The sequence below is a fragment of the Cypionkella sp. PAMC25878 genome, assembly GCF_058135695.1.
Window position 1 is genome coordinate 2,770,984 of sequence record NZ_CM176871.1, and the last position, 54,459, is coordinate 2,825,442.

Here is a 54,459-nt window from a genome sequence, read left to right on the forward strand (position 1 = left end):
GCTTGGCCGAGATCAACTCGAGGATCTCGCTGACGTCCTCGCCGATCAGGCGCAGGGTGCCGCCGCATTCCGGGCAATCATCACCGGGGTCCAGCACGATGCGTTCGCGCGGCGTGCCCTCTGCCACCAAGGGCTTGCGGCGACGCGGAGTGCTGGGCATCGCAGCTTGTTCGTCTGCGCTGAGTTCGGCGTCGTCATCGGGTGCAATCGCGCTGATCGCTGCCGCCCCGGCAATCTCCAGATGCTCCAGCGCCAGTTCAAGCTGTTCCGCTGCCCGGCAGGGCATTGCGCCGCAATGGCCCGAGAGGGGAGCTCCCGCTCGATGCGTTCTGAGCTGGTGCCAAACTTCTGCTTCTTCAGCCGTGCGATCTGGATTTGAAGCGCCTGAACCAGCGCCTCATGGGCGCGCAGGGTGGCGGATATCTTCTCGATATCGGCTTGAACGCGCATGTTCTCGGCTGCAATTCGGGCGTTCTCGGCCCGCAAGCCCGCGATCATCGCCTTCAAGGCGGCGGGATCATCCGTTGCCCGGTAGGGCATTGCGCAGCAATGGCCCGAGAGGGAGGTAGGATTGCGGGCGTATCGGACATGGCAGTCCATACCATGAGCCTTGCAGAGGCACCATAAAAACAAGTAAAAACAGCGATTTATCTATCCAACTCGGGCGGGCGGCGCGCCCCAATCCGGACGCCGCCAATCGATCCCCTCCCATAGCATTGCAAGCTGCGCTGAGGTCAATCTCGCCGCCCCGTCCTTTGCGGCAGGTCACGGAAACCGCCCCCGCTCCAACACCTTGTAATAGAGGCAGAACCCCTGGCCGTCCCAGTGCAGCAGCTTCAGCCTGTCGCCTCGTTTGCCGCGGAACGCAAACACAGCCCCACCCGCCGCCTTCTGCCGCAACACGTCCTGAGCCAGGGCCGCCAACCCTTCGATGCCCTTGCGCATGTCGGTCGTCCCGCAGGCCAGATAAACCCGAACACCGGTGCCCGGCCCAATCATGCCGCCTCGACCAACCGGATCAGCCGCGCCAGATCATCGTCGCCAATGCCTCCCCGGCACCGGATCTGACGGCCATTCCGCAACACGATCTCCACCATCGGCGCGGCGGACTCCGCAGCCACCTCCGCCTCAGGAACCGGTGGCGGCGCAAAATCGACCGGCAAGAACAGTGCCGCGCCCTCTGGCTCGCAAAGCCCCTTCTTGCGCAGATCATGCCGCCAAGCATAAATCTGCTGCCGCCTGAGATCGTGGCGCTGAGCAACCTGCGTCACCGAAGCGCCGTGACGACCCACCTCGCACACCACAGCAAACTTCTCGGCATCCGTCCAACGACGCCGACGTTCAACCGCACCCAGAAGATCACCTCGCATGCCGCCCTCACATAAGTGACGTCCATAATGACGTCATTATGGACGTCTCTAAGACAAGGCAGACACCATCATAAGGCGACCAATGTCGGGCGGTTACCGTAAATCCTGTCCCCGCTTCACCGGGTGGCATTCTGCATGACAGAAACCCGTCTCATCCAACCTTAGGCAGCCTCTCGACAGCGTCCTTCAGGATGGGCATTGGGGGTGCCTTTCAGTAAATTTTCTCGTGTGTGTCTTTCCCATCGTGCCAGTCGATATCGCGCACAACTTTATCGTCAGCGATAAAGTTGTCGAATGCGTTTTGGACGTAGTGGCGACAGCTATGTAGCGTGAGACCCGCGCCCTCAGCGCCGAGGTTTCTATCGATAACCTCCCGCATTTGCCGCTCTAGCTTCTTGCCGTAGCTTCCCGAAGCGTCGCCCGAATCGGGGAACAAGGAAGGGGAGCCCTTGGTGCGGAGGGCTCGACATAGTCCATGAAACCTAACTCGATCAGGTGGCTGTGGATTGGCACCTTGCGCTGCGAGGGCAGGTTCTTGATGCGCCGCAGATCATTGCCATCAATGTCGAAGCAAAGGTTGCCCTCCACCTTAATGATATCCTTTGGCATCAGACCAGCAATTTCTTCGCTCCGCGCGCCTGTATAGGCGGCAATCAGAGGCACCAATAGAGGCCGTTGCGGATGATCCGGCCGCCGGGCTCCCATTGCCGGGCCTCGGACTTCTAGCCTTGCCAAACAGGGCTTTGGAAAAGGGTCTTTAGCTGTTCGGCGGTGAACGCCTGACGTTTGTCGCGGTCGCGCACATTCTCTTTGCGGCGCAGCTTGCCGGGTTTCAGCGTTTGATCAATCGCAATCCCTTCGTCATCCGCCCAGGTCACGATCTGGGTCAGATGTTCAAGATGGCGGTTCACCGTGGCGACACTCAGGCCCAATTTTTCCGCTGGTAACTGCTCGGCCTGCGCCATGATTTCCTCACGGCTGGCCCCCGCATCTCTTTGGCTTTTGCCCCAGATTTTCGGCAGCTTGTGAAGATCCGTGCGAAAAGATGTGACATGGCTTTGCCGGATCCTGCGGACGTCAGCAATCCCGGTCAAGGTAGAGAACAGCGTCGCAAAGTTCTCATACTCACGCAGAGTCTTTTCTTCGATTCCTTCGGCCCGCTTAAGCGCGTTCCTTCTCTGAACGATCACGGTGAGGCTCGGATCAAGGATTTCGGGATCTGATGCTCCTTGATTTGGGGGATGGTCTGGTTCACGAGTTTCTTGGGCTTCAATGGGTAGCTGATTAGGACCTTCCGGCTCCCGCGGGATCGCTTCATCCCAGGCTAAGTGCTTGCCACGGATGTAGAGGTCCATCGCCTCAATCGTTCCTTGGGCTGAAACCGTTTCGCGCCCGGTCAACGCCTTGAGTTCCCGTAGAATGATCCGTCGGCGCGTATCGCTGGTCAGGTCGCTCCGCAAAAGATCGACATCGCGGGCGAAGAGGCTGTTACCGTCGGGGGTTGGCGCATGGACGCCATTGTTGGCGATATGTGCCCAAGCGGCCCGCATCGCCTCGTCATGGCGGCGATCATCAGCAGGATCGCAACTGTCGACACGGCTGAACATGGCAATTGTGGCGCGCTCACGCTTCGCAACCTCCGCAAGCCAGCTACGTGCCTCGGTTTCTGTGATCTGATTTCTGACGGCGTGTTCCATAGCGATATCACTCTCGGCGCTAAGCTTCCGAGATAAGATAACCGTAATGCGCGGGTCGGTGGTGCGCAAAGAGAGCTTGATATCGACGATTCTTGTGGATTGTCGCCTTATGCGACGGCACCAATGGAACACTGGTCCGCGTCGGAAGAGGTAGGGTTGGCCGTTCATCTAATATCCGTTCCTAGTTGGACGGACAGATAAATCAGCTGTGCAGGATGGAACATCCTTATGCCACATAGACGAAGCCAAATTTTGGCTTTGTCTATTATTTCAACGGCTTGCGCTGAAATTGGCTCCGGCGGTAGGGATCGAACCTACGACCAATTGATTAACAGTCAACTGCTCTACCGCTGAGCTACGCCGGAACACGAGGGGTCTATAGCAAGGGTGTTTGGGGGCGGCAAGGGGGGGAGCGCATAAAAATGCATTGCGGCTCAGATGATTTTGAACTGTGCCCCGGCGCCAAGCGGTTCGGTGGAAAAGACGACATTTCTGTCATGCAGATCAATAAGATGCGCAAGAATGTTGCGGGCGGCGGCGGGCAGCAGGGCGGGTGGGGTGTCGGTGTAAAGCCGGGCCGCCAAATCGGCGGGGCGGGCGGGTCCTGCCTGCAACGCCGCACAAATTGCGGTTTCGCGGGCGTGGCGGTGGGCGGCAAGCTCGGCCAGACGCAGAGTCGGATCGGCGATTGTCTCGCCATGGCCGGGCCAGAAGCGCCGCCAGTGCTGTGCCTGCAACCGCCGCAGTGACGCCATATAGGCGCTCATATCGCCATCGGGCGGCGAGATCAGCGTGCTGGCCCAGCCCATCACGTGATCGCCGCTGAACAGAGCATCGCCCAGTGCGAAGCACAGATGCCCACCCATATGGCCGGGGGTGTGCAGCGCCTCAATCTGCAAGCCCGCCAGTGCCAGCACCGCGCCATCCGCCACCAGAACGTCCGGCACAAAGCCCGCATCCACCCCTTCGCCGCCGCCCTGCAACCCAGCCTCTGCCAGCCGCTGCATCAGCGCAGAGCGCCCCGCCAAGGCCCCGCCAAAGCCATAGACCTGCGCCCCGGTCGCCGCCTGCAATTCAGGCACCAGCCCGGAATGGTCCAGATGCGGATGCGTCACCAAGATCGCCCGCACTGGCGCGCCCTGCACAGCCGCCAGCACCGCCGCCAGATGACCGGGCAGGGCAGGGCCGGGGTCGATCACCACCGCGCCATCAACTCCGTGCAGCACATAGCTGTTGGTGCCAGTCCCGGTCATCGGGCTGGGGTTCGCCGCTCTGATCCGCTGCACGCCTGTTGCCACTTGCATCCTAGCTTCCCATCTTGCTGCATCCTCGCTAATCTTGCCGCTATGCCAAACCGTCTCAAGCCCTTTCTGCCCCGCAGCCTGTTTGGGCGTGCCGCGCTTATTCTGGTGCTGCCGGTGGTGGTGGTGCAGTTGATCGTCTCGATCGCCTTCATCCAGCGGCATTTCGATGGCGTCACCCGGCAGATGACCGGCGGTGTCAGTATCGAGATTCGCTACATCCGCGCCCGCGTCGATGCGGTCGAGACGCAAGCTCAAGCGCAGGCCCTTGCCTATGATCTCACCCGCGGGCTGGATCTTGGTCTGAAATTCCCGCTGGACGCCGCCGAAATCCCGCAAACCGACAGCCGTGCGTGGTTCGACTATGCCGGTCGTGCCGTCGCCCTGACGCTGTATGAGCGGCTGTCCGGCGTGCGCGCGGTTGATCTGACCAGCAACCCCTTGGCGGTGCAGGTCTATATGGACACCACCAAAGGCCCGATCCGGTTTGAGATAAAACGCTCGCGCATTTCCGCCAGTAATCCGCATCAACTCTTGGTATGGATGGTGTTCACCTCGGCGCTGATGACCTTCATCGCCTATATTTTCCTGCGCAACCAACTCAGCCCGGTCACAAGACTGGCCCGCGCCGCCGACGCGTTCGGCAAGGGTCAAACCGTGCCCTACACGCCGCGCGGTGCCACCGAAGTTCGTGCTGCGGGCAATGCGTTTCTGAACATGCGCGCCCGGATTGAGCGGCAGATCGAAAGCCGCACCCAGATGCTATCCGGCGTCAGCCATGATCTGCGCACGCCGCTGACGCGGTTGAAACTCGGCCTGTCGTTCCTGCCCGAAGACGACGACACGCGCGCGCTGCAGCAGGACGTGGCGGATATGGAGCGGCTGGTCGATGAATTCCTGTCCTTCGCACGCGGCGATGCGATGGAGGAAGCCGAGCCTGTCGACCCCACCGCTTTGCTGCATCACATCGTCGACAATGCCATCCGTATGGGCCAGCCCGTCACGCTTGGCCCCGGAGATGCGCTGGATTTCGCCAAACTGCGCCCGCAGGCCATCACCCGCGCGTTGGAGAATCTGATCGGCAATGCGGTGCGCCATGCCAAACGTGTCGAGGTCAGCCTGCAAGTCAGTGACCGCGTCTTGCGCTTTATCGTCGAAGATGACGGACCCGGCATCGCCAAAGACCGCCGCGATGAGGCATTAGAGCCGTTCAAACGCCTTGATCCGGCGCGCAACCCCAACAAGGGCGGCGGGGTAGGGCTTGGCCTGTCGATTGCCTCGGATATCGCCCGCAGCCATGGCGGCGCGTTGCGCTTGGGCGACAGCGAGCGGCTGGGGGGCTTGCGAGCAGAGATCAGCGTGGCGCGCTAAGCTGGCACGACGATCTTTGGTTTTGCCAGATTAGCCAAGCGACGGTTTGCGGCACAAACCTCCTTGCTCAACGGCTTCCAGCCTTACGAGCAACTCACCGAGAAACGCTCCACTGGAGCGTTTCCATTCGGTTCGATCACCACCGCCAGTCCCTAGCCCCTTGCGCCCGCAGTTAATGCGCCACCCGTTGAAACATGGCTCTCGCCACCCTACGTCACGCAGGTTGAAACTTTCGCATTAACCAAATTTTCAGCACATCCCCGCTAAACCCAAACGCAACCCATCGCCGATTGCAGCAATGCGCCCGCCCGCCCTTGCACCCCCCCGCGCGCGCCACTAAGACTCTGCAAAGCATCCGGCGATTAAAACAGTTCCACGGACCTAAACAGGCAGGTTTTCATGCGCGATCCAGTTGACCACTATATGAACACCCTCGTGCCGATGGTGGTCGAACAGACCAGCCGCGGCGAACGCGCTTACGACATTTTCAGCCGTATGCTGAAAGAGCGCATCATTTTCCTCGCAGGCCCGGTACATGACGGCATGTCGTCACTGATCTGCGCCCAGCTTTTGTTCCTTGAGGCGGAAAACCCGTCGAAGGAAATTGCGATGTATATCAACAGCCCCGGCGGCGTTGTGACCTCCGGTCTGTCAATCTACGACACCATGCAATACATCCGCCCCAAAGTGTCTACCTTGGTGATCGGCCAAGCGGCCTCAATGGGTTCGCTTTTGCTGCAAGCGGGCGAAAAGGGCATGCGCTTCAGCCTGCCGAACAGCCGTGTCATGGTCCACCAGCCCTCGGGCGGCTACCAGGGCCAAGCGACTGACATCATGATTCACGCGCGCGAAACCGAAAAGCTGAAACGCCGCCTGAATGAGATCTACGTCCGCCACACCGGCAACGATTATGAGACGGTCGAAGCAGCGCTAGAGCGGGATAACTTCATGTCCGCCGAAGATGCCAAGGCTTGGGGCCTGATCGACGAGATTCTCGAAAGCCGTGGCAAGGTTGACGAAGTGAAATAACCCCGGTGCCCCCGGCTGACACCGGGGGCACTTTCGGCCCGCCCACGCAGGGCGGGGGCAATTTCGGATTGTAGAGGTTTGGGCCTTGGCCTACACTTCCTTCAAACGCCCCTCACGGGCGCAGGGCTAGAGGATACCCATGGCGAACAATTCCGGCAGCGACAGCAAGAACACGCTCTACTGCTCCTTCTGCGGCAAAAGCCAGCATGAGGTGCGCAAGCTGATCGCCGGCCCGACGGTTTTCATCTGCGATGAATGTGTCGAGCTGTGTATGGACATCATCCGCGAGGAAACCAAGACCACGGGGCTGAAAACCACCGATGGCGTGCCAACGCCGCGTGATATCTGCAAGGTTCTGGATGATTATGTCATCGGTCAGGTCCATGCCAAGCGCGTGCTCTCGGTCGCGGTGCATAACCACTACAAGCGTCTGAACCACGCTTCCAAGACCGACATCGAACTGTCGAAATCCAACATCCTGCTGATCGGCCCGACTGGTTGCGGCAAGACCTTGCTGGCACAGACCTTGGCCCGCATCTTGGATGTGCCGTTCACCATGGCGGATGCGACGACCCTCACTGAGGCGGGCTATGTCGGCGAAGATGTCGAAAACATCATCCTGAAACTGCTGCAAGCCTCAGAATACAACGTCGAACGCGCCCAACGCGGCATCGTCTATATCGACGAAGTTGATAAGATCACCCGCAAGTCGGACAATCCCTCGATCACCCGCGATGTCTCGGGCGAGGGCGTGCAGCAGGCCCTGTTGAAGATCATGGAAGGCACTGTCGCTTCCGTTCCGCCGCAAGGCGGGCGCAAGCATCCGCAGCAGGAATTCCTGCAAGTCGACACCACCAACATCCTGTTCATCTGCGGTGGGGCGTTCTCGGGGCTTGAGAAAATCATCGCACAACGCGGCAAAGGCTCGGCCATCGGCTTTGGCGCGGCGGTGAAGGGCCCGGAAGATCGTGGTGCAGGCGAGTTGTTCCAGGAACTGGAGCCGGAAGATCTGTTGAAATTCGGTCTGATCCCGGAATTCGTCGGTCGCCTTCCCGTGATCGCCACCCTGACCGATCTCGACGAAGCTGCGCTGATCACGATTTTGACCGAGCCGAAGAACGCTTTGGTCAAGCAATACCAGCGTCTGTTCGACATCGAAGGCACCAAGCTAAGCTTCACCCCCGATGCGCTGATCGCCATCGCCAAACGCGCCATCAAGCGTAAAACTGGCGCGCGTGGGTTGCGGTCGATCATGGAAAGCATCCTGCTGAACACTATGTTTGAGCTGCCCGGCATGGATGACGTCGAAGAAGTCGTGGTCAATGAAGAAGCGGTGAATAACGGTGCAGCGCCGTTGCTGGTCCACACCGAGACGAAGAAAAAAGAACCCGCAACTGCCAGCTAAGGCGTTTGCATATAAGACAAGCAGCGGCGGGCCAATGGCTCGCCGTTTTTCTTATAACGCCTGAAAAACCGGGCGCAAATCCACCGCCCACCCGCGTGCCCCCTAGACCTTTCCACCCCTTTCGGCCATATCAAGACGAAACCCCTGCGGAGGCCTCTATGTATTTCCTCAAGCGAATGCTGACCTGGTGGAACAGCCAAACTTTGGGCACCCAGATCTATACCGCCCGTAAGGGTCAAAAGGTCGGCGAGGATGAGCAAGGCAATATCTACTACCAAACCGCCGACACCAAGCGCCGCTGGGTGATCTACAACGGCGAATCTGAGGCCTCTCGCGTTTCGCCCGATTGGCACGGCTGGCTGCATTTCACTTGGAATGATCCGCCGACCAAAACCCCGTTGAAGCACAAAGCATGGGAGCAGCCGCATCAGGAAAACCTGACGGGCACGCCCGCCGCCTACGCCCCTCCCGGCTCGATCCGCGCACATGCCCCCGCCTTGCGCAGCGATTACGAGGCGTGGCAGCCGAAATAATGGCAGCCCGAATAAGGCCTGAGACCCAAACATGAGTGAAAATCGCGCAGAAATCTTGGCAGGGGCCGCCGTGCTCGCCGCCGCCATCGGCTTTCTGGTCTATGCCACCGGCGGGCAGGGCTTGACCGCTGCGGCGGGCACCTATCCGTTGAAAGCCTCGTTCCGCTCGGTTGATGGTATCACGCCCGGGTCAGATGTGCGGCTGGCAGGCGTCAAGGTCGGCAGCATCACTGCGCTGACGTTGAACCCGGAAACCTTCTTTGCCGACGCCAGCATCGCCATCGACAGCAAAATCCAACTGCCGACCGACACCGCGATTCTGATCTCTTCCGAAGGCCTGCTCGGCGGCAATTTTGTCGAACTGGTGCCCGGTGGCGCGCCCGATATTCTCGCCCCCGGTGATGAGATCGAAGACACCCAAGGCTCAGTCAGCCTGATCTCACTGTTGATGAAATTCGTCTCTGGCGGCTCCTCCAGCGGCGACAAACCGGCTGATCCGGTCGCGACCGCGCCGGATGCTTCAACACCATGAAACGCTTGGCGATTTGCCTTAGTCTGCTGGCCAGCATGGCCACAGCGCAGGACGTCGCCGACGCCCCCGGCGCGAAACTGCGCCTGCTTGATAAGCTGACCGGCAAGGTCACCGATCTTGATCTGTCCAACGGCCAATCGCAAACTGTGGGCCGACTGACCGTGCAGATGGACGGTTGCCGTTATTACCCCGACAACCCCGCCGCCGAGGCCTTTGCGCATCTGACCATCCTCGATGCCCAAGTGCCCGACCCGGTGTTCAACGGCTGGATGACCGCCTCCAGTCCCGCATTGTCGGCGCTGGACAACGCCCGCTACGATGTCTGGGTGCTGCGCTGCGATGTGCCCGATGTGGTGCTGCCCGATGTCGAGGACCCGCCCGAGGATACTCCCGGCGAAGGTCAAGATCCCAATGCAGACCCCGCCACCACCGATGGCGGCAACGGCTGATAACCTTCGGGTGTGAAGCTCGCATGGCCTTGCACCGCTGCCGCGAGGCGGCGCTGGTACTCCGCACGCGGAATCTCCACAGCTCCAAGCGACGCCAGATGCGGCGTCAGAAACTGCGTGTCAAACAGCTGAAATCCACCCGCCCGCAGCCGATGGGTCAGATAAGCGAGGGCGGTCTTGGAAGCATTGGTCTGCCGCGAAAACATGCTTTCACCGAAAAACGCCGCCCCCAAAGTCACGCCATACACCCCGCCAATCAGCGCTTCGCCCCGCCAAACCTCCAGGCTATGCGCAAAGCCCATCTGGTGCAGGGCGGTGTAAAGCTCGGTGATCTCGGTATTGATCCAAGTCACTGGCCGATCCGCGCAGCCTGCGACCACCTCTGCGAAGGCCTCATTCACGTTAATGCGGTAATCCGCCGTCAGGATATGCTTGGCCAGAGATCGCGAGATATGAAACCCGTCCAGCGGAAAAACCCCGCGTCGTTTCGGGTCGACCCAGTGAATTTCAGGATTGTCCCGGCTTTCCGCCATCGGAAAAATCCCGATGCCATAGGCGCGCAACAGGATTTCTGGAGTGAGGATTTGGGTCATCAGGCACCTTTGTTACGCGCACTTCAAGCAAACAACCCGCCCGGAATCAAGGCGCTTTAGCGCCGCCGGGCAGCGCCCGACCGCCCCCTCGGGCGGGCGCTTCTGCGCTGCCTCGCTTAGAACCACTGGGGGATTGGCTGAACGATAAACCGCCTAGAACAACCGTTGCCGGGCCCACCCGGCGGTCAGCCGCCACCCTCTGATGGTGTCAAACTGTTAAAAATCCGTTAACGGCTTATAGTCAAGCCATTGACTCAAAACCATAAAAAAAGGTCCCGAGTTGGGACCAGCAAAAAGGGCGCCCGAAAGCGCCCCTCACTCTCATTGCCCGAAGGTCGCTTCCAGCCATTTCTCCAGCCAGTGAATCCCATATTCTCCGTTCTGAATATCCGGCTCGGCCAGCAACATATCAAACAGCGGCACGGTGGTCTCAATCCCGTCGATGATCAGCTCTCCCAGTGCCCGTTTCAGGCGTGCGAGGGCCTCAGGTCGATCCCGGCCATGCACGATCAGTTTGCCGATCAGGCTGTCATAATACGGCGGGATCGAATAACCGCCATAAAGCGCCGAATCCATCCGAACGCCCAATCCACCGGGCGCGTGGAACACCTTGACCTTGCCGGGGCGCGGCGCGAAATCGGGCAGCCGTTCCGCGTTGATCCGCACCTCAATCGCGTGGCCGTTGATCTCCAACTCATCCTGCGTGAAGGACATATCCATCCCCGCCGCAACCCGGATTTGCTCGCGCACCAGATCCACCCCGAAGATCGCCTCGGTGACCGGATGTTCGACCTGCAACCGGGTGTTCATCTCGATAAAGAAGAACTCGCCATCCTCATACAGAAACTCAATCGTCCCCGCGCCGATATAGTTGATCTTGGCGACCGCATCCGCACAAACCTTACCAATCCGCGCGCGCATTTCCGGAGTGATGCATGGGCCGGGGGCTTCCTCAAACACCTTCTGGTGGCGGCGCTGCAAGGAACAGTCCCGCTCGCCCAGATGCACGGCGCGGCCTTTGCCATCACCGAACACCTGAATTTCGATATGGCGCGGCTTTTGCAGGTATTTCTCGATGTAAACTTCATCGTTGCCAAACGCGGCCTTGGACTCCGACCGCGCGGTGCGGAAGGCGATCTCCAACTCTTCCGCGTTCTTGGCAACCTTCATGCCGCGACCACCACCGCCAGCAGTGGCTTTGATGATCACCGGAAAACCGATCCCCGCGGCCACGCCAATCGCGGTTTCAAAATCAGCGACACCCCCATCCGAGCCGGGCACCACCGGAATCCCCAGATCTTTCGCGGTGATCTTGGCGGTGATTTTGTCACCCATGATGCGGATATGTTCGGCTTTCGGGCCGATGAAGGTGATGCCGTGATCTTCCAACGCCTGCGCGAACGCGGCATTTTCAGACAGGAACCCATAGCCCGGATGCACCGCCTGCGCCCCGGTGATCTCGCAAGCCGAGATGATCGCGGCCTTCGACAGATAGCTGTCGGTGGACGAGGCCGGGCCGATACAGACCGACTCGTCCGCCATCCGGACATGCATCGCATCGGCGTCGGCGGTGGAATGTACGGCGACCGATTTGATCCCCATCTCCTGGCAGGCGCGGATCACGCGGAGGGCGATCTCGCCCCGGTTGGCGATCAGGATTTTTTCAAACATCGGCTTACTCGATGATCATCAGCGGCGCGCCGTATTCGACAGAATTGCCGTCGGCGACAAGGATGCGTTTCACGGTGCCCGCGCGCTGCGCCGGGATGTGGTTCATGGTTTTCATCGCTTCGATAATCAGCACGGTCTGGCCTTCGGTCACAACCGACCCTACGCTGACAAAAGCCGCAGCCCCCGGTTCTGCCGAGAGATACGCGGTGCCAACCATCGGTGATGTCAAAGCGCCCGGATGCTGCGCAGGGTCTTCATTTGCCAAAGCGGCGGCTGGGGCAGGAGCAGCCCCTGCAACGGGCGCAGGCGCGTATTGCACTGCGGGCGCGCTTGCGGCCATTTGCACGATATTGGATTGCTTGACCACGCGCACTTCGAGGCTGTCATCCTCGCCGTACTCACGTTTAACCGACAGTTCGGTCAGGTCATTCTTATTCAAAAGCTCTGCAAGAGCCGAGATAAACGCAACGTCTGCGTCGGAAGATTGTTTGCTCATGCCGTCCTCTTTTGGCGTCATTGCTGCGCGCTGGATGGGCCATATCCGCGCCTTGATCGCACACATATACATAAGCCAGCGCCTAGAAAAAAGGCCGAAGATCGGTTGCGGCTGGCCAGAGCCAAAAAAACTGCCCGCAAACCGCCTCGCATAAAATTTACCATTTGATAAAAAAATAAGGCTGTGCCAGCCTCAACAAAACAACATAGCCAAGGGAGGCCAAGCCTTGTCCAATAGCCCGTTGACCCCCGGTGTGGTGGCTAAGCGCTTGTCGCCCGCCGCCTACGCCGAGAATTTTTCCGATGTGCAGCCGATGTTTGACAAGCACGAGGCGCGGGTGGCGGCGGATCGCTGTTACTTCTGCTTTGATGCGCCCTGCATGACGGCCTGCCCGACCTCGATCGACATTCCGTTGTTCATCCGCCAGATCGCCACTGGCACGCCGGATGCGGCGGCCAAGACGATCTTTGCGCAGAATATTCTGGGGGGGATGTGCGCGCGGGTCTGTCCGACCGAGCAGCTCTGCGAGGAGGTTTGCGTGCGTGAGGTCGCCGAGGGCAAGCCGGTGGAAATCGGGCGACTGCAACGGTTTGCGACCGACACACTGATGGGCAAGGGCGTGCATCCGTTCACGCGGGCGGCTGTGACGGGCAAAAAAGTGGCGGTGGTCGGGGCAGGTCCTGCTGGTCTGGCCTGCGCGCATCGCTTGGCGTTGAAGGGGCATGAGGTCACGGTGTTTGAACGCCGCGCCAAGCCGGGTGGGTTGAACGAATACGGCATCGCCACCTATAAAACCCCCGAGAATTTCGCCGCGCGTGAGGTCGAATGGCTGCTGAAAATCGGCGGCATCACGGTGAAAACCGGGGTCGAACTGGGCCGCGATGTGACGTTGGATCAGTTGCAGGCCGAGTATGACGCGGTGTTTCTGGGCATCGGTCTGGCGGGCGTGAATGCTTTGCGTGCGGCGGGTGAAGATTTAAACGGTGTACGAAATGCCGTTGATTTCATTGCGGAATTGCGGCAGTCCGATAAGCCTACGGTCGCGGTAGGCCGCGATGTGGTGGTGATCGGCGGCGGCATGACGGCGGTGGATGCGGCTGTGCAATCCAAGCTTTTGGGCGCAAATTCGGTGACGATGGTGTATCGGCGCGGCAAGGATAAGATGAGCGCCTCGGAATATGAGCAAGACCACGCGACGCAAAGCGGGGTGCGTATTATTTATGGCGCGGCTCCGGTTAAGGTGCTTGGCGGAGCCGCGGTGGAGGGTGTAGAATTTGCCTATACCCATGATGGCCCGAACGGGCTTGAGATGGGCGAAACTTTCACGCTGAAGGCCGATCAGGTGTTCAAGGCGATTGGTCAGACGCTTGGCGCGGCACCGATTGGCCAAGAGGGGGCCAAGCTGGTGAAACAGCAGGGCAAAATCTGGGCAGGCGGCGATTGTGCGGCGGGCGGCGAGGATTTGACGGTCACAGCGGTGGCCGAGGGGCGCGATGCGGCGGAAGCGATGCATCTGGCGCTGATGGCATAGGGGAAAATCATGGCAAATCTGACAACCGACTTCATCGGCATCAAATCCCCCAATCCGTTCTGGCTGGCCTCTGCGCCGCCGACCGACAAAGAGGTCAACGTGCGCCGCGCTTTTGAAGCGGGTTGGGGCGGCGTGGTGTGGAAAACCTTAGGCTCGGAAGGTCCTCCGGTCGTCAACGTCAACGGCCCGCGTTATGGCGCGATCTGGGGCGCGGACCGCAGGCTTCTGGGGTTGAACAACATCGAGTTGATCACCGACCGCCCGTTGGAAGTGAACCTGCGCGAAATCAAAGCGGTGAAGCGCGATTACAAAGACCGCGCCATGATCATCAGCCTGATGGTACCCTGTGATGAGGATTCGTGGCGCGATATCCTTGGCCATCTTGAGGATACCGAAGCCGATGGGGTCGAGCTGAACTTCGGCTGCCCGCATGGCATGGCGGAGCGCGGCATGGGCGGCGCGGTGGGGCAGGTGCCGGAATATATCGAGATGGTGACGCGTTGGTGCAAAAAGCACACCCGCATGCCGGTGATCGTCAAGCTGACGCCAAACATAACCGACATCCGCAAACCTGCCGAGGCAGCCAAGCGTGGCGGCGCGGATGCGGTCAGCCTGATCAACACGATCAACTCGATCACTTCGGTGAACCTCGACAGCTTTGCGCCAGAACCGACGATTGACGGCAAAGGCACCCACGGCGGCTATTGCGGCCCGGCGGTGAAGCCGATTGCGCTGAACATGGTGGCTGAAATTGCCCGAAGCCGCGAAACCCACGGCATGCCTATTTCTGGCATCGGTGGCATCACCACCTGGCGCGATGCGGCGGAATTCATGGCGCTTGGTGCGGGCAATGTGCAGGTTTGCACGGCGGCGATGACCTATGGCTTCAAGATCGTGCAGGAAATGATCTCGGGTCTGTCGGAATATATGGACGAGAAGGGCATGACCTCTACGTCCGAACTGGTCGGTCGCGCGGTGCCGAATGTCACCGATTGGCAGTTCCTGAACCTGAATTATGTCACCAAAGCCCATATCAGTCAGGACGATTGCATCAAATGCGGCCGCTGCTATGCGGCCTGCGAGGATACCAGCCACCAAGCGATTGCGATGTCGGCGGACCGCACCTTCATCGTCAAGGACGACGAATGCGTCGCCTGCAACCTCTGCGTCAACGTCTGCCCGGTGGAAAACTGCATCACCATGATCGAGCTGCCGAAAGGGGCTATGGACGAACGCACGGGCCGCCCGGTTAGCGATTATGCCAACTGGACTACACATCCGAACAACCCGATGGCCAAAGCGGCGGAATAGCCAAATGGCGCTCAAGCGCGCTTGTCGACGCTTGGGGCCGCCTCGGGATTGGGCATGACCAGATCCGGGTCTGGCGGCTCAGTGGTGGCCGCAGGCTCTGCCCGCACCGCTGAAATCTCGCGCTCGTCGAGGTAGGCGCGTTCGGCGTGGCCGGATCGCACTTGCGCGGGTTCGTCCTGCGCCTCGGTTTCGGGATGCAGAGCGGCAGGCGTCACAAAGGCCAATGCCGCCGTCTCAGGTGGTTTGGCTTTTGACGCAGGCGAGGGCTCGGCTTGCGGCAGATCGTCCAAAAGCACCGCGCCGTCGCGCAGATAGGGGATGCCGTCCAGGCTGATGCCATCCACCTCGGTCAGCATTTCGATCTGTCCGCTGTCCGTCGCCTCCGCCACCTGCACCAGTGCGGGTTGCATCGGCAGCAGACCCTTGAAGATCGCCTCGCTGTTGGCGGGCGGCAAGATCGGGCGCGGGGCCGTTTCCGTCGGCAGTTCCGCCCTCAAGTTCTGCGCAGCGGCATGGCCGTCTGGGCTGGGCGTCATTAGCGCCGCCGCAGCGCGGGCCACAGGTTTCACGATCAGCGATTGAAACTGCGGCGCGGACGGCGCCGCAAGCGACGAGATCTGTCCCATCCTTGCACCTCTTTTACAACGACCCCAAGCCTGACCTTAGCAGAAATTAACCGCCTTCGCTGGGACAAACTGCCAAACTTTATAAGCACTTGCCATGCTTTCGCCATGATCCGGCATGGGATTTCACCCGTCCAACGCCCCAATCCACACATAAATCCCTGCGTGCATCTTCCAATTCGGCAAACTAAACCCAACTGTATAGAAAGCCCGCGATGGTTTCGCATCCGGTGCCGCAACAACAAAAGAAATCCCATGCAATATTCGCTACTTGATCTGTCTCCGGTGGCCGAGGGTCAAACCGCTACTGACGCCCTCGCCAACACGCTGGACCTTGCCCGCCATGCCGAGGCTTGGGGTTACCATCGCTTTTGGCTGGCCGAACATCACAACATGCCGGGGATCGCCTCGGCTGCGACCTCTATCGTGATCGGGCATGTGGCAGGCGGCACCAAGACCATTCGGGTGGGCGCTGGCGGCATCATGCTGCCCAACCACGCGCCCCTGGTGATTGCCGAGCAGTTCGGCACCCTTGCCACCTTGTTCCCCGACCGGATTGATCTGGGCCTTGGCCGCGCGCCGGGCACTGATCAGGGCACCGCACGGGCTTTGCGGCGCAACATGCAAGCCTCGGATCAGTTCCCCGAAGATGTGTTGGAGCTGATCAACTATCTCGATGCCCCGCACCCCGACGCCCGCATCCGCGCGGTGCCGGGGGAGGGCACCGAGGTGCCGGTGTGGATACTTGGATCAAGCCTCTACGGCGCGCAACTGGCGGCCTATCTTGGGTTGCCCTATGCCTTTGCCAGCCATTTCGCGCCCGCACTGCTGGAGCAGGCGATTGAGACCTATCGTGCCACCTTCCGGCCCTCGCAATGGCACGACAAGCCCTATTTCATGCTGCTCGCCGGGATGGCAGCGGCGGAGACCGATGCCGAGGCGGAATATCTGCGCTCGTCGCAAGTGCTGGCGTTTTCGCGGCTGCGCTCGGGTCAGCCCGGCAAACTGCCGCGACCGGTGCATGATCTGTCGGAAGTTTCGCCGCAGATGCGGGCCGAGGTGGAACGCGCGTTGTCCTGTGCAGCCGTCGGCTCGCCTGCGACCCTGCGCGGTCAACTGGCCAAGCTGAATGAAACTTACGCCCCTGATGAGATTATGCTGACCGGCATGATCCACGATCACCAAGCGCGGTTGCGCTCGTTTGAGATCGCGGCAGAGGTGATGCGGGGCTTGTAAGCCAGCAACAACTGGCGATCAGATCGCCAGTTGTTGCCCCAGTTCCACCACCCGGTTCGAGGGCAGGCAGTAGAACGCCGTCGCATCCGAGGCCGATTTGGTCATCGAGATGAACACGCGCTCCTGCCAGAACGGCAGGCCGTGATTGCGGGCCGAGCGGAAGGTGCGGCGGTTCAGGAAGAACGACGTGGTCATGATGTCGAACTTCTCGCCGCGCCTGCGTGCCAAAGCCAAGGCGCGTGGCACGTTCGGGGTTTCCATATAGCCAAACAGCAGCCGCACCCGTACGAAGTTATCCGACAAACGCTCAATCGTAATGCGGTTCTCGTCATTGACCTTCGGCGTGGTCGCCACCCCAACAGTCACAATAAAGTTCTGGCTGTGCAGGACTCGGTTATGCTTGAGGTTATGCAGCAAAGCCGAGGGGGCTGTATCGGGGTCTTGCGTCAGGAACACGGCGGTGCCCGGTACTTCGATGGGGTGGGATTTCTCCAGCATCTTGATCAGTTTGGACAATTCCACCGCAGAATCATGCGCCTTGCGTTGAACGTGGGCGGTGCCCCGCACCCATGTCCAGATCAGGAAGCACGACGTGGCCGCCATCAGCACCGGCACATAACCGCCATCCGGCAGCTTGATCAGGTTGGCCGACAGGAACATCAACTCGATGATAAAGATCGGCAGCAGCACGGCGATCACGCCCCACAGCGGCCATTTCCACGCCTTGCGGAACAGGATCGAGGCAAGGATGGTGGTGATCACCATATCGCCGGTCACCGCAATGCCATAAGCCGAGGCTAGGTTGGAGGATGAGCCAAACGCGACCACCAGACACAATACCCCCACCATCAGGATCAGGTTGACCTTGGGCAGATAGATCTGACCCAGCGTGGTCTCGGAGGTATGACGGATCTCAAAACGCGGCAGCAGGCCCATTTGCACCGCCTGATGCATCATCGAGAACGCCCCCGAAATCACCGCTTGGCTGGCGATGATGGTGGCGCAGACTGACAGCAGCACCAAGGGCAGCAGCAGAAAATCCGGCGCCATCAGGAAGAATGGGTTGTGGAATGTCTCGGGGTGCGCCAGCACCAAAGCCCCTTGGCCAAGGTAAGACAGCGTCAGCGCCGGGAACACCAAAAGCGCCCAAGCCAGCCGGATCGGACGGCGGCCAAAATGCCCCATATCGGCATAAAGCGCCTCGCCCCCAGTCACCGCCAGAAACACCGAGCCCAGCACGAAGAATGACGCTTTACCGTTGGTGACAAGAAATCCCAAAGCATGAGCAGGGTTGAAAGCGGTCAGGATGCTTAAGTCATCGCTCAGATGGTAAATCCCCAAGGCCGCCATCACCAGAAACCACGCCACCATGATCGGGCCGAACAAGATGGCCACCCGCTCGGTGCCTTGGCTTTGGAACAAAAACAGCCCCAGAATGATCGCCAGCGTCAGCGGCAACACGAAGGGGCCCATTGAGGGGGCGACCAGATCAAGCCCTTCCACCGCCGACAGCACCGACATCGCCGGCGTGATCATCGCATCGCCGAAGAACAACGAAATCCCAATCACCCCGATTGCCAGCAACCAGCCGGGGCGCTTGTTCAGCGCGCGCTGCACCAAGGCCACCAGCGACAGGGTGCCACCTTCGCCCTTGTTGTCGGCCCGCATGATCAAGGCGACATATTTCACAGTGACAATCAGGATCAGTGTCCAGATCAGCAGCGAAATCACCCCAATCACATCATCGCGAGACAGCCCGTCATAGCTGGCGGCGTGCAGCGATTCCCGCATAGCATAAAGCGGCGACGTGCCTATATCGCCATAGACGACGCCGATACAGCCCAGCACCAATTTCCCCATGTTTTGCGGGGTGTGATGCTCGGGGTGCGGGGGAACTGGCGTCGGGTTGGCAGCCCGATCGGGGGTTTCGTTTGGTGGGTTCATAACCTTCGACCGGAAACTCTTGCAGGGGTGCTGGTTATACTGCCGACGATCAAAGGTCCAGCACTACACGCATGGCGTCAGGTTGCCGCAGCGTCGCTCGATGGGGAGAGCAGTTTTGTGAACAGGATTTGCAGAAAATCCCCGGCTTCTGCGAATGGATCGTGACCCGGCCCTAAGACTGCGCGCACCTGCACGTCGAAATCGGCATAATGCTGCGTCATCGCCCAAATCGAGAAGATCAGATGCACCGGGGGCAGTTTTGCGATCCGACCCTGATCCATCCACGCCTGCAACACGGCGGCCTTTTCATCGACGAGGGTTTTCAGATCGCCCTCGATCACGTCGCGCATCCGCGGCGCGCCTTGCAGCATCTCATTGGCGAACAACCGGCTTTCGCGGGGGAAATCGCGCGACAACTCCAACTTGCGATGCACATAGGCCATGATTTCGGCCACCGGATCGCCCTCGGGGTTCATCGCGCGCAAAGGGTCCAGCCAAGTGCGCAGCAGTTGGTTCAAAAGCGCGGTGTGGACGGCTTCTTTCGAGGGGAAGTAATACAGCAGGTTCGGCTTGGACAGGCCCGCCACATCGGCAATCTGATCCAGAGTCGCGCCGCGAAACCCCTGTTGTGAGAACACGTCCAAAGCCGCATCCAGAATCGTGTTTGAGTTGCGCGCCTGTATCCGGGTTCGGGGTTTGGTCATTGCACTCGCCGCCATCTGCACCTAGGAGGGCTAAAGTGACGCATAGTTGGGCAGGATGTAAACCCCAATCGGCGCAGGCTTGAAGTGGAGCTTGCACCGGGTAGCCAGACAAAAAAAGGAGCCTGCCCATGCGCGAAACCTGCATCGCCACCCAACTGGTTGATGACGACCGCGTCCGCGTCACCCGTTTTGACTTCGCGCCGGGGGCAGAGACCGGCTGGCACCGCCACAGCATGGATTATGTGATCACCGCAGTGACCGACTGCCATATGCTGCTGGAAGACCCCGACGGCAGCACCCGGCAAGTGCTGGTGCCTGCTGGCACCGCCTACCGCCGCGCCGAAGGCGTCGAGCATAATGTGATCAACGATGGCGATCAGGTGATGAGCTTTGTCGAGGTGGAGCTGAAATAGCCACGATCACCCGGCAAGCATCGCCTGTATCGCAGCCACCACCAGCGCATGATCCTCGGCTTGCGGCAGGCCCGAAACGGTCGCGCAGGCCACGACCCCCACGCCTGTCACCCGGATCGGCACAGCCCCACCGTGATCGGCATAGTCGGTCTCAGACAAGCCATTGCCCGCCAGCGAGCCACCATTGGCCTTGTGTCGCAATCCCACCAGAAACGACGGCAGTTGAAACAGCAGCGTGGTATTGCTTTTGCGCCTTGCCCAAAGATCGTTCAGCGGGGCCGATCCCGGCAAGGCCGCATGAAAGAACACCCGATCGGCGCTGCGAATATTGATCACCACCGGGGCCGCCCCCGCCAGTTCCACCAGTTTTTGCCCCAAAGCCCAAGCCTCGGCCTCGGCAAAGCGCGGAAAGTGCAGATCGGCGTATTCGGTTTCAAGGCTTGCTGTGGTGGCGGCTGTCATCTCAGGCTCCGGTCAGAATTGATCGCGCATACCGTCGGGCAACCGATAGGTCTTGCGGTTGTGCAAGCGGTCATGTCGCCAGATGCCAGCCTCTGCATCATAGGCCCAACTGTCAACGATACGCTTGCGTTGCCAGCCAAAGCTGAAATCACTGTCCAAGGGTGGCCCGGCATCGACAAAGCTTTGCAGGAAATCCGTCATCTCCTGCGCGCCCTTCAACCAACCCGCCCCCGCCACTTCGGCCCCTTTGGCGGCCCCCGGCTGCATCATCGCCTGACGGCTGGTCTGCCGCGCGCGCAGCATGTCGTGATCGACAAAGCGCAGATGGAACAGGAACAAGGCCGGGTCGAGATGCAGGGTCGGATAATCTGAATAATGCCCGCCAATGCTCCAGTTCAGCGGTCTGGAGGTGATGCAAGGCTTGCAATAGCTGGCGTTGATCCGACCAAACCGCCGCTGCGCCAGCACAGAGCGGGTGGCGTCCAGCGGCTCTGGTTCCAGATCAATCCGGTGCAGCATCTCAATGGCAAAGGGTGAGATCACCCCCACGTCCCGAGCCCGCCCGATATGGCTCAGCAAATCGCCGCCCTGTGCGGGGTCGGCCAGCAAAATCTCATCAACATCGTTGAACACAACGACGCCAAAGCGCAGCAGCAAGGTCTGCGTGAACAGCGAGATCATCCGCCAGCGCGCCAGATCCCAACCCGGCCCCGGCGTGACACTGGGCAACCAAATGATCTGACAGCCCTCGGCATCGGGCGGGATCAACCGGTGCAGGCCATCCACCAGAATGAACAACTGCGCTTTCGGAACGAAGCGCGCATAGTAATTGATCCAGATCGGCAGGAACACCGGCTCGTCGCCGACCATGGTCGCAAAAGCAAAATCGCTTGGCGCGGGTTCCATCGCTCTATCGCCTGCCATCCGTCCGCAACGCCTCTGGCATCCGGTCGACATATTGCCCCGGCAATTCCGCAGCGATCGCCTGACGCGCAACCAAAGCATCCAGACAATACAGCACCAGCGAATGCGAGTGAAACACCGCCGCCGCCAGTATCGCCTGATGCTTCAACTGCTCGTCACTGTAATCCGCCAACTCCGCGATATTGCGCAGATAGACCCCATCACCATCAATCAACTGATCGGTCAGCTTCTTCTGCTTCAACCGCCGCGCCTGCGAATTGGTCAGCATATAGCCTTTGTTGAACATGAACTTGTGCAGATAAAACCCCTGCCGCCGCAATTCGGTATCCACCCCACCCAGCATCGGCTCGCCATGGTAAAGCCGCATATAGCGCAGCTCCACCATCACCGAGATGCAGCCCTTCAGCACCCGTTCAGCCCCCTGAAACACCAGATTTTCCGCACCCTGAATGTCGATCTTCAGCAGATCAAACTCCGGCAGATCCGCGGTCTGATCCAGCGCCACCGTATCCATCGCAACGGTTTCACGCACCCGCGCCATGCCCATCTCATTGACCATCGCCATCGTCGGCACATAGGGATCAAAGATTGAGGTCATGCCAGAGGATTTATAAATCCGCAGGCTCAGCGTCTCGCCCGTGCCGACGGCGAAGGGATAATAGGTCTCATCCGGCCCCTTGTTCTTTTGCAACTCAGCAAAGGCTGCCGCCTGCGGCTCAAACCCCACCACCTTGCAGCCCCCCACCCGCAAGAGTTCAGCATAATCCGGCGCATAGATCGGGTTCGCGCCAACATCGACAATGGTCGTCTTGCGGGCAGGGGCCAGCGCGCCGAGCAGCCAAGGCAGAGTGTCCACCGGGGTTTCGCTGTGTTCACCGTCCATCACGCCACACCGTTTCCAATAGGGATACAATCACTCCGATATCTGCGAGATTTGGTAAGACGGCAAGAAAAACTCGTCAAACAGCGCCAATCCCGCGCAGGATCATCGCCTTGACGCTGTCTTTCGCCTCGCGCCACTGCAACTCTGTCAGCGGCCCCCCATTCAACGTCTCAATCTGATGGCCAAAATCCGCGTAATGCTGGGTGGCCGCCCAGAGCATATACAAAAGGTGATCCGGGTTCACCGCCACCATCTGCCCGGCATCAATCCAGCCTTGGATCAGCGCCGCCCGCCCTGCCGTCCAGTCCCGCAGCGTCGTCTCCAGATAATCCTGAATGACCGGCGCGCCATGCATCACCTCCGAGGCCCAGACCTTAGATCCATCGGGATGGCGGCGTGAGATTTCCATCTTGGCGTCGATATAGGCGCCGATGCCCTCCACCGGGCCGGGTGCATTGTCCATCGACTCAGCCGCGTGCAACCAGATGTCGAAAATATTCGAGACAACTTTGCGGTAAAGTTCCTCTTTGCTGGTGAAGTAGTAATGCAAATTCGCCTTCGGCAGCCCTGCCACATCGGCGATCAACTGCATGGTAGCACCACCAAAGCCCGCCTCGGCAAAGACTTTCTCGGCTGCCTGTAAAATCAGCGCCTCGTTCTGTTGCCGTATCTCATTGCGCCGCGCGGGGCGAAGGGCCTCGGACATGTGCTTAAGCCTTCAGATTTTAGTTGATCGCTTGGTCAGGTTCTATAGCGTTGGAGTTGACCATACGGTCAGGAAAAGATTCGCAGCAAGCGAGATCTGGGGCAAAGTCCCCGCAGGGAGTATTAGGATGACGGCGCTCGGTGCAAATCTGCGGATCAATTCCGCCCGTCTTTGGGACAGCCTCGATCAGATGGCGCAAATCGGCCCCGGCATCGCGGGCGGCAACAACCGCCAGACCCTGACCGATGCCGACAGCGCAGGCCGTCATCTGTTTGCGGGCTGGTGCAAGGCCGCTGGCATGACGATGGGCGTCGACACCATGGGGAACATGTTCGCCACCCGTGCGGGCACCGACCCTGATGCTTTGCCAGTCTACATGGGCAGTCACCTCGATACCCAACCCACCGGAGGCCGCTATGACGGCGTGCTCGGCGTGCTGGGCGCTTTGGAAGTCATCCGCACGATCAACGACATGGGCGTGCAAACCCGCCATCCGATCGTGGTGACGAACTGGACCAACGAGGAAGGCGCGCGCTTCGCCCCCGCCATGCTGGCCTCGGGCGTGTTCGCGGGCCTGCACACGCAGGACTACGCCTACAACCGCACCGACATGGACGGCCTGCGCTTTGGCGACGAACTGGCCCGTATCGGCTGGGTCGGCGATGAAGTGGTGGGTGCGCGCAAAATGCACGCCATGTTAGAGTTGCACATCGAGCAGGGGCCGATTCTGGAGGCTGAGGGCAAAGAAATCGGCGTCGTCACCCATGGCCAAGGTCTGTGGTGGTTGGAAATCACCCTGACCGGCCGCGATGCCCATACTGGCAGCACCCCGATGGCGATGCGGGTGAACGCAGGCCTCGGCATGGCCCGGATCACCGAGCGCGTGCATCAGATCGCTATGGGCCACCAGCCGGGGGCTGTGGGCGCGGTGGGGCAGGTCAAGGTCTTCCCCAACTCCCGCAACGTGATCCCCGGCAAAGTGATCTTCACCGTCGATATCCGCTCCCCCGACCAAACCAAGCTGGATTTGATGCGCGGCGAGGTCGAACGCGCCGCCCACGCGGTGGCTGCCGAGTTGGGCTTGGGCTGTTCGATTGAAGAAGTCGGCCATTTCGACCCGGTGACCTTCGATCCAAAGCTCGTGAACATCGTCCGCCAAAGCGCTGAAAAGCTGGGCTATTCCCATATGGACATCATCTCCGGCGCAGGCCACGACGCCTGCTGGATCAACCGCGTCGCCCCCACCGTGATGGTGATGTGCCCCTGCGTTGGGGGCCTCAGCCACAACGAAGCCGAGGAGATTTCCCCGGAATGGGCAGCGGCAGGCACCGACGTCCTGCTGCACGCCGTGCTGGAAGTGGCGGGGGTGGTGGGGTGAGTGGTTTGAATTGGTATCGAGGCATTATTCGAGTTTGGGTGCTAATTTCTTTATGTTGGTTGTTCGCATCTGGTGTGCTGATTAGACCCGATGAAGATGTATGGCAGCTCCTACGCACGCGGACCCCGGTCACCGCACAAAACATGTTGAACAGCAGTGCTGTTGTGATCAGTGCCGAACTCGCAGAAGCGAGAGCGACAGCGGTGAATAATGCGCAACAGCGTGTAAGAGAAAATGCCTGGTCCAATTTGTATGTTTTCTTCAGGTTAGCCTTCATACCGATAATTCTGCTTTGCGCGGGAGGCGCTGGATTGTTTTGGGCAGTCCGGGGCTTTGCACCAAATAAGAGAAACAACGGATAAAATTCGGAGTTCCCCATGACCACAGTCATCAAAAACGGCACCATCGTCACCGCTGATCTGACCTACAAGGCCGATGTGCTCATCGACCAAGGCAAGATCACCCAGATCGGCCCGAACCTGAAAGGCGACCGCACCCTCGACGCCTCGGGCTGCTATGTGATGCCCGGCGGGATTGATCCGCATACGCATCTGGAAATGCCGTTCATGGGCACCTATTCGGCGGATGATTTCGAATCCGGCACGCGGGCGGCGCTCGCAGGCGGCACCACGATGGTCGTCGATTTCGTCCTGCCGGGGCAGGGGCAGGGGCTGATGGATGCAGCCCAAATGTGGCACAACAAATCCGGCCGGGCGAATTGCGACTATTCCTACCATATGGCGATCACCTGGTGGGGCCAAAAGGTGTGGGAGGATATGGAGCTTTCCGTCAAGGCGGGCATAACCAGCTTCAAGCATTTCATGGCCTACAAGGGCGCGTTGATGGTCAACGACGATGAAATGTATCAATCTTTCAAACGGGTTGGCGATCTGGGCGGCTTGGCTATGGTCCATGCCGAAAACGGCGACGTGGTGGCGGAACTGACCGCAAAACTCTTGGCCGAGGGCAACACCGGCCCCGAAGCCCACGCCTATTCCCGCCCGCCGCAGGTCGAAGGCGAGGCCACCAACCGCGCCATAATGATCGCCGATATGGCCGGGGTGCCGCTGTATGTCGTACATACGTCCTGCGAGGACAGCCACGAAGCCATCCGCCGTGCGCGCAATCAGGGCAAACGGGTGTGGGGCGAGCCGCTGATCCAGCACCTGACGCTGGACGAGTCCGAATACTTCAACCCCGACTGGGACCACGCCGCCCGCCGCGTGATGAGCCCCCCCTTCCGCAACAAATCGCATCAAGACAGCCTATGGGCCGGTCTGCAATCGGGGTCTTTGAGCGTTGTGGCCACCGACCATTGCGCCTTTACCACCGAACAGAAGCGCTATGGTGTCGGCAATTTCGCCAAAATCCCCAACGGCACTGGCGGGCTGGAGGATCGGATGCCGATGCTGTGGACTTACGGGGTTGCCACGGGCCGGTTAACGCCGAATGAATTTGTCGCCGTCACCTCGACGAATATCGCCAAAATCCTGAACTGCTACCCGCAAAAGGGTGCTGTTCTGGTCGGCGCCGATGCCGATCTGGTGGTGTGGGATCCTGAAAAGTCGAAAACCATCGCTGCCTCCACCCAGCAATCCGCTATTGATTACAATGTCTTCGAGGGCAAAGCTGTGAAAGGCCTGCCGCGCTACACCCTGTCGCGCGGCGTCGTCTCGGTCGAGGACGGAGAGATCAAAACCCGCGAAGGCCATGGCAAATTCGTCGCCCGCGAACCCCGCCCCGCCGTGAACCGCGCGCTGAGCGCGTGGAAAGACCTGACCTCCCCGCGTCCGGTGGCCCGGTCGGGCGTGCCTGTGACGGGGGTGTGAGTTTGAAGAGCTTTAGGGAGTCTAAATTGAACGTGACAAGAAGAAAAAGAGTTGCTTGTTCAGGGTTAGCCTTGCTGTTGTTGATCGGTTGCGTCCCTCCACAGCCGCAAACGATTGAGACACATTTTGTTGGCAAGTCGACAAGCACAAAATCTACCATCAGGGGGGCTGCGGTCGGATCTCCATTTGGAGAAGGTCGTGCGATAATTCTTCAAAGCACGGGCCGCAGATGTGAAGGCGCTTATGACCATTCGTCCAGATTTGAAGGTTTTGGCGCGCTGGTTTGCGATGACGGAAGAGCCGGAACTTTTCGGTTCTTCACAACGGGAACTGGCGGTGGAGGGCTTGCGGTAATCGCTGATGAGGAATTCACTTTCGAGTTTGTTTCAAGATGACGGTGATTTCCGCAAAAGATCTGAACCTGACCTTTCAGACCAATGACGGCCCCGTGCAGGCGCTCAAGGATGTCAACCTGACCATCAACAAGGGTGATTTCGTCTCGTTCATTGGGCCAAGTGGTTGTGGTAAAACCACGTTCCTGCGCGCGATTGCGGCTTTGGAAACGCCGACGGGCGGCAGCTTAACCGTCAACGGTCTCAGCCCTGACGAGGCCCGCCGCAAGCGCGCCTATGGCTATGTATTTCAGGCGGCAGGGCTTTATCCTTGGCGCACGATTGCGGGGAACATCCGGTTGCCGCTGGAAATCATGGGGTTCTCGAAAGCCGAGCAGAACCAGCGGGTTGAGCAGGTTTTGGAACTGGTCGAACTGTCCGGCTTCGGCAAGAAATTCCCGTGGCAGCTTTCCGGCGGCATGCAGCAGCGCGCCAGTATCGCCCGCGCGCTCGCCTTTGATGCCGATATCCTACTGATGGACGAACCCTTCGGCGCGCTGGATGAGATTGTGCGGGATCGCCTGAATGAGGAGGTTCTCAAACTCTGGGCGCGCACCGGCAAAACCATTGGTTTTGTGACGCATTCCATCCCCGAGGCGGTGTATCTTTCGACCAAGATCGTGGTGATGTCGCCCCGTCCGGGGCGGATTACCGATGTAATCGACAGCCCTTTGCCGAAGGAACGCCCCTTGGATATTCGCGACTCCAAGGAGTTCATCGAGATTTCGCATCGGGTGCGTGAGGGACTTCGGGCGGGGCATTCCGATGAATAAACGCTCAATGCAACCCGTGCTTATCCCGCGCTTCATCACATCATGCGCAAGGGGTACGCGATGAATCTTGTCACCCTCGCGTGGCTCGCCGCTTCAACCGCCGTGTTTGTTGCAGCCAATGGCGTGCTGAAAACCTATGCGCAGCAGGGCGGCATTTGGGTGCTGGCGGGGGCGCTGGCGCTGTTCTGTCTGGGCAACACGCTGATGGTGCCGGTGATGCGCGGCAATGGCCTTGGCGTGGCGATTGCGCTGTCGGTGGTGTTCCAACTGGTGGCAATCACCGCGATGGCCGTGGTGGTGTTTGGCGAAAGGCCAAGCCCGCTGCAACTGGCGGGCATGGCCTTGGGCGTGGTCGCGGTGCTGATGATCGCTTGGCCGGGGGGGCAGGCATGAAGCGGGCGGCACCCATCCTGACCGTTCTCTTGATCATCGTCGCCGTTTGGTATGCGGCGGCGATCAAAATGAACGCGCCTTGGGCCTATGATCAGGCGGCACGGGCGGAAGCGGCAGCACCGACGCTGTTGCAACTGCCGGGGCTGACGCTGGATCAGGATCGCCCGGTTTTGCCGAGCCCGCATCAGGTGATCGCTGAGTTGGCGCGCTCAACCTTTGGCTTGGCGCCGAGCTCAAAAAAATCGCTGGTTTATCATGCTTGGGTGACGATCTCGGGCACTCTGCTCGGGTTTGCGATGGGCACGACGTTGGGCGTGTTGCTGGCGGTGGGGATTGTCTATTCGCGCAGCATGGAGATGAGCGTTTTGCCTTGGGCGATTGCCAGTCAGATGGTGCCGATCATTGCTTTGGCACCGATGCTCGCGGTGGTGATGCACGCGGTGGGGGCGACGCCGCTGATGACCAAGGCGGTGATCTCGGCGTATCTCAGTTTCTTCCCGGTGGTGGTGGGGATGGTGAAAGGCCTGCGCAGCCCGGAGGTGATGCAGCTTGATTTATTGCAAACCTATGCGGCTCCCGGTGGGGCGGTGTTCTGGAAACTGCGGTTGCCATCCTCGATGCCGTATTTCTTCGCAAGCGTGAAGGTGGGGATCGCGGCGAGCCTCGTGGGCGCGATTGTGGCCGAGTTGAACCAGCAGGCGGGCTTGGGTGCGCGGTTGTTGCAAGGGTCATACTATGGCCAGACCACGCAGATTTGGGCGGCTTTGTTTCTGTCGGCGATCCTTGCTGCGGTGTTGGTGATGCTGGCGGGGCGGATTGAGGGGCGGGTGCTTAAGCGGATGGGGATGGCGCGATGATGGTGCTGGACCCGCGGTTGTGGTGCTTGCTGGCGTTTTGGGCCGGGACTTGGTTGCTCAATTCCGAACTGTCGAAGGGCCGTGCGGCTTGGGTGCGCTATGCGGTGCCGCTGGTGTTCGGGCTGACGGTGCTGGTGCTGTGGCAGGCGGGGGTGACGGCTTACGGCGTGAACAAAATCATCCTGCCGCCGCCGAGTGATGTGGCCGCACGCATGGCACGCAGTGTGCCGACCCTCTGGGCTGATCTGGTGCAGACCTTCTTCAAGGGTGCGTTGAGCGGCTATGCGATTGGCTGCACAGCGGCGATCCTGACGGCGATTGCGATTGACCGCTCGCCGTTCCTGCAAGCGGGGTTACTGCCGGTGGGCAATTTCGTCGCCGCTTTGCCGATTGTGGGGATCGCCCCGATTCTGGTGATGTGGTTTGGCTTTGACTGGCACTCTAAAGCCGCCGTGGTTGTCGTGATGGTGTTCTTCCCGGTGCTGGTGAACACCATCGCGGGGTTGGCGGCGTCTGAGGTGATGCAGCGCGATCTGATGGCGACCTATTCGGCAAGCTACTGGCAGACGCTGTTCAAGCTGCGGCTGCCTGCGGCGATGCCGTTCATCTTCAACGGGCTGAAAATCGCGACAACTTTGGCGCTGATCGGCGCGATTGTTGCTGAATTTTTCGGCAGCCCTATCGTGGGCATGGGATTTCGCATCGTGGCTGAGGTTGGGCGCTCTAATCCCGACATGGTTTGGGCCGAGATTGCGGTGGCGGCATTGGCGGGATCGGCGTTCTATGGGCTGGTCGCGCTGATCGAGAAGCGGGTGACATTCTGGCATCCGTCACAAAGAAACTGAGACACGAAACTGGCCCAAAACCGGGCTTCAACTTGGAGGTTGAGAATGAAAAAGTTACTCACAGCGGCGCTGTTCACCGCACTGGCGGCGGGCGGTCTGACTTCGGCGGCACAGGCAGCCGATGACGTGACGCTGCAGTTGAAATGGGTCACCCAAGCCCAGTTCGCCGGCTATTATGTGGCGGCGGCGAAAGGTTATTACACCGAAGAAGGCCTGAACGTCACCATTCTGCCCGGTGGCCCGGATGTGGCCCCAACGCAAGTCATCGCAGGCGGTGGTGCGGATGTGGTGGTCGACTGGATGCCCTCGGCACTGGCTGCCCGCGAAAAGGGGCTGGCACTGGTCAACATCGCACAGCCATTCAAATCTTCGGGCATGATGCTGACCTGTCTCAAAGAATCCGGCGTCGCAACCCCGGCTGACTTCGCCGACAAGACCCTGGGTGTCTGGTTTGGTGGCAACGAGTATCCGTTCCTGAACTGGATGAACAAGCTCGGCCTGAAGACCGATGGCTCGGCGGGCGGCGTCACCGTGCTGAAACAGGGCTTCAACGTTGATCCGCTGTTGCAAAAGCAGGCGGCGTGTATCTCGACGATGACCTATAACGAATATTGGCAGGTGATTGATGCGGGCGTGAAGCCGGAAGATCTGGTGACCTTCAAATATGAAGATGAAGGCGTCGCCACGCTGGAAGACGGGCTTTACGTCATGGAAGACAAGCTGGCCGACCCGGCCTTTGAAGACAAAATGGTGCGCTTCGTGCGCGCCTCGATGAAAGGCTGGAAATACGCCGAAGGCAACACCGATGAGGCCGCACAGATCGTATTGGACAATGACGCAACGGGTGCGCAAACCATCGAGCATCAAAAACGCATGATGGCTGAGATTGCCAAGCTGACCGCAGGCTCGAACGGTGCGTTGGATGAGGCGGACTACAAGCGCACCGTGGCCGCGCTGATGTCGGGTGGTTCGGACCCGGTGATCACCAAAGAGCCGGTTGGCGCTTGGACCCACGCTGTGACCGATAAAGCCCTGCAATAAGCGCAAGGCTTAGCGATGAAGCGGGCGCGGGGGCAACCTCGCGCCCGCTTTGTTTGCGCAAGACGATCTATCAAAGACATTAATCGGGGCCATCCTGCGCATTGTAAAGTTTTCAATTTCTTGTAAATTTCATGGCAGAAGCGGGAGTTATGCCATGCCAATCTCTGCCCTGACCGGAACCCGTCTGCGCGAGCGGCGTGTGGCTTTGGGCCTGCGGCAGGCCGATCTGGCCGAAACCGTCGGCATTTCAGCATCCTATCTCAACCTGATCGAACACAACCGCCGCCGCATTGCCGAGCCCTTGTTGGCGCGGCTGGCAGAAGCTTTGGGTCAGCCGCCGCAAAGCTTTCACGAAGGCGTGGGCGGAACCGTGCTGGATGATTTGCGCGCGGCGGCGGCGCGGTTGCCGGGGGCGGAAATTGACCGCAGCGAGGATTTCGCGGGCAGGTTTCCCGGCTGGGCCGCGACGGTGATCGGTCTGCATCAGCGCGTGGCCGGGTTGGAGCGGGCGTTAGAGGCAATGAATGACCGGATGAGCCATGATCCGCATCTGTCGGCAAGCTTGCATGAAGTGCTTTCCGCCGTGGCCTCGGTACGGTCTACAGCGGCGATTCTGGCAGAAACGCAAGATATTGAGCCTGAATGGCAGGCGCGGTTCCTGGGCAACCTGCGAGATGACAGCAAGCGGCTGGCCTTGGGGGCAGAGGCTTTGGTGCGCTATCTCGATACGGCAGGGCAAGACCAGGAGCAGGGGCTGGCCTCGCCGCAAGAGGAGTTAGAGGCGTGGTTGGCCGCCAATGACTGGCAGGCGGCAGATGCGCGCGGGCTGGCCTCGGGGGCTGCGCGGCAGATGGCTGACGCATGGTTGGCGCAAGCCGCGCGCGATCTGGCGGCCTATCCGGCCGCGGGATTTGCACAGGCTTTGACAGAATTGGAGCCTGATCCGGCGGCGCTGGCGGCGCGCTTCGGCGGCGATGTGCTGGCGGCATTCCGACGGATTGCCTTACAGCCGGGAATGCAGGCGGGATTGGTGGTCTGTGATGCTTCGGGGACTCTCATATTCCGCAAGCCGATCTCGGGCTTTGCTTTGCCGCGTTTTGGCGCGGCTTGCCCGCTTTGGCCGTTGTTCGCGGCGCTGTCGCGACCGATGACACCGATTGAAATGGTGATCGAAACCGCCGGGCCGCAGCCGCTGCGCTTTCGGGTGCGGGCGTTTTGTCAGCCGCGCTTTCCGCAGGGGTTTCGCGGACCGGAACTGCGCGAGGCGGCGATGCTGATCTTGCCAGAGTTGGCGCGCGGAGGCGAGGCCTTGGCGATTGGCTCGACCTGCCGGATTTGCCAGCGCACGGCCTGCCCTGCGCGGCGGGAGCCTTCGATTTTGTCGGCGTAAGGTTTGGCGGTGGAGTGGAGCCTCCGGCTAACCGGAATTCTAGGGGCTGTGGACATTTAGGATTCCCATTGGGTGGATATCGTGATTCAAGCTTCCTTTTGAGGAGGTATGAATGCGGGCTGAACGTTTTGTCATTTCTGACCGGAGTTGGCGGCTTCTCGAGCCGCTTTTGCCGGGCTCGTTGCGGACGCGCGGGGTGACGGCGAAGGACAATCGGCTGTTTCTTGAAGCCGTCCTTTGGAAGGTCAGGGTTGGCGGTCCATGGCGTGACCTGCCGCCGGGTTTTGGCGCTTGGAACTCTGTGTTCCGGCGGTTTCGCCGCTGGGCGCAAGCCGATGTATTTCAACGTATTTTCGACGCCATATCGGGGGAGCCTGACTTTGAATACGTCCTCGTTGATGGCACCATCATCAGCGCGCATCAGAAGGCGAGCGGCGCAAAAGGGGGACTCGAAATCAAGCGATTGGGCGCTCGAAAGGCGGGCTGACGACGAAGGTTCTGGCGCTGACAGACGCGCTTGGCAATCTGGTGCGCTTTGTGCTTCTGCCGGGTCAGCGCAGCGAAATTACCGGGGTGCCGGACCTGATCGAGGGGCTGAGCTTCAACGCCCTGATGGCCGAAAAAGCGTTTGACGCAAACCACCTGCGCGCCGAGTTGGACCGCAGGCAAGCAGAAGCCGTCATCCCCGCCAAACGCAACCGCATCCTGCACATTCCCCACGACGCCGAAGCCTACAAATGGCGACACCTCATCGAAAACTACTTCAGCAAGATCAAGGAGTTCAGAGGCGTAAACACAAGGTACGACAAAACCGACACAAGCTACCGCGCAACGTGGAGCATCGCCGCAACAATCATTGCGCTGCGCTAAATGTCCACGGTCCCTAGAATTCCGGTCTGGATATTTAGGCCAGGATGAAACGGCAAGGGCAGTGGCTTCCTTTGACACGGGGCAGCTTTGCCACGATAGTCGGCTTCCGGGGGGGGATTTATGCGTCAGGTTTTGCTGATTGAGGATGAGGCCAACATCGCCGAGGCGTTGCGCTTTATTCTGTCGCGCGATGGTTGGGCGGTGTCCGTCGTGTCGGATGGCGCGCTGGCCTTGGCGGAAGTCGGGCGCTTGCGGCCCGATCTGGTGATTTTGGACTCGATGCTGCCGGGCATGAGCGGGCTGGAAATACTGCTTGCCCTGCGCGGCGATCCGGCCAATGCGGCGCTGCCAATCCTGATGCTGACCGCCAAGGGTCAGTTGCGTGACCGCGAGGCCGCCGAGCGGGCAGGCGTTACGGCCTTCATGAGCAAGCCGTTTGATAACTCGGAAATCCGCGCCATGGTGCGGGATTTGTTGGGGGCCTGATGCGGGGCCCGCGCGCGCCCTTGTTTCTCGCCCGCGCGGTCTACCGCCAGCGCCGCCTGCGCGATGCAGCTCGGTTGCTGCCGCTGGTCGGGTTCTTCCTGCTGATGCTGCCGTTGATGTGGAGCGATACGGCCGGGGCAGGCCACACTGCGGTCTATGTGTTCGGCGTCTGGGCGCTGCTGATTGGCCTTGCCGCCTATGTCGCCCCCGGATTGGCGCAGCCCGAAGCCGATACGCCGCCCGAGGACGTCTGATGCCATTCAATGTGCTGGTGCTGACCTGTCTGGCCTATGTGGCGTTCCTGTTCCTTGTCGCCTTCGTCGTCGAACGTCGCGCCTCGCGTGGCGAGATGCGATTTCTGCGCTCGCCTTTGGTCTATACGCTGTCGCTTTCGATCTATTGCACCGCTTGGACCTTCTACGGCGCGGTAGGCTCGGCGGCCCGCACCGGGCTGGAGTTTCTGACGATCTACCTCGGCCCAACCTTGGTCTTCGTCGGCTGGTGGTGGGTGCTGCGCAAGCTGCTGCGGATCGGGCGCAGGCAGCGCGTGACCTCGATCGCCGATTTGATTTCCAGCCGCTATGGCAAGTCGAACCTGTTGGGCGTGATCGTCACGGTGATCGCGGTGGTCGCCGCCACCCCCTATATCGCGCTGCAACTGCAATCGGTGACGCTGTCGTTCAGCGTTTTCGCTCAAAGCTCACCCGCGACCTGGGCGATGCCCGACCGCGATGCCACCGCGATCTGGGTGGCGGCGGGGCTTGCGTTGTTCACCATCCTGTTCGGCACCCGCAACCTTGACGCCAAAGAGCAGCACCACGGCATCGTCATGGCCATCGCGGTTGAGGCGGTGGTCAAACTGGTGGCTCTGCTGGCGGTGGGCATCTTCGTGGTTTGGGGCCTAGGCGGCGGCCCCGTAGCGATGATCAGCCGGATTGAGACTTACGCCGATCCGAACTGGGCGATCCAACCGGGGCGCTGGGGCGGCTTGATCTTTCTGTCTGCCGCCGCCGTGATCACCCTGCCGCGGATGTTCCAGGTGCTGGTGGTCGAAAACGTCGAGGAGGGCCATCTTGCCCGCGCCTCTTGGGCGTTCCCGACCTATCTGTTTCTGATCAGCCTGTTCATCCTGCCCATCGCCATGATCGGGCTGGAGCGGATGCCCGCAGGCTCAAACCCCGATATGATGGTGCTGACCCTGCCGCTGCATGAAGGTCAGGGCGGTCTGGCCTTGCTGGCGTTCCTCGGCGGGTTTTCCTCGGCCACCTCGATGGTGATTGTCGAAACCATCGCCCTCGCAACCATGGTTTCAAACCATATCCTGATGCCCGCGTGGCTGTGGCTGCGCCCGCAAGCCGCCCATTCGGGCGATCTGCGCGGCGCGATCCTGCTCGCACGGCGGTTCTCGATCATCGGCGTGCTGGCGCTGGGGTTGGAGTATTTCCGCCTCTCAGGCGGTTCTGCAGCGCTGGCAGCCATCGGCCAGATTGCCTTTGCCGGCATGGCGCAGGTGCTGCCTGCGCTGCTGGGCGGGATTTTCTGGCGCGGCGGCACCAAACTGGGCGCGAGTTTGGGCCTGAGCATCGGCTTTGCCACTTGGGGCTTTACCCTGTTCCTACCGTCGTTTGGCGCGGGTGCTGCGATCTCGGCGGATGTCTTGCAACACGGGCTGTTCGACCTGTCGTGGTTACGCCCGCAAGCGTTGTTTGGCACCGAGGGCATGGACCCGCTGAACCATGCGATCTTCTGGTCCTTGGCCCTCAACATCGCAGGCTATGCGGCGGGATCACTGCTGTCGTTCCCCGATCCGGTCGAGCGCATCCAAGGCGCTGCCTTCGTCAATGCCTTTGACGATGAGTTGCAGGCCGAGCGCTTGGGGTGGACCCATGGCCAAGCCGAACCCGAAGCCCTGATGAACATGGCGCAGCGCATCTTGGGCGACGAAGCCGCGATTTCGTTCTTTGAGGCCGAGGCCCGCGCCCAAGGCAAAGCCGGTTTTCTGCCCGACCTCACCCCGCGCTTTCTGGCGGGGTTAGAGCGTAATCTTGCAGGCTCGGTCGGGGCCGCCACCGCCCATGCGATGATCAGCCAGCTGTTTGGCCGCGCCACGGTGACGGTGGAAGATCTGATGGCGGTGGCGAATGAAACCGCACAGATCATGGAATATTCGGCGCGGCTGGAAGAACAACAAGGCGAGCTTTCCCGCACCGCCCGCCAGCTGCGCGAGGTCAACGAAAAGCTGACCCAGCTTTCGGTGCAAAAAGATGCCTTCCTGTCGCAGATCAGCCATGAGCTGCGCACCCCGATGACCTCGATACGGGCGTTTTCCGAGATTCTCGCCGAGGGCGATCTGCCAGGCCCGCGCGTCGCTGAATACGGCCAGATCATCCACGCCGAGGCGAAACGCTTGACCCGGCTGCTGGATGATCTGCTGGACCTTTCCGTGTTGGAAAATGGTGCGGTGCAGCTTGATCTCGGGCTTGCGCATCTGGGTCAAATGATCGACCGCGCCTTGGCCAGCGCCAGCCAGACCCGGCCCGAGCGCAACTTTGACATCCAGCGCGACTATACGTCAGAGGAGATATTCCTGCGCACCGACGCTGATCGTCTGGTGCAGGTGTTTATCAATCTGATTTCAAACGCGCGGAAATATTGCGATGCCGTCGATCCGGTGTTGCGCATCGCGGTGCGGCAAAAGGGCGGGCGGGTGGTGGTGGATTTCATCGACAATGGCGGCGGCATTGCCAAGGAGGCGCGCGGGCTGATCTTCGAGAAATTCTCGCGGCTGACCGATGCGGCACGGGCGGGTGGTGCCGGGCTTGGTCTTGCGATCTGCCGCGAGATCATGGCGAATTTGGGCGGCACCGTCACTTATCTGCCGGGGCAGAGCGGGGCTGCATTCCGGGTGTCCGTCCCGCTGCGGATGGAAAAACCGCTGTGATGTAAACGCTTTGTTAGCCTGCGCGCGGTTAACCTGGCCATAGGGCGGTCCGATCAGGGGAAACAAGTGGCAGAAGCACAGCAAGAAGGCGTCATTCGGCGCAAAATCGCGGCAGCCAAGGCGGTGTTGGCTGAAGGTGGGCCGGGGGCAGATCGCGGTTGGCGCTTGGCTTTGGCGCGTGCCGCACGCGACAGGCTAAGCCTGTCGGTTGAGGTGACGGCGCTGGTCATACGGCGCCAATCGCTGGCAGAACTGCTGGAACTGCCGCCGCATCAAGCGCTGATTGCGGTGCTGCAAGGCCCGGCGGAAGGTATGGGCCTGCTGATCCTGACGCCCCCGGTGCTCGCCGCAATGATCGAGGCGCAGACCTTGGGCAAAGTCTCGACCAGCCCGCTTGCCAGCCGCAAACCCACGCGCACCGATGCTGCGATGGTGGCCCCGACGCTGGATGCAGCACTTGAGGGGCTAGAGCAGGCCTTGGCGCAAGAGGCAGATTTGCACTGGGCGGGCGGCTTTCGCTACGCAAGTTTTCTGGATGATCCGCGCCCCTTGGGGCTGCTGCTGGAAGATATCGACTACCGCGTGCTGACCGCCGAACTGTCCTTGGGCTTGGGCGCGCGGCAGGGTGCGGTGATCTTGGCGCTTCCTGCTGAGGGCAAAGGTGTGATGCCCGCAGCGGCGGTGTCGGGCCCGGAGGCCGCGGCGCAATCCGGTCAGGCTTTCGCGCTGGCTTTGGCGGAACAGGTAGAGGAAACGGCCTGCGTGCTTGATGCTGTAGTCAGCCGGGTCTCGCTGCCGCTGAACCGGGTGCTGGGGCTAAAAGTGGGCGAGACGATTCCCCTGCCGCGCGCCTCGATTGACCGGATTCAGTTTGAAGGCATGGATGGCCGCAGGCTGGCAGAGGGTCGCTTGGGGCAGAATCGCGGCATGCGGGCGATCCGACTGACCAGCGGCGATGTCCAGGCGCGCAAGGCCGTTGGGATTGAGGTCGCCGTGGTCCCAGAACCGCTGCGCCAGACGGGTTGAGCACAAAGCAACCCCCGCCGAATCGATTTCCGAAACGGAAATCGTATCGGAATTTTTGGAAAATTCCGGCTTGGGACAAAGGTTAAGCCTTTATGAACGACCACCTGCAAGCCCTTGATTTATCAAGCGGCGGCCCTGTGTCCACGCGTGGACACAGCCCAAAACTCAGTCTTTACCCGCGCCCGTTTCCGCCGCCAAAGCCTCAATCTGACCCCGCAACGGCTCCAGATTATAGCCATATTTCGCCGGGGTGCGGATCAGATCATCGGTCGATCTGTGCCCCGCATTCATCAGCGCCCAAACCACCGAACAGCGGTTTCCCGAGGCACAATAAGCAAACACCGGCCCGGTCGCATCGGCCATCACCTTGGATTGCAGCCGGACGTTTTCCATCGTCAACGCCCCGCCAATCACCGGGTTGGCGACGAATGTCAGCCCCAAAGCCTCCGCCGCCGCTTTCATATGCTGGGTGTGCAGATGGGCGGGGATTTCGCCGTCGGGACGGTTGTCGATCACGGTGGTGAAGCCTGCCGCCTTGATCGCGGGCAGGTCGGAAAGCTCGATCTGCGGCGAGACGGCATAGGTCGGGGTCAGGGCGCGAATGTCCATTTTGCTCCTCGGTCTGGCGGCTGGGGCGGCGCCATCAAGACGCACGCGCAGGGCGGGTGCCGCGACCATACCGCCGAGCATCGCCAATAGGAAGACCAGACCGCCGATGCCTCCAAAACTGATCGAGGCCAGCGCCGGGCCAGGGCAAAGCCCCGCCAGCGCCCAGCCCATGCCGAACAGGATCGAGCCTGCGATAAGGTTCCGGTCGAGATCGCGGCTGGGGGCCGCAGGCAAAGCAAGCCCGAGATACGAACGCTCCAACCGCGCGGCCACCCGCCATGCGACCGCCATCGGCAGGATTGCGCCGCCCAGCACAAAGGCGAGCGTCGGATCCCATGCGCCGAACACATCCAGCCAATTCTGCACTTTGATCGTGTCTGTCATCCCAGAAATTCGCAGACCCGCGCCGAACAGCCCACCCGATAGCACTGCAAGTCCATAACGCCGCATCATATCACCCCGATCACTTGGCGCAGCAGCGCAATGGTCAGCCCGCCCGCCAGCAGATAGATCAGCGTCGCGACTATCCCGCGCAGCGACAGCCGCGAGATCCCGCAAACGCCGTGGCCAGACGTGCAGCCATTGGCAAGCCTTGTGCCGATGCCGACCAAAAGCCCGGCAAGCACGATCACCAGCCAGTTGCTGGTCAGATGAGTCTCGCCGCCGATCAGCAGCGAGAGCAGATACGGCACGCCAATCAATCCGGCCAGAAAGGCCACGCGCTCGGCCCAGTTGCCCCAGCCGGTGCGATCCACCAACTCGCCGATGATCCCCGAGGCCCCCATGATCCGACCATTGAACAGCAAATACACCGCTGCGGCCCCGCCGATCATCAGACCGCCAACAAATCCCCAAACCCAATCCAGCATCACAGCCCTCTCATCGCATGTTCAAAGGCCATTCAGCGGCACTTTCAGATAGGACAGACCATTGTCCTCGGGCTCGGGCATCTGGCCTGCGCGCATGTTGATTTGCAGCGAGGGGATGATCAGCCGCGGCATCGCGAGGGTGGCATCGCGTTTTTCGCGCAGGACGACGAAGTCATCCCGGTTTCGGCCCGCGCCGACATGCACGTTCAGCGCCTTTTGTGCGCCAACGGTGGATTCCCAAGCAAAGTATTCACGCCCCGGCGCCTTGTAGTCGTGACCGACGAAAATCCGGGTGGCGTCGGGCAAAGTCAAAATACGCTGCACGGAATCGTACATCACGGCAGCCGAGCCACCGGGGAAATCGCAGCGCGCGGTGCCGAAGTCGGGCATAAACAGCGTATCGCCGACGAAGGCCGCATCGCCCGCCACATAGGTGAGGCAGGCGGGGGTATGGCCGGGGGTGTGCATCACATCGACACGCATCTGGCCGACCATCAGACTGTCGCCATCGCGAAACAGCCGATCAAACTGGCTGCCATCGCGGGCAAACCGGGTGCCTTCATTGAACACCTTGCCAAAGGTTTCCTGCACCACGGTGATCTGATCGCCAATACCGATCTGACCGCCCAATGCCTGTTGGATATAGGGGGCTGCGGAAAGGTGGTCGGCATGGACGTGGGTTTCTAAAACCCATTGCAGATCAAGCCCTTCAGCGCGGATATAGGCGATCACCGCATCGGCGGACCGCGTGTCGGTGCGGCCTGATGCATAATCGAAATCCAGCACGGAATCGATCACCGCACAGCTGCGGCCATTGGGTTCACGTAAGAGATAAGTGATGGTGTTCGTGGCTTCGTCGAAAAAGGCGTGGACGTCGGGGTGCATCGCTGAATCCTTGGGCTGATGGTTGGCAAGATAGGTGTTGAAGGCTCACATCGCAATGTCTGAATGTATTCAGCTGTGCTTGGATTGATATGCATCAACGACGCACCCTCTGATTATAGTAGAATCGGCGCAGTCAGGAAAGGACAGCGCATGATCTCAACCACTGACCACAAGGCGCAGATGCAGCGGCGTTTGGCCGCTCTGAAAAGCCGATTGAGCGGAATCTCGACGGAACTTGTTGCCGAGCATTCGCCAGATTGGGAAGACCTTGCCGCCGAACGCGAGGGCGATGAAGTGCTGGAAGGGATGGGCAACGCCGGGCTGCTGGAAATTCGGCGGATCGAGGCTGCATTGGCGCGGATCGAGGCCGGGGATTACGGAATTTGCGTCACTTGCGGCCAAGAGATCGAGCCAAGCAGGTTGGATGTGCTGCCTGACACGCCGTTCTGCCGCAACTGTGCTACATAGGGGGAAATCTTATGCCGAAGAACAATCCAATGGCCGAAATGACGACCGAAATGCTGGCGGCTACGCTGTCTGCGCAGGCGGTGGGGATGGACCTGTTGCTCGCTGAAATGCGGGCGCTGAGCGAAGTGCTGCCGGGTGCCTTGGTGCAGATGCCCGCGCTGCCCGAGCATGTCGGTGCCGCTGAAGAAGCCGATTTCGACAATATGCCGGTTTGACATCGCGCAGACCCGCCGCTTGATGCGGACTGGGATTGCCAATGCCACCGCGCCACCGCTTAATGCTCCAACGGTTTTGGTGGAGCGGGTGATATGGACGGCAAGACCTTGACGGAGGCGGTGCGTGTCGAGCGCTGGGGAGCCGTTTTGCTGCTGATTCTGGCGCAGCGTCCGGTGAATGTGCTGTCACAGCATCTGCGCGCCACGCTTTCGGCGGCACTAAGCGCGGTCGCCGAGAGTGATCTGCGCGCCGTGGTGATTTGCTCGGATCTGGCGGCGTTTTCAGCCGGAGCAGATTTGTCCGAGTTGGGAAAAACCAGTGCCGCGCCGGGATTGTCGACGCTTTGCCAGCAAATAGAGGATTTCCCCAAGCCGGTGATCGTGGCTCTGAACGGCAGCACGTTGGGGCCGGGATTGGAACTGGCTTTGGCCGCGCATGGCAGGGTGGCGAGCCCTGCGGCGCAGCTTGGCCTGCCCGAGATCGGGCTGGGACTGGTGCCCGAGGCCGGTGCGACGCAGCGCTTGCCGCGTCTGATCGGGGCTGCGGCGGCGTTGAAACTGATGCTGGAACCCGCGCCGTTGACGGTCGCGCAGGCGCTGACCATCGGCTTGGTGGATCAGGTGGTTGAGGGCGATCTGCGGGCGCAGGCCTGCGCTTTTGCCGAAAGCATGGCCGCAGGGTTGAAAGGTGCCGGGCCTTTGAAAACCTCGGATCGGCGGGACGGATTGCGCGATGGCAAGGCCTATCAGGCGGCGATTGTGGCGGGGCGCGCGCGCTATGCGGGTTCGCCTTTGCCAGCACCTTTGCGGCTGATCGACTGTGTCGAGGCAGCACAACTTTTGCCATTGGAACAAGGGCTTGCCTTTGAGGCCGCGGCCTATGATGCCCTAGTCCACACGCCTGAATCGCTGGGCTTGCGCCATGCTTTTTTTGCCGAGCGGCGGGCGGCTTTTCCACCTGCACCATTGGTTCAGTTCGGGGCAGGCAAGCTGACCAGCCTTGCGGTTTGGGGCGCAGCAGAGCCTGCGGCAGAGCTGGTGGCGCAAGCTTTGGCGGCAGGGCTGCGGGTCAGTCTGATTGACCCCTCACGCGAGGCGCTGGTTGCCGCGTTGCAGAAAATCGCGTCGCGGCAAGAGGTGGCAGTTGCAGAGGGGCGGTTGACGCCCGAGGCGCGCGATGCTGATTGGGCGCGACTGAGCACGGGATCAACGGTGATCGGCGGGGTTGATCTGGTGTTGAACAACGCCGATGCGCTGCCGCCGCTGGAAGATGCGGTCCTTCCGGTTATCGCGCTGGGGGCTTTGCCCGCGCGGGGGGCGGGAACGCGGGTTGGCATCAGCGTGGCGCTGGCGGCGGGTCTGGTGGCAGAACTGGCGGCGGGGGCGGATGCTCCGGTGGCGGTGCAGGCATTGGGGCTGGCACTGGGGCGGCGGCTTGGCTGGAAGCTGGTGTTCACCGGGCCGGGCGGGCCGATGGATCGCCGCCTGCGCGCGGCTTTGTCTGCGGCCATCGCGCAGTTGGAAATCGAGGGTCTGGCGCGACCGGTAATTGCGGCGGCATTGGGATCATTCGGGATTGGGGTTTCCGCACGCGGGCCGCTGCCTAAGCCGCCGCCAGAGGCAAAGCGGGTGCTCGATGCCTGTCTCGCGGCTTTGGCCAATCAGAGCGCCCGGTTGATCAGCGAGGGCGTCGCACGCAGGCCGCTGGATGTGGATGCGGCGGCGGTGCTGCATGGAATGTTCCCGCGCTGGCAGGGTGGTCCGCTGTTTCAGGCTGATAAACGCGGGTTGTTGGTGTTGCGCGCCGATCTCAAGCGTCGGGCCGAGGTGGCACCGCAGATTTATGCCCCGGATGCGCTGTTTGACCGGTTGATTGCCGATGGCCGCGATTTTGCGTCGCTCAACAGTGCCGGCTAGCCCCAACGGTCTTGGCCCAGCCGAAGGCCTCTTCGATCCGCTTGCGGTGCTTGATTGACAGGGCGTAGCCCTTGTGCCGGGTGGTGCGGCCGCCGATCGCTGAATGTCGTGACTTCTGCGCGACGTGGGGCGTGACACAAGCCTGACGCAGGTCGGCGGCGACCTCGGCCGCGTCGAAACCCTTGTCGGCCCCGAGCGTCAACCGTCGGGTCGATCCCGGTGAGTGGCGATGGATCATGTCCAGCGCGGCGCGGCGTTCGGTATGGCCGTCGGCCCGCGTCAGGTCGCCCTGTACGATCAGTCCCGAACGGTTTTCCATCAGCACATGGCCGATGAAGCACAGCGTCGCCCCAGCGCCGGGCGACTTCTTGTAGAGCCGGGCGTCCAGGTCGGTGGTGGAGGCATGGGTAGCATTGGAGCGTTTCTCGCCCTTGAGGTCGACCTCGGCATTGCGGTTCTGACGGGGGGGCGGGGCATCGGGTCGGTCTCAGTTTGGGTATCTTCGGGCTGGTCTATGGCGGGCCTGTCGTGTCCAGGCGGATTACCCGGCTTCTCATCATCCGGGGGCGCACCCTCTGTCTTCGGCTGGAAGCTCTTCATCGAAGCCCATGCCTTGACCAGAGTGCCGTCGACCGAGAAGTGATCGTCCGACAGAAGCGGCGCCACCTCGCGGTGCGCCAGGATTGCCGCCATCATCTTGTGCGACATGTCCGTGGTCAGCAGCCGGTCGCGGTTCTTGGTGAACACGGTGGGAACCCAGACCGGGTCGTCAATGCCCAACCCCACAAACCAGCGGAACATCAGGTTATACTGCAACTGTTCCATCAATTGCCGTTCGGAGCGGACCGAAAACAGGATCTGAACCAAGCTCGCCCGGATCGGCCGCTCCGGCGCGATCGAGGGGCGGCCAAAGTCGACATACAGCGCCTCGAACTCGGCATCGAGACTGGCCAGGGCGTCATTCACCACCTGCCGGATCTTGCGAAGCGGGTGTTTGGCGGGGATGCGGTCTTCAAGATCGACATAACTGAACAGCGAAGCGCTCTTCTGATCCGTCCCGCGCATCGTCACCCCCGCCGCTATCCTGCTGAGGATGAATCCTGTTCCTCAATCCCCGTCGAGGGCCGACTAATTCAGCAGCCTGCTAAGCCAGAATAACCCCGACGACGACCATGATCAGCCCCAGAAACGACACCGCCAGCGCGCCCATATTCCACGCCACCACCCGCTGCATTGCCACGCGCGCCTGATCATCGGCCAAAGCCTGCCGCTTGATGCCCAGCACCAGTTTGATGCACCACGCCAACCCAACGATGCCCAGCAGGGTCAGCGCAGTCCCGATCCAGATCACGATTTGCATTTCTGCCTCCCTGAAAACCTGCGCTTGCGCTAACGCCGTTGGCGAAGCCTTGCAACCCCGCGCGAGGCACGCTTGATCCTGCCAGCCCCGCCCTATAGGAACAGCAAAACCCAAAGCAAAAGAGTCCCGCGATGAATGATGTAACCGCTGCCTATACCGTGACCGCCGACGAGCTGCGCCAGTTCATCGAGCGCGCCGAGCAACTCGCGTCCGAGAAAAAGGACGTGGCCGAGCAGGAAAAAGAGCTGTTCGCCGAGGCGAAAGGCCGTGGCTATGACACCAAAGTCATGCGCAAGGTGATCGCTTTGCGCAAGCGCAAGCCCGATGAGATCGCCGAAGAAGAAGCCATCATCGAGATGTATAAATCCGCTTTGGGGATGCAGTAACCGCTGCCACTGACGATCAGCTTGAAAAAAACGGGTAGTGCGCTGGCGCTGCCTGGTTTTTTTGTTTGACAATAATCTGCTAAAGCTTAGCTAGAATTGCCATCCTCTGTGCGCAAATATCCCACGGGGGTTTGGGGGTGAGGAGACCCCAATCGGCCATAGTGCAGGGCCGCCAACTTCAAGGCGCGATGAAATCTACCCCCGGCATATGGGTGATGCGATAGACATCCTCCTCATAAAGCCGGGTCAGCTCGGCCACGGTCGCCTCGGTCCAGCCGGGCATTTCGACCTCGGTGGCGATGCGATCCGGCAGCGCGAATTTATCCAGAAAAGCCGAGACGATCTTGCGGCGCTGCATCACTGATCCGGGCGGATGGCCCTCAAGATAGCTGCGCAGCCGGGTCAAGCCTTCGCCCGACATCAGGCTGGCCAGCAGATCATCCTCGCCCTCCAGCACCACATCATCGGGCAGGCCCGACACTGCGCGCAACACTTCGGGCCAGATCAACGGGGTGTCTTCATCGCACCAGATCGTCAGCGGCGTGCCGGGATTTTGTGCCAGAATCCGCGCGATCACCTGCGACCAGTGCAGATCGTAGATATTGGCCTTGCCGATGAATTGAGCATAGGTCTTGTCGGGCAGCTTTTGCAAAAGTGCTGGCAGGAAGGTCGCGGGGTTGCGGATGGCCAAGTGAAACTCAGCCTCGATCTCGGGGAAAATCTGGCTGAAAGCGCGCACACGGTCGCCTGCGACCGGATAAAGCGTGCCCTCTAGCACCCAAGGGGCCAGTGACAAAAAGCTGTCCCAAGACAAAACCATCCGGTCGGCGATGTCTTCTTCCATGATCTTGTCAAGGATCAGCGCTTGGGTGTCACGGCTGGCGGTGTTGCCTTTCAGTTCAATCGCGGTGGCGCGCAGCAGGTTGCGGTAGCGTTTGGGGCCCGGCACCACGATGCCATGCTCGGCCAACACCTCGCGGTTTTTCAAAAGACATTTCAGAAGACGCTCTTCATCGGTGAAGTGCGCGCCAAGGTGATAGACGATCCGCATCGGGGGGTGGCCTGCCTGCTTGTTCTTGTTGGCGCAACTATAGTCGGTTTTCTTTACAGGGAAACAGCTTTCCGTTATCTGGCGCGGATGATGCCCTTGCAAAACAGTCAGAAATCCCCCCTTCGCCCGCGCTGGCTGCGGATCAAAGCGCTGCGGTTTGATATCTGGTCGCTGGGCGTGCTGCTGGTCGGCGGCATCGTGCTGGTGCCGATGCTGGCGGTGGTCTGGATCGCGTTTCATCCGACGGAAAACATCTGGCCGCATCTGCTGTCCACCGTTTTGCCGCGCTATTTCACCGCCACTTTGCGGATGATGCTGGGTGTCGGCGTGCTGTCAGCAGCAATGGGGACGGGGGCGGCTTGGCTGGTGGTGATGTACCGCTTTCCCGGCAGCCGCATCTTGGATTATGCGCTGCTGTTTCCGATGGCGATCCCGGCCTATGTCGGGGCCTACGCGCTGGTGGATTTTCTGGATTATGCCGGGCCGTTGCAGACCGCGTTGCGGCTGAGTTTTGGCTGGCGCAACGCCCGAGATTACTGGTTTCCCGAGATCAACTCCGAGCCTGCCGCAATATTGGTGCTGTCAGCAGCGCTGTATCCCTATGTCTATCTGATGACTCGTGCTGCGCTGCGCGAGCAATCGGGCGCGAGTTACGAAGTGGCGCGCTCCTTAGGCTTGGGGCCTTGGGGGATGTTCTGGCGGCTGGGCCTGCCCTTGGTGCGCCCGGCGATTGCAGCGGGTGTGGCTTTGACGATGATGGAGACGGTGGCTGATTTTGGCACGGTCTCGACCTTTGGCGTGCAGACGCTGACTACCGGGGTGTTCTCAACCTGGCTGAACGGCGGCAATGCCGGGGGGGCGGCGCAGATCGCGGGGGTGATTCTGTCGCTGGTGCTGGTGCTGTTGGGTATCGAATATGTCAGTCGTCGCAACGCCCGCTTTCACCGTCCATCGCGGGCGACTCGTCCGGTGACGCCGATCCAGTTGGGCGGACCGAAAGCTTGGGCTGCGGCGGCTTTGTGTCTGGTGCCATTTTTGTTGGGCTTTGTGCTGCCGACGGCGGTGATGCTGGGCCATGCCTTGGCGAAGCCGCAGATGTGGCTGGCACCGGGGCTTCTTCAGGCGGCGCTGAACACGGTGATCGTGGGCGGCATTGCGGCGCTGCTGACCGTCTCTGCGGCGTTGTTTTTGGTCTACGGTGTGCGGATGGCGGGGCGCAGCCTTGCGCGCACCGTGCTGCCGCTGACCACTTTGGGCTATGCCATGCCCGGAGCCGTGCTGGCCGTAGGTTTGCTAGTGCCGCTGGCAGCGCTGGATCACCGTGTGGCCGATCTGGTGCTGGCGGTTACGGGCCATGATCCCGACCTAATGCTGACCGGAACGGCGGCGGCGATTGTGCTGGCCTATCTGGTGCGGTTTTTCGGCATCGCGCAGGGCGCGGTGGATTCGGCCTTTGGGCGGATTTCACCGTCACTGCCAATGGCCGCGCGCAGTTTGGGGCGCGGCGTCGGGGGCACCTTGCGCGACGTCTATCTGCCGCTGATGCGGGGCTCGGTGTTGACTGCCCTGCTGTTGGTCTTTGTCGAATGTGTCAAGGAACTGCCCGCGACTTTGCTGCTGCGCCCGTTCAATTTCAACACGTTAGCCACCCGGGTCTACGAACTCGCCAGCCTAGAGCGCATCGGTGAGGCCGCCCCCGCCGCCCTGATCGTCACTGCCATGGGCCTTGCCGCCGTGGCCCTGCTGGTCCGCGCTACAAGATAGGCTATTGCAAGCAACCCCCTTGCACCGGACCGCGCCTGCCGATATTTGAAGGGAACTGCCCTTATAGCTCAGCTGGTAGAGCACCTGATTTGTAATCAGGGGGTCTCGGGTTCGAATCCTGATGGGGGCACCAATATTCTATAAAATACTGTGCATAGACGGATAGTTATGCTAAACGGCTTACTTCTATCCCCCCTAATATCCCCCTTACGCGCTTCGTTAGGGTGGATTGCCAGCCTTAGGCGAGGATCGCGCGTTCTAGCGCTTGAGATAGTGCAACGTCTACCAGACGCAAAGTAAAAGGGCCGGCGATTTCCCGGCCCTATCGTATGCAAACCCTAATAGCCTCTGATCAGGCAGCCAAAGCCTTACGACGACGCAAAGCCGCCAGACCACCAAGCGCACCAACCAGCAGGAAACCAGCAGCCGGAACCGGAACCGGAGCCGGTGTCGTGGTCGACGAGAACGACACTTTAGCCCGACCGCTCTGCGTCGTGAAGTTCAGCAAACCATCCGTGTCATCATATCCAGCGTGCGAGATAATGCCCCGAGCCGAGAAAGCTTTCGTTGCAGTGTCCAGAAAATCAAAGAACGAAATCGCTACAAACGAAAAACCACCAACCGACCAGATTTGGCCAGGCGCGGCAAAGTTGATATCGGTCAAAGTTGCCAGCGAGACGAAAGGAGTAAGCGAGCTGAAGTCACCATCGGCAATAACCACAATACCTATAGGGTTTAGGTCCGCATTCCCAGTCGCCGAAAAGTTCGATGTCCCAGTATTAACCGTTCCAGTGATATCAATCTGGCCCGAGATGGTTGCCGCGGACACTGTAAGCGGAGCGATGGAGATCACCGCCGCAACGGCCACGTATTTCAGCCTGTCAAAAAACATAATGTCTTCCTTATTCATACACGACGAAGGTGTCGCCAGTTATACATCGCCGGCCTTGCGCGTTTGATGTGATCACCGACCTCCCAAACAACGCTTTACATGGCCCGCATCAAGCGGTGCCCGCCGATTTGGCACGAAGGCAACACAAGATTGCCCCGAAAATAACATAATTGCCCAGACATTCTAAAGAGAATCGTCTTCAAGGCTCATTTACAATCCACGATTGTGCTGGCCTCTTGGCGCACTCGTATATGTCGCCAAATCTGATCCACTGCGGCCCGCTGCAGTGCCTCTGTTTCTTTTGTGGAAACAGTATTCTGCACCGGATTGCCGTTCTGGCAGCGCAATGATTCGCGACGACTTTGCGGACGGTGAAAACAGCAAAATGTCTGTGCAGGTGAAAGCATGTGACATCACGCGAAGGCGGCGAGGCGCTGTGCGTAGTTTCCAACTTTGGCGGGTTGGGGCATACAACTGCGGCTTTTGCGACAAATGGGGCCGGGGCGGTGGTGCTGGACGCCAATTCATCCGGGGCAGGCATTTCTGGATTTTTCGCCAGCGGCCTCCTGTAGCGCGTCCCGTTATTTCCCGTTAGGTTTCCGGCCGCACCCTTCACACGCGCCCAGCGCCGTCTCTGGGCCTCTGCAATGCGGGCCAGCCCCTCTGGAGTCGTGGCCTCGGTGGATTTGCCATCATGAAACTTGCAGCTGCGCTTGCCCGGTTCTGAGTTGTTTTGGCAATCCCCGCCTTTGCCCGTCTTGGCCCCGCACATCACGCAGAGTCCAAAAGTTCCACAGAGGTAAAAATTCCTAGCGGTAGCCGCGGGCGTTTTCGCCGCGCGCGCCGGAGTGGGGGGCAGGGGTAGGGGCCGACTACCGTGACACGCCCGATCTGCGATTGACGTGGGGGCAGACAAGTCGAACATGCGCACTGTGACACATTAAATCAGGTGAAATATGAAACGCAGTGCTTTCCTTGCCTCCGCTTTCCTTACCCCCGCTTTGCTCGCCATGCTTTTTGCCAATACTGCGACGGCCAAGGTCACGACTTACACGTGCGCATTCCCAAACATCGCTTTTGAAGATGGTAGGTACGAGACTGGCGGAACCTTCGACCTCAAATTCGTATTTGACGACGTGTCGGGCAGTGCCTTCTTTGTCGGGAATGCGGGTGCGTCCACAGTTTACCCCGTTACCGGTTCAGACGGCATAACATTCCTTGAACCGTTGAAGTCTGGCGCGGTTCAAACGACGACCATAGACAACGCCGGTAAGGCTGCGCACAGCAGACACACCATTATGTTCGCGTCCGGTCTTTACCCATCTCAATCCTACGGTAATTGCCACATCAGCTAAGCCGCGCAGTGTTCGTAAGGGTATACCCCAGCGGATACTAATAAATACGGACAAATACCGTCCGTTAGGCTTGCAATCATATTTCGGACATGCTATCTATCGGACATTAAGTTAACGGACAGTGTGTCCAAGCGGAAAGGTTCGCGCCATGCAGAAAGCGCTCAAGTTGGAAACTGAAACCTATTTCTTCCTTATGCTTATGCGGGCGCTTTGTGACGCCCGCCGGAGCGGAGACGCAGTCGTACTTTTTGAGGCAAAAGACGACATGGAAGTGTTCGTGATGTACACCGCCCACCCGGGTCTGAAAGCCCGCGCAGAACGCGCCTTAACCGGTCTCTGAGACTGTAGCCGGCCTGTCTGCCGTCCCTCCACCCCTTCAAGCAAGAGGCCACCATGCGAACTATCCTTTACGCGCGTGTTTCCACAAAAGACCAAACCGCCGCCCACCAGTTGACCCAAGCCAAAGCGGCAGGGTTCACTGTTGACGACGTTGTAACCGACGAAGGCGTGTCAGGCGTTACAACCAAGCTTGCAGAGCGTGCGCAGGGCCGCAGGCTGTTCGACATGCTGCGGGCGGGCGACACGTTGCTAGTGCGCTGGGTTGACCGGCTGGGCCGCGACTACCGCGACGTAAGCGACAACATCCGCGAATTCATGCGCCGCGGCGTGGTGGTCAAAACCGTGATCAACGGCATGGTGTTTGACGGCGCGACCTCGGACCCCATGCAGCAAGCCGTACGCGACGCCCTGATAGGCTTCATGGCCGCGCTGGCAGAGGCACAAGCCGGGGCCATGAAAGAGGCCCGCGCGGCGGGCATAGCCCACGCCAAGGCGCTGGACACAGAAGGCCGCAAGTTCCGGGGCCGCAAGCCCAGCTATTCGCGAACGCAGCTAGAGCAAGCACACACCATGCTGGCGGGCGGGTCTGGGCCGTCTGACGTCGCCAAGGCGGTAGGTATAAGCCGCCAGACCGTTTACCGCATCCAAGCCGATCCTGTAGGCTGCGCGGCCGCGCTGGAAAGCTGGGGGGCCGCCGGGTAAATCCCGGCGCGCGCCGATTAACCAAACAAGCCTAAATCCTCGCCCGGGTCGTCTGCTTCACCGCCGCTTTCTCTTAGGGATTGCATCGCCTCAAGAGCCGCTATCGCAGCGCTCAATTCTGCCCCACTCATTTCGTGGCCCTCCCTGTCCTCGGCGTCCACGGGCTTGACGTTCAGATAGCCCCCGGCGCGCAATAGTGTTGTAGCGCAAGTGGCGCGCGCCGGTGCCGGTGCCTTCGCATCGAGACAGACAGCGAGCGCGGCGCGATAGGCCGCCTCCGCCCCTTCGGTTTGAATTTTGGTCACAAGCGCCCTGCGGCGCGCGTCAGTGCTTTGGCTTGTCATCCGAAGATACCCCAATCTTGTATTTTGCTTGCCGTGTCCTTTGCCCGCGCGGCTTCGGCGCGTCTCAAGACTTCTTGTTCCAAGGCGGCTATGCGCGCGCCCAGCGCCTCGGAAGCGGGGCTAGGGCGTTCGGCCCGCGCCAACAGCGCCCGCGCCTCTGCGTTTTGCTTTGCCTCTTGCTTCAACGCGGCGCGCTGGGCGAGCGTGCCCGCCCGGTGGGCTTTTGCCCATTTGTCATGGGCCGCGCGTTCGGGCGGTGACATGGCCGCAAGGCGCTTGGCCTTAGCACGGGCGGCGCGGGCGTTCTTGTCCAGTTTGCGGTGCATCTTGGCCTCGGCATTTGGCGACGCTTTGTCAGGCCACTGCGTTTTGTGCCAGTTCGCGCCGGACGGGGTTTTGCCGCCGTGCTGATAGCAGCGCCCGTTTGTCATGGCGATCTGTCGGCAGGGCTTTCCTGTGGACCGGGCCAGCGCGCCGCACTTGGGCAGCTTGTGCCGCCCTCGATTATAGCGCCGCAGCGCCGCATCCGCCATCACACGGAACGCCGCAGATTTCTGCCAGGTCGAAAGCTTCTTGGGGCGCGGGCGCTTCATGGACCCACCCCCACAGGAACGCGCCCTAGAGGTATGGCGGCGCGGCGGCCCAAAAGTTTGCGCCAAATCGTGCCCAGTTCCCGCATTACTGAAAGCGAAAAGCGTGCGAACCGAAAAGTGGAACCCTTTAAAAGGTGGGTTCCACTTTCCACTTTGGTTTCGGGTAGAATGTTCCACCAAATTCCACTTTCTTCCACTTCTTCTAAGTTTCTGATATTCATGCGAAAATTCCCATTCCACTTTGGGTTCCGCTTTGAACTTCCGGCCGCAATTCCGCCCCCTCTATAAGGGGTGTATTACACAAAGTGGAAATTCCACTTTCTTGGGCAATAATCGCCCATTTTCCCCGCACTGGGGTTTTTAGAAGACCTTTGGACGTGAGGCTTGCCAAGTGCTTGCGCACGACGCCTTGGCTTGGATTGCCGGTTCCAACGGACATAGCGTCCGCGACAACCTGCGCCGATACGGTTTCGGCGCCTTCAGATAGCAAAGCCCGCACCGCCTCCAGAACGACTATTTCAGCAGGCGTGGGCTTAGCTACGGGGATTTGTTCGGGCGGAGTGAACGTGACGGTCGCAGAGGTGACGGGCTCGCCATCTGTATCAAAACCAAGCCGCATACCTATCAACTTGAAAGCCCGTTTGAGCCCGCCTTCATGGTCGCGTTGTTTAGTTACCGATAGCTGACCTTCGGCTATTTCCAATTTGGTGTCGGTCGCAGCACGCAAAATCGTGTGCCCCCGCGCCCCGCGCGCAACGTCTTTTCCAGAGTGATGCACCGCCAAAAGATGCGCGCCGGTGGCATGCCGTGCCGTATCGAAGTTCTTCACCAGTGCCCCCATATCCGTCGGTGCATTTTCATCGCCCCCGGCCATCGCCCTCGAAAGGGTGTCGATCACAATTAAACCTACACCGCCCACCTTGGCCGCAGCGTCTATCAGAGGCTGAAGGTCGGCCTTCGAGTCGCGCAAGTCCACGCTGGATAGGATCAAGTTGAACCAACTGGCGTCCATGCCTGCGTGTTTAAGCTGCAAAGCAAGCACGCGCTTGCGCACCGCCCATCCGCCCTCGGCCGCGACGTAAAGAACGCGGCACCGCGTCGTTTTCATCCCTGCCCAAGTTTGACCGGTTGCGATATGGAAGGCCAAATCTAAGCTAATGAACGTCTTGCCCACATTGCTTGGGCCATAGAGGACGGACATAGCGCCTTGGTCCAACAGACCCTTTACAAGTGGGCGTCCGCCCTCGGCCAGCGCAGTGGCCGCCGCCTCGTCAAAGCTGATCACGGGAAGCGCCCGCCGCGCGCCCGGCGCGCTCGCAGGCACGGCGCTGGGCGCCGTATCGCCGGTCGTCACGTCATCAGGCAATTCAGCAAACCAGTCCTCTGGCGTGCGGGACTGCGTCTTAATCCAGCACCTTGCAAGTTCACGCTCGCACAGTTTTGCCTCTCGATCATCGCCGGGCTTTGCGGCAAGTGGCCAAGCCCCGGCGATATGCGCATAATCCTCGTGCGTGTAACCCCCGGCCCTGTGCAGAGCGCCCGCTAGGGCCATCCTGTGGCCTGAGCCGCTTTTGTCGCCATCCCTTACGCCGTCGCGCCACAGACGCGCTAAATCGGGCCGGTCGGCCAAGTCGCGGTCAAACTTGGCGCGCAACTCGGACGGTAGACCCTCGGTCGTGCCGTCCCGATCATAGTTGCATTGCCGCAGGTCTTCCATTGCGGCGGCGATCTGGGGGCTTTTGTCGGTCCCGCCCGCCTCGTATACGGGCGGCACAGCGGCCTCTAGCTTGGCGCGGGTGAACCGCTCGCCGCTATCTTCAATCACCGTCACTTGGCGCTGTAAGCGGCCCTTTGCGGCCTTGTCCGGGGTGGGCAAATTGTCAGGGCCGGGAAGCCGCAGTATGCGGTCTATGTTCTGTGTGGCGTCGCCGCCCAGCGATTGCGCTAAAGCCCGCCCCTGTGCTTCCACCCAATCTTGCGTCTCATCCGTCACCGCCAGTTTTCCGTCTAAGATAGAATAGCCGTGGAAGCCGCCGCCGCTATCGACAATCAGGCTTTTGCAGAACGCCGGGGCAGCGCGCAGGCGATCAAGGATTGCGGCCCGTTCCGCGTCGAGATCGCCCGCCGCAGGGTCTATGTCGGTGAACAAGGCCCGGATGCGGGCGATGTCTGTTTTCTTGGCCTTTGGGCCTGAGAAGCCCGCCCGAACCTCGTTGACTGTGTGGTAAAGGTTGAACCGCCCGGCGCGTTTATTGACCCAATCCACGACATCTTCCAGCGCGCCGGGTGCAAATGTCTCGCCGTGGTCAATGCCCGTCTGCGGGTTGAACGCGCAAAGGTGGTGCGTTCCAGTCGGGTCCAAAACCTTTAGGAACGCTTTGGCGATTTCACCGGGCGATTGCGCGACGGTCGGTTTTTTGTTATATTGTGAGAACACTGTTCCAACTCCAGCCGGGCGACTTCTTGCGGAAGCGTCCGGCTCTTTATTTTGCATTGCAGCGCGACCTGCGGTTTCGCGTGGTGTTTAGCCCTTTCCGGTCCTTGCGTTTGCGGCTAATTCCTCGGCGTCCGCTTCAAGTGATGCCAGCAGAAACACAGCGTCGGGGCTACTGCGAAACAAGCGGATCATCGCCACGGTGACGTTTCGCGGTGTGTTCGCCCGTAGGCGCGGCGGCATGCGAATTTTGAAGAATACGCTCGCCACGCCCGGGTAGCGACGGCCTACCAAGCGCTCCCCCGGCTTGACCGGGCAGCCGTCCGCGACGTCACTCGGCTCAAATGGGCGCATTTGCCATTCGGTTGTTATTCCGGCCGGCCAATGTCTTTTGTTGCCGATTTCATAGCGAGCGGGGACGCCCAATTCTCGGTGCTGCACCTGCCCAAGGGCGTCCAGGAAGCTGACGCCGTGATAGAGCGGAGGGTTTGTCGCTTCAGCCATTTGCAGCACCCATCCATTCGCGGACGTCGGCAACGCGGTAGCGCGGACGGCCCTCTACAGTCACGATGCGCGGCCCGCGACTCTTCGCACTCCACGATTTTAGCGTTTGGAGGGCAAACCCCGAGACAAGGGAAAGCTGCCGCCGGGTCAAAAGCGCGTCACCGGGCAATGAGGCAATGTCGGGGGCGTGCTGTGCTTTCTTGATCATTGCTGGCCACCCACGGCATCGCGTGCGGCTTTGGCGGTTTCGATCACAGCCAAGATTTCCGACTTTGGCCAGCGCGACAGCCCGCCCAGTTTCAAGGGCTTGGGCACAAGGCCGTTCGCGACGTGACGCCAGAAAGTCGGGACACTTATTTGCAGGATT

General features: G+C 60.6%; 57 protein-coding genes, 2 tRNA genes and 4 pseudogenes (2 of these 63 cut by a window edge). 32 read left to right on the top strand and 31 right to left on the bottom strand.

Features of this window, described 5'->3' with window-relative positions; genetic code table 11:
- The 6 genes and pseudogenes from tnpC to ACS5RD_RS13455 all read right to left on the bottom strand — a co-directional run.
- Window positions 1–540, bottom strand: a pseudogene (gene tnpC, locus ACS5RD_RS13430) (IS66 family transposase); it reaches 1,154 nt to the left of the window's first position.
- Window positions 541–765: 225 nt separating this feature from the next.
- Window positions 766–999 (bottom strand): IS66 family insertion sequence element accessory protein TnpB, encoded by a 234-nt coding sequence (tnpB, locus tag ACS5RD_RS13435; protein WP_489927842.1) that lies wholly within the window; start codon window positions 997–999, stop codon window positions 766–768.
- A complete protein-coding gene (gene tnpA / locus ACS5RD_RS13440; RefSeq protein WP_489927843.1) occupies window positions 996–1,370 on the bottom strand; it encodes an IS66-like element accessory protein TnpA in 375 nt (124 codons plus the stop codon). The genes tnpB and tnpA overlap by 4 nt, the downstream gene beginning before the upstream one ends.
- 722 nt (window positions 1,371–2,092) lie before the next feature.
- Complete coding sequence (locus tag ACS5RD_RS13445; protein WP_489927844.1) at window positions 2,093–3,067, bottom strand: hypothetical protein; 975 nt, start codon at window positions 3,065–3,067, stop codon at window positions 2,093–2,095.
- A 290-nt stretch (window positions 3,068–3,357) separates the two neighbouring features.
- Window positions 3,358–3,432 (bottom strand) — tRNA-Asn (locus ACS5RD_RS13450).
- A gap of 69 nt (window positions 3,433–3,501) precedes the next feature.
- Window positions 3,502–4,371, bottom strand: a complete 870-nt coding sequence (locus tag ACS5RD_RS13455; protein ID WP_489927845.1) for an MBL fold metallo-hydrolase — start codon at window positions 4,369–4,371, stop codon at window positions 3,502–3,504.
- A 42-nt stretch (window positions 4,372–4,413) separates the two neighbouring features.
- Between ACS5RD_RS13455 and ACS5RD_RS13460 the strand changes: the two genes are divergently transcribed.
- The 6 genes from ACS5RD_RS13460 to ACS5RD_RS13485 all read left to right on the top strand — a co-directional run bounded on the left by ACS5RD_RS13460 (window position 4,414) and on the right by ACS5RD_RS13485 (window position 9,687).
- Window positions 4,414–5,739 carry an ATP-binding protein gene (locus tag ACS5RD_RS13460; protein ID WP_489927846.1) on the top strand — a complete coding sequence of 442 codons (1,326 nt, stop codon included), beginning with the start codon at window positions 4,414–4,416 and terminating at the stop codon, window positions 5,737–5,739.
- A 399-nt stretch (window positions 5,740–6,138) separates the two neighbouring features.
- Window positions 6,139–6,768, top strand: coding sequence for an ATP-dependent Clp protease proteolytic subunit (locus tag ACS5RD_RS13465; protein WP_054004749.1), 630 nt, complete (start codon window positions 6,139–6,141; stop codon window positions 6,766–6,768).
- A gap of 139 nt (window positions 6,769–6,907) precedes the next feature.
- Window positions 6,908–8,173, top strand: coding sequence for an ATP-dependent Clp protease ATP-binding subunit ClpX (gene clpX / locus ACS5RD_RS13470; protein WP_054004750.1), 1,266 nt, complete (start codon window positions 6,908–6,910; stop codon window positions 8,171–8,173).
- Window positions 8,174–8,331: 158 nt separating this feature from the next.
- Window positions 8,332–8,706 carry an NADH:ubiquinone oxidoreductase subunit NDUFA12 gene (locus ACS5RD_RS13475; protein WP_489927847.1) on the top strand — a complete coding sequence of 125 codons (375 nt, stop codon included), beginning with the start codon at window positions 8,332–8,334 and terminating at the stop codon, window positions 8,704–8,706.
- Between the two features lie 31 nt (window positions 8,707–8,737).
- Window positions 8,738–9,238: an outer membrane lipid asymmetry maintenance protein MlaD gene (mlaD, locus tag ACS5RD_RS13480; RefSeq protein WP_489927848.1), complete on the top strand. Its 501-nt coding sequence runs from the start codon at window positions 8,738–8,740 to the stop codon at window positions 9,236–9,238.
- Window positions 9,235–9,687 (top strand): DUF2155 domain-containing protein, encoded by a 453-nt coding sequence (locus ACS5RD_RS13485; RefSeq protein ID WP_489927849.1) that lies wholly within the window; start codon window positions 9,235–9,237, stop codon window positions 9,685–9,687. Before mlaD ends, ACS5RD_RS13485 begins: the two co-directional genes overlap by 4 nt.
- On the opposite strand, the gene aat is transcribed toward ACS5RD_RS13485, so the two are convergent.
- The 3 genes from aat to accB form a co-directional block, all read right to left on the bottom strand.
- Entirely contained in the window at window positions 9,639–10,280 is a 642-nt protein-coding gene (gene aat / locus ACS5RD_RS13490; protein ID WP_489927850.1) for a leucyl/phenylalanyl-tRNA--protein transferase, read from the bottom strand. The two genes, ACS5RD_RS13485 and aat, sit on opposite strands and share 49 nt — an antisense overlap.
- Before the next feature lie 321 nt (window positions 10,281–10,601).
- On the bottom strand, window positions 10,602–11,951 hold the full coding sequence (gene accC / locus ACS5RD_RS13495; protein WP_489927851.1) for an acetyl-CoA carboxylase biotin carboxylase subunit: 1,350 nt from the start codon (window positions 11,949–11,951) through the stop codon (window positions 10,602–10,604).
- A 4-nt stretch (window positions 11,952–11,955) separates the two neighbouring features.
- Complete coding sequence (gene accB / locus ACS5RD_RS13500) at window positions 11,956–12,447, bottom strand: acetyl-CoA carboxylase biotin carboxyl carrier protein (RefSeq protein WP_489927852.1); 492 nt, start codon at window positions 12,445–12,447, stop codon at window positions 11,956–11,958.
- A 226-nt stretch (window positions 12,448–12,673) separates the two neighbouring features.
- Between accB and ACS5RD_RS13505 the strand changes: the two genes are divergently transcribed.
- Window positions 12,674–13,978 (top strand): NAD(P)-dependent oxidoreductase, encoded by a 1,305-nt coding sequence (locus tag ACS5RD_RS13505; protein WP_489927853.1) that lies wholly within the window; start codon window positions 12,674–12,676, stop codon window positions 13,976–13,978.
- Between the two features lie 9 nt (window positions 13,979–13,987).
- Complete coding sequence (gene preA / locus ACS5RD_RS13510; RefSeq protein ID WP_489927854.1) at window positions 13,988–15,289, top strand: NAD-dependent dihydropyrimidine dehydrogenase subunit PreA; 1,302 nt, start codon at window positions 13,988–13,990, stop codon at window positions 15,287–15,289.
- Between the two features lie 11 nt (window positions 15,290–15,300).
- Here the strand turns inward: preA and ACS5RD_RS13515 are convergent, their stop codons facing one another.
- Window positions 15,301–15,915 (bottom strand): hypothetical protein, encoded by a 615-nt coding sequence (locus tag ACS5RD_RS13515; protein ID WP_489927855.1) that lies wholly within the window; start codon window positions 15,913–15,915, stop codon window positions 15,301–15,303.
- Window positions 15,916–16,167: 252 nt separating this feature from the next.
- Here ACS5RD_RS13515 and ACS5RD_RS13520 point away from each other — a divergent pair, with 252 nt between their 5' ends.
- Window positions 16,168–17,148 (top strand): LLM class flavin-dependent oxidoreductase, encoded by a 981-nt coding sequence (locus ACS5RD_RS13520; RefSeq protein WP_489927856.1) that lies wholly within the window; start codon window positions 16,168–16,170, stop codon window positions 17,146–17,148.
- Between the two features lie 18 nt (window positions 17,149–17,166).
- Here the strand turns inward: ACS5RD_RS13520 and ACS5RD_RS13525 are convergent, their stop codons facing one another.
- Entirely contained in the window at window positions 17,167–19,092 is a 1,926-nt protein-coding gene (locus ACS5RD_RS13525) for a potassium transporter Kup (protein WP_489927857.1), read from the bottom strand.
- A 77-nt stretch (window positions 19,093–19,169) separates the two neighbouring features.
- Window positions 19,170–19,796 (bottom strand): TetR family transcriptional regulator C-terminal domain-containing protein, encoded by a 627-nt coding sequence (locus ACS5RD_RS13530; RefSeq protein ID WP_054004918.1) that lies wholly within the window; start codon window positions 19,794–19,796, stop codon window positions 19,170–19,172.
- A 128-nt stretch (window positions 19,797–19,924) separates the two neighbouring features.
- On the opposite strand from ACS5RD_RS13530, the gene ACS5RD_RS13535 reads away from it, so the two are divergent.
- Window positions 19,925–20,209 carry a cupin domain-containing protein gene (locus tag ACS5RD_RS13535; protein ID WP_054004761.1) on the top strand — a complete coding sequence of 95 codons (285 nt, stop codon included), beginning with the start codon at window positions 19,925–19,927 and terminating at the stop codon, window positions 20,207–20,209.
- Between the two features lie 6 nt (window positions 20,210–20,215).
- On the opposite strand, the gene ACS5RD_RS13540 is transcribed toward ACS5RD_RS13535, so the two are convergent.
- The 4 genes from ACS5RD_RS13540 to ACS5RD_RS13555 form a co-directional block, all read right to left on the bottom strand.
- Entirely contained in the window at window positions 20,216–20,671 is a 456-nt protein-coding gene (locus tag ACS5RD_RS13540; protein WP_489927858.1) for a heme-degrading domain-containing protein, read from the bottom strand.
- A gap of 12 nt (window positions 20,672–20,683) precedes the next feature.
- Window positions 20,684–21,577 carry a hypothetical protein gene (locus ACS5RD_RS13545; protein WP_489927859.1) on the bottom strand — a complete coding sequence of 298 codons (894 nt, stop codon included), beginning with the start codon at window positions 21,575–21,577 and terminating at the stop codon, window positions 20,684–20,686.
- Window positions 21,578–21,581: 4 nt separating this feature from the next.
- On the bottom strand, window positions 21,582–22,478 hold the full coding sequence (locus ACS5RD_RS13550; RefSeq protein ID WP_489927860.1) for an FkbM family methyltransferase: 897 nt from the start codon (window positions 22,476–22,478) through the stop codon (window positions 21,582–21,584).
- Window positions 22,479–22,554: 76 nt separating this feature from the next.
- Window positions 22,555–23,184 (bottom strand): TetR/AcrR family transcriptional regulator, encoded by a 630-nt coding sequence (locus ACS5RD_RS13555; RefSeq protein ID WP_489927861.1) that lies wholly within the window; start codon window positions 23,182–23,184, stop codon window positions 22,555–22,557.
- A 127-nt stretch (window positions 23,185–23,311) separates the two neighbouring features.
- On the opposite strand from ACS5RD_RS13555, the gene ACS5RD_RS13560 reads away from it, so the two are divergent.
- The 13 genes and pseudogenes from ACS5RD_RS13560 to ACS5RD_RS13620 all read left to right on the top strand — a co-directional run bounded on the left by ACS5RD_RS13560 (window position 23,312) and on the right by ACS5RD_RS13620 (window position 37,405).
- Window positions 23,312–24,562 carry a Zn-dependent hydrolase gene (locus ACS5RD_RS13560; protein ID WP_489927862.1) on the top strand — a complete coding sequence of 417 codons (1,251 nt, stop codon included), beginning with the start codon at window positions 23,312–23,314 and terminating at the stop codon, window positions 24,560–24,562.
- Between the two features lie 377 nt (window positions 24,563–24,939).
- Complete coding sequence (gene hydA, locus ACS5RD_RS13565) at window positions 24,940–26,391, top strand: dihydropyrimidinase (protein ID WP_489927863.1); 1,452 nt, start codon at window positions 24,940–24,942, stop codon at window positions 26,389–26,391.
- A gap of 391 nt (window positions 26,392–26,782) precedes the next feature.
- Entirely contained in the window at window positions 26,783–27,556 is a 774-nt protein-coding gene (locus tag ACS5RD_RS13570; RefSeq protein WP_489927864.1) for an ABC transporter ATP-binding protein, read from the top strand.
- Between the two features lie 60 nt (window positions 27,557–27,616).
- The gene (locus tag ACS5RD_RS13575; RefSeq protein ID WP_489927865.1) at window positions 27,617–27,949 is read left to right on the top strand and encodes a hypothetical protein; all 333 of its coding nucleotides are present in this window, start codon (window positions 27,617–27,619) and stop codon (window positions 27,947–27,949) included.
- On the top strand, window positions 27,946–28,806 hold the full coding sequence (locus tag ACS5RD_RS13580) for an ABC transporter permease (RefSeq protein WP_489927866.1): 861 nt from the start codon (window positions 27,946–27,948) through the stop codon (window positions 28,804–28,806). The genes ACS5RD_RS13575 and ACS5RD_RS13580 overlap by 4 nt, the downstream gene beginning before the upstream one ends.
- Window positions 28,803–29,651 carry an ABC transporter permease gene (locus tag ACS5RD_RS13585; protein WP_489927867.1) on the top strand — a complete coding sequence of 283 codons (849 nt, stop codon included), beginning with the start codon at window positions 28,803–28,805 and terminating at the stop codon, window positions 29,649–29,651. Before ACS5RD_RS13580 ends, ACS5RD_RS13585 begins: the two co-directional genes overlap by 4 nt.
- Window positions 29,652–29,696: 45 nt before the next feature.
- Window positions 29,697–30,692, top strand: coding sequence for an ABC transporter substrate-binding protein (locus ACS5RD_RS13590; RefSeq protein WP_054004773.1), 996 nt, complete (start codon window positions 29,697–29,699; stop codon window positions 30,690–30,692).
- Window positions 30,693–30,846: 154 nt separating this feature from the next.
- The gene (locus tag ACS5RD_RS13595; protein WP_489927868.1) at window positions 30,847–32,082 is read left to right on the top strand and encodes a helix-turn-helix domain-containing protein; all 1,236 of its coding nucleotides are present in this window, start codon (window positions 30,847–30,849) and stop codon (window positions 32,080–32,082) included.
- A gap of 112 nt (window positions 32,083–32,194) precedes the next feature.
- A pseudogene (locus ACS5RD_RS13600) lies at window positions 32,195–32,952 on the top strand (IS5 family transposase).
- A gap of 120 nt (window positions 32,953–33,072) precedes the next feature.
- Window positions 33,073–33,438 (top strand): response regulator transcription factor, encoded by a 366-nt coding sequence (locus ACS5RD_RS13605; protein ID WP_489927869.1) that lies wholly within the window; start codon window positions 33,073–33,075, stop codon window positions 33,436–33,438.
- Window positions 33,438–33,692, top strand: a complete 255-nt coding sequence (locus tag ACS5RD_RS13610) for a hypothetical protein (RefSeq protein WP_489927870.1) — start codon at window positions 33,438–33,440, stop codon at window positions 33,690–33,692. The genes ACS5RD_RS13605 and ACS5RD_RS13610 overlap by 1 nt, the downstream gene beginning before the upstream one ends.
- Window positions 33,692–36,379, top strand: coding sequence for an ATP-binding protein (locus ACS5RD_RS13615; protein ID WP_489927871.1), 2,688 nt, complete (start codon window positions 33,692–33,694; stop codon window positions 36,377–36,379). Before ACS5RD_RS13610 ends, ACS5RD_RS13615 begins: the two co-directional genes overlap by 1 nt.
- Window positions 36,380–36,445: 66 nt before the next feature.
- On the top strand, window positions 36,446–37,405 hold the full coding sequence (locus ACS5RD_RS13620) for a FliM/FliN family flagellar motor switch protein (RefSeq protein ID WP_489927872.1): 960 nt from the start codon (window positions 36,446–36,448) through the stop codon (window positions 37,403–37,405).
- A gap of 165 nt (window positions 37,406–37,570) precedes the next feature.
- On the opposite strand, the gene ACS5RD_RS13625 is transcribed toward ACS5RD_RS13620, so the two are convergent.
- From ACS5RD_RS13625 to ACS5RD_RS13640, 4 genes and pseudogenes are all read right to left on the bottom strand, one after another.
- Window positions 37,571–38,014 (bottom strand): protein tyrosine phosphatase family protein, encoded by a 444-nt coding sequence (locus tag ACS5RD_RS13625; protein WP_489931375.1) that lies wholly within the window; start codon window positions 38,012–38,014, stop codon window positions 37,571–37,573.
- Window positions 38,015–38,083: 69 nt separating this feature from the next.
- Window positions 38,084–38,467: pseudogene (locus ACS5RD_RS13630) on the bottom strand (DUF6691 family protein); the annotation flags it as partial.
- Complete coding sequence (locus tag ACS5RD_RS13635; RefSeq protein ID WP_489927873.1) at window positions 38,464–38,886, bottom strand: YeeE/YedE family protein; 423 nt, start codon at window positions 38,884–38,886, stop codon at window positions 38,464–38,466. The pseudogene ACS5RD_RS13630 and the gene ACS5RD_RS13635, both read right to left, overlap by 4 nt.
- Window positions 38,887–38,904: 18 nt before the next feature.
- Complete coding sequence (locus ACS5RD_RS13640) at window positions 38,905–39,768, bottom strand: MBL fold metallo-hydrolase (protein WP_489927874.1); 864 nt, start codon at window positions 39,766–39,768, stop codon at window positions 38,905–38,907.
- Between the two features lie 150 nt (window positions 39,769–39,918).
- Between ACS5RD_RS13640 and ACS5RD_RS13645 the strand changes: the two genes are divergently transcribed.
- From ACS5RD_RS13645 to ACS5RD_RS13655, 3 genes are all read left to right on the top strand, one after another.
- A complete protein-coding gene (locus tag ACS5RD_RS13645) occupies window positions 39,919–40,236 on the top strand; it encodes a TraR/DksA family transcriptional regulator (RefSeq protein WP_054004781.1) in 318 nt (105 codons plus the stop codon).
- Window positions 40,237–40,247: 11 nt separating this feature from the next.
- Complete coding sequence (locus ACS5RD_RS13650) at window positions 40,248–40,451, top strand: hypothetical protein (RefSeq protein ID WP_489927875.1); 204 nt, start codon at window positions 40,248–40,250, stop codon at window positions 40,449–40,451.
- A 93-nt stretch (window positions 40,452–40,544) separates the two neighbouring features.
- Window positions 40,545–42,368 (top strand): enoyl-CoA hydratase-related protein, encoded by a 1,824-nt coding sequence (locus tag ACS5RD_RS13655; protein ID WP_489927876.1) that lies wholly within the window; start codon window positions 40,545–40,547, stop codon window positions 42,366–42,368.
- Here ACS5RD_RS13655 and ACS5RD_RS13660 read toward each other — a convergent pair.
- Together ACS5RD_RS13660 and ACS5RD_RS13665 are read right to left on the bottom strand one after the other, a co-directional pair.
- Window positions 42,352–43,433 (bottom strand): annotated as a pseudogene (locus ACS5RD_RS13660) (IS5 family transposase). The gene ACS5RD_RS13655 and the pseudogene ACS5RD_RS13660 overlap by 17 nt on opposite strands.
- Before the next feature lie 79 nt (window positions 43,434–43,512).
- Complete coding sequence (locus tag ACS5RD_RS13665; protein ID WP_489927877.1) at window positions 43,513–43,728, bottom strand: hypothetical protein; 216 nt, start codon at window positions 43,726–43,728, stop codon at window positions 43,513–43,515.
- 131 nt (window positions 43,729–43,859) lie between these two features.
- On the opposite strand from ACS5RD_RS13665, the gene ACS5RD_RS13670 reads away from it, so the two are divergent.
- A complete protein-coding gene (locus tag ACS5RD_RS13670) occupies window positions 43,860–44,114 on the top strand; it encodes a DUF2312 domain-containing protein (RefSeq protein ID WP_054004785.1) in 255 nt (84 codons plus the stop codon).
- Window positions 44,115–44,292: 178 nt separating this feature from the next.
- On the opposite strand, the gene ACS5RD_RS13675 is transcribed toward ACS5RD_RS13670, so the two are convergent.
- Window positions 44,293–45,165 carry a hypothetical protein gene (locus ACS5RD_RS13675; protein ID WP_054004786.1) on the bottom strand — a complete coding sequence of 291 codons (873 nt, stop codon included), beginning with the start codon at window positions 45,163–45,165 and terminating at the stop codon, window positions 44,293–44,295.
- 210 nt (window positions 45,166–45,375) lie between these two features.
- Between ACS5RD_RS13675 and ACS5RD_RS13680 the strand changes: the two genes are divergently transcribed.
- Window positions 45,376–46,929, top strand: coding sequence for an ABC transporter permease (locus ACS5RD_RS13680; protein ID WP_489931376.1), 1,554 nt, complete (start codon window positions 45,376–45,378; stop codon window positions 46,927–46,929).
- Between the two features lie 57 nt (window positions 46,930–46,986).
- A tRNA-Thr gene (locus ACS5RD_RS13685) sits at window positions 46,987–47,062 on the top strand.
- A gap of 219 nt (window positions 47,063–47,281) precedes the next feature.
- Here the strand turns inward: ACS5RD_RS13685 and ACS5RD_RS13690 are convergent.
- The gene (locus tag ACS5RD_RS13690; protein ID WP_489927878.1) at window positions 47,282–47,821 is read right to left on the bottom strand and encodes a VPLPA-CTERM sorting domain-containing protein; all 540 of its coding nucleotides are present in this window, start codon (window positions 47,819–47,821) and stop codon (window positions 47,282–47,284) included.
- A 199-nt stretch (window positions 47,822–48,020) separates the two neighbouring features.
- Window positions 48,021–48,746, bottom strand: a complete 726-nt coding sequence (locus tag ACS5RD_RS13695) for an HGGxSTG domain-containing protein (protein WP_489927879.1) — start codon at window positions 48,744–48,746, stop codon at window positions 48,021–48,023.
- 31 nt (window positions 48,747–48,777) lie between these two features.
- Between ACS5RD_RS13695 and ACS5RD_RS13700 the strand changes: the two genes are divergently transcribed.
- The 3 genes from ACS5RD_RS13700 (at window position 48,778) to ACS5RD_RS13710 (ending at window position 50,217) form a co-directional block, all read left to right on the top strand.
- The gene (locus tag ACS5RD_RS13700) at window positions 48,778–49,176 is read left to right on the top strand and encodes a hypothetical protein (protein ID WP_489927880.1); all 399 of its coding nucleotides are present in this window, start codon (window positions 48,778–48,780) and stop codon (window positions 49,174–49,176) included.
- Window positions 49,177–49,324: 148 nt separating this feature from the next.
- Window positions 49,325–49,516 (top strand): hypothetical protein, encoded by a 192-nt coding sequence (locus tag ACS5RD_RS13705; protein WP_489927881.1) that lies wholly within the window; start codon window positions 49,325–49,327, stop codon window positions 49,514–49,516.
- A gap of 53 nt (window positions 49,517–49,569) precedes the next feature.
- Window positions 49,570–50,217 carry a recombinase family protein gene (locus tag ACS5RD_RS13710; RefSeq protein ID WP_489927882.1) on the top strand — a complete coding sequence of 216 codons (648 nt, stop codon included), beginning with the start codon at window positions 49,570–49,572 and terminating at the stop codon, window positions 50,215–50,217.
- Window positions 50,218–50,234: 17 nt separating this feature from the next.
- Here ACS5RD_RS13710 and ACS5RD_RS13715 read toward each other — a convergent pair whose 3' ends face one another.
- The 6 genes from ACS5RD_RS13715 to ACS5RD_RS13740 all read right to left on the bottom strand — a co-directional run.
- Entirely contained in the window at window positions 50,235–50,522 is a 288-nt protein-coding gene (locus tag ACS5RD_RS13715; RefSeq protein WP_489927883.1) for a hypothetical protein, read from the bottom strand.
- A gap of 35 nt (window positions 50,523–50,557) precedes the next feature.
- A complete protein-coding gene (locus ACS5RD_RS13720) occupies window positions 50,558–51,154 on the bottom strand; it encodes a hypothetical protein (RefSeq protein WP_489927884.1) in 597 nt (198 codons plus the stop codon).
- Between the two features lie 217 nt (window positions 51,155–51,371).
- The gene (locus tag ACS5RD_RS13725; RefSeq protein WP_489927885.1) at window positions 51,372–53,591 is read right to left on the bottom strand and encodes a helicase RepA family protein; all 2,220 of its coding nucleotides are present in this window, start codon (window positions 53,589–53,591) and stop codon (window positions 51,372–51,374) included.
- An 87-nt stretch (window positions 53,592–53,678) separates the two neighbouring features.
- Window positions 53,679–54,092: a hypothetical protein gene (locus ACS5RD_RS13730; RefSeq protein ID WP_489927886.1), complete on the bottom strand. Its 414-nt coding sequence runs from the start codon at window positions 54,090–54,092 to the stop codon at window positions 53,679–53,681.
- Entirely contained in the window at window positions 54,085–54,300 is a 216-nt protein-coding gene (locus ACS5RD_RS13735; RefSeq protein ID WP_489927887.1) for a hypothetical protein, read from the bottom strand. Before ACS5RD_RS13735 ends, ACS5RD_RS13730 begins: the two co-directional genes overlap by 8 nt.
- Window positions 54,297–54,459 carry the 3' portion of a helix-turn-helix transcriptional regulator gene (locus tag ACS5RD_RS13740; RefSeq protein WP_489927888.1) on the bottom strand. 113 nt of this gene lie beyond the right edge of the window, so the window shows 163 of its 276 coding nt (coding positions 114–276); its start codon lies off the right edge, out of view; the stop codon is at window positions 54,297–54,299. Before ACS5RD_RS13740 ends, ACS5RD_RS13735 begins: the two co-directional genes overlap by 4 nt.

Bases quoted from the DNA above. Each gene is read 5' to 3' on its own strand.
- tnpB (WP_489927842.1), bottom strand. From the start codon at position 999: ATGATTGGGCCGGGCACCGGTGTTCGGGTTTATCTGGCCTGCGGGACG.
- tnpA (WP_489927843.1), bottom strand. From the start codon at position 1,370: ATGCGAGGTGATCTTCTGGGTGCGGTTGAACGTCGGCGTCGTTGGACG.
- ACS5RD_RS13445 (WP_489927844.1), bottom strand. From the start codon at position 3,067: ATGGAACACGCCGTCAGAAATCAGATCACAGAAACCGAGGCACGTAGC.
- ACS5RD_RS13455 (WP_489927845.1), bottom strand. From the start codon at position 4,371: ATGCAAGTGGCAACAGGCGTGCAGCGGATCAGAGCGGCGAACCCCAGC.
- ACS5RD_RS13460 (WP_489927846.1), top strand. From the start codon at position 4,414: ATGCCAAACCGTCTCAAGCCCTTTCTGCCCCGCAGCCTGTTTGGGCGT.
- ACS5RD_RS13465 (WP_054004749.1), top strand. From the start codon at position 6,139: ATGCGCGATCCAGTTGACCACTATATGAACACCCTCGTGCCGATGGTG.
- clpX (WP_054004750.1), top strand. From the start codon at position 6,908: ATGGCGAACAATTCCGGCAGCGACAGCAAGAACACGCTCTACTGCTCC.
- ACS5RD_RS13475 (WP_489927847.1), top strand. From the start codon at position 8,332: ATGTATTTCCTCAAGCGAATGCTGACCTGGTGGAACAGCCAAACTTTG.
- mlaD (WP_489927848.1), top strand. From the start codon at position 8,738: ATGAGTGAAAATCGCGCAGAAATCTTGGCAGGGGCCGCCGTGCTCGCC.
- ACS5RD_RS13485 (WP_489927849.1), top strand. From the start codon at position 9,235: ATGAAACGCTTGGCGATTTGCCTTAGTCTGCTGGCCAGCATGGCCACA.
- aat (WP_489927850.1), bottom strand. From the start codon at position 10,280: ATGACCCAAATCCTCACTCCAGAAATCCTGTTGCGCGCCTATGGCATC.
- accC (WP_489927851.1), bottom strand. From the start codon at position 11,951: ATGTTTGAAAAAATCCTGATCGCCAACCGGGGCGAGATCGCCCTCCGC.
- accB (WP_489927852.1), bottom strand. From the start codon at position 12,447: ATGAGCAAACAATCTTCCGACGCAGACGTTGCGTTTATCTCGGCTCTT.
- preA (WP_489927854.1), top strand. From the start codon at position 13,988: ATGGCAAATCTGACAACCGACTTCATCGGCATCAAATCCCCCAATCCG.
- ACS5RD_RS13515 (WP_489927855.1), bottom strand. From the start codon at position 15,915: ATGGGACAGATCTCGTCGCTTGCGGCGCCGTCCGCGCCGCAGTTTCAA.
- ACS5RD_RS13520 (WP_489927856.1), top strand. From the start codon at position 16,168: ATGCAATATTCGCTACTTGATCTGTCTCCGGTGGCCGAGGGTCAAACC.
- ACS5RD_RS13525 (WP_489927857.1), bottom strand. From the start codon at position 19,092: ATGAACCCACCAAACGAAACCCCCGATCGGGCTGCCAACCCGACGCCA.
- ACS5RD_RS13530 (WP_054004918.1), bottom strand. From the start codon at position 19,796: ATGACCAAACCCCGAACCCGGATACAGGCGCGCAACTCAAACACGATT.
- ACS5RD_RS13535 (WP_054004761.1), top strand. From the start codon at position 19,925: ATGCGCGAAACCTGCATCGCCACCCAACTGGTTGATGACGACCGCGTC.
- ACS5RD_RS13540 (WP_489927858.1), bottom strand. From the start codon at position 20,671: ATGACAGCCGCCACCACAGCAAGCCTTGAAACCGAATACGCCGATCTG.
- ACS5RD_RS13545 (WP_489927859.1), bottom strand. From the start codon at position 21,577: ATGGAACCCGCGCCAAGCGATTTTGCTTTTGCGACCATGGTCGGCGAC.
- ACS5RD_RS13550 (WP_489927860.1), bottom strand. From the start codon at position 22,478: ATGGACGGTGAACACAGCGAAACCCCGGTGGACACTCTGCCTTGGCTG.
- ACS5RD_RS13555 (WP_489927861.1), bottom strand. From the start codon at position 23,184: ATGTCCGAGGCCCTTCGCCCCGCGCGGCGCAATGAGATACGGCAACAG.
- ACS5RD_RS13560 (WP_489927862.1), top strand. From the start codon at position 23,312: ATGACGGCGCTCGGTGCAAATCTGCGGATCAATTCCGCCCGTCTTTGG.
- hydA (WP_489927863.1), top strand. From the start codon at position 24,940: ATGACCACAGTCATCAAAAACGGCACCATCGTCACCGCTGATCTGACC.
- ACS5RD_RS13570 (WP_489927864.1), top strand. From the start codon at position 26,783: ATGACGGTGATTTCCGCAAAAGATCTGAACCTGACCTTTCAGACCAAT.
- ACS5RD_RS13575 (WP_489927865.1), top strand. From the start codon at position 27,617: ATGAATCTTGTCACCCTCGCGTGGCTCGCCGCTTCAACCGCCGTGTTT.
- ACS5RD_RS13580 (WP_489927866.1), top strand. From the start codon at position 27,946: ATGAAGCGGGCGGCACCCATCCTGACCGTTCTCTTGATCATCGTCGCC.
- ACS5RD_RS13585 (WP_489927867.1), top strand. From the start codon at position 28,803: ATGATGGTGCTGGACCCGCGGTTGTGGTGCTTGCTGGCGTTTTGGGCC.
- ACS5RD_RS13590 (WP_054004773.1), top strand. From the start codon at position 29,697: ATGAAAAAGTTACTCACAGCGGCGCTGTTCACCGCACTGGCGGCGGGC.
- ACS5RD_RS13595 (WP_489927868.1), top strand. From the start codon at position 30,847: ATGCCAATCTCTGCCCTGACCGGAACCCGTCTGCGCGAGCGGCGTGTG.
- ACS5RD_RS13605 (WP_489927869.1), top strand. From the start codon at position 33,073: ATGCGTCAGGTTTTGCTGATTGAGGATGAGGCCAACATCGCCGAGGCG.
- ACS5RD_RS13610 (WP_489927870.1), top strand. From the start codon at position 33,438: ATGCGGGGCCCGCGCGCGCCCTTGTTTCTCGCCCGCGCGGTCTACCGC.
- ACS5RD_RS13615 (WP_489927871.1), top strand. From the start codon at position 33,692: ATGCCATTCAATGTGCTGGTGCTGACCTGTCTGGCCTATGTGGCGTTC.
- ACS5RD_RS13625 (WP_489931375.1), bottom strand. From the start codon at position 38,014: ATGGACATTCGCGCCCTGACCCCGACCTATGCCGTCTCGCCGCAGATC.
- ACS5RD_RS13640 (WP_489927874.1), bottom strand. From the start codon at position 39,768: ATGCACCCCGACGTCCACGCCTTTTTCGACGAAGCCACGAACACCATC.
- ACS5RD_RS13645 (WP_054004781.1), top strand. From the start codon at position 39,919: ATGATCTCAACCACTGACCACAAGGCGCAGATGCAGCGGCGTTTGGCC.
- ACS5RD_RS13650 (WP_489927875.1), top strand. From the start codon at position 40,248: ATGCCGAAGAACAATCCAATGGCCGAAATGACGACCGAAATGCTGGCG.
- ACS5RD_RS13655 (WP_489927876.1), top strand. From the start codon at position 40,545: ATGGACGGCAAGACCTTGACGGAGGCGGTGCGTGTCGAGCGCTGGGGA.
- ACS5RD_RS13665 (WP_489927877.1), bottom strand. From the start codon at position 43,728: ATGCAAATCGTGATCTGGATCGGGACTGCGCTGACCCTGCTGGGCATC.
- ACS5RD_RS13670 (WP_054004785.1), top strand. From the start codon at position 43,860: ATGAATGATGTAACCGCTGCCTATACCGTGACCGCCGACGAGCTGCGC.
- ACS5RD_RS13675 (WP_054004786.1), bottom strand. From the start codon at position 45,165: ATGCGGATCGTCTATCACCTTGGCGCGCACTTCACCGATGAAGAGCGT.
- ACS5RD_RS13680 (WP_489931376.1), top strand. From the start codon at position 45,376: ATGCTGGCGGTGGTCTGGATCGCGTTTCATCCGACGGAAAACATCTGG.
- ACS5RD_RS13690 (WP_489927878.1), bottom strand. From the start codon at position 47,821: ATGTTTTTTGACAGGCTGAAATACGTGGCCGTTGCGGCGGTGATCTCC.
- ACS5RD_RS13695 (WP_489927879.1), bottom strand. From the start codon at position 48,746: ATGTTCGACTTGTCTGCCCCCACGTCAATCGCAGATCGGGCGTGTCAC.
- ACS5RD_RS13700 (WP_489927880.1), top strand. From the start codon at position 48,778: ATGAAACGCAGTGCTTTCCTTGCCTCCGCTTTCCTTACCCCCGCTTTG.
- ACS5RD_RS13705 (WP_489927881.1), top strand. From the start codon at position 49,325: ATGCAGAAAGCGCTCAAGTTGGAAACTGAAACCTATTTCTTCCTTATG.
- ACS5RD_RS13710 (WP_489927882.1), top strand. From the start codon at position 49,570: ATGCGAACTATCCTTTACGCGCGTGTTTCCACAAAAGACCAAACCGCC.
- ACS5RD_RS13720 (WP_489927884.1), bottom strand. From the start codon at position 51,154: ATGAAGCGCCCGCGCCCCAAGAAGCTTTCGACCTGGCAGAAATCTGCG.
- ACS5RD_RS13730 (WP_489927886.1), bottom strand. From the start codon at position 54,092: ATGGCTGAAGCGACAAACCCTCCGCTCTATCACGGCGTCAGCTTCCTG.
- ACS5RD_RS13735 (WP_489927887.1), bottom strand. From the start codon at position 54,300: ATGATCAAGAAAGCACAGCACGCCCCCGACATTGCCTCATTGCCCGGT.